The sequence below is a fragment of the Micromonospora sp. DT48 genome, assembly GCF_049844495.1.
GTDB lineage: Bacteria > Actinomycetota > Actinomycetes > Mycobacteriales > Micromonosporaceae > Micromonospora.
This window is the reverse complement of record NZ_JBNCLE010000009.1, coordinates 198122-255792: the sequence shown is the minus strand read 5'-3', so window position 1 is coordinate 255792 and position 57671 is coordinate 198122. Positions and strand designations below refer to the sequence as shown.

Below are 57671 nucleotides of genomic sequence, written 5' to 3'. Positions count from 1 at the left end.
ATGTCGACACTGGTCACGTGCCCGGACTTGCCGGCTCGGGCGGCGAGCAGCGCACCCGAGTATCCGGTGCCGGTGCCGATTTCCAGCACGTGGTGACCTTCGCGTACATCAAGGGCGGTCACTTCGCGTTGGATGGCCTCTGGCGCGGATCGGTGCAGGGTCTCACCCCGCTCCTCGTTGTGGATGTAGTAGCGATCGGGCACAGAGCTGAGCAGAGGATCGACGGCGGCCACAGGACCCTTTCCCGGACGAACGGCGGTCTATGTCGGGAGCTTGGACGACGAAGAAGCAGACGGCGAAGCAGTCGGGGTGGCAGCAAGGCCACTGATTACGGTACGGCGGGAGTCCGCACGATGTGTTAAGTGGCCGCTGCTGCGGCAGCGGTATGGGCGGCTTCGCGGGCGCAGTGCCGGCAACGCCGTGGGCACGGAGTCTGCGGTGCCACGGTGGTGAGACCACTAATGTGCAGGATGGTGGTGACCGTCTGCACGAAGGTGCTGGTTTCGCCGATGACGGTTTCGCCGGGGACGCCGAGCAGGTCGCGATGGGTGTACCAGCGGAGCATCTCGTCGGGTGTCACGGGGATGGGCTCGTCCCGGTTGAGGTGGCGGCGGACGGTTTCGTCGAAACTGACGTCCAGGTAGAACACGGTGACCGGACCGGGATGACCGTCGATGAGCTGGCGTAGAACGGTGGCGTAGCGCTCGGTGTGCAGGATGCCTTCGAGGATGACGTGGTAGCCCAGGTCGAGGGCGGTGCGGGCAGTCTCGGCGATGAACGCCGGGGCGACGGGCTGGATGTGAGCGCTGTCGTGCTCCCTGAGCAGGGTTCTACGCAGATAATCCTGCTCCAGCAGTGCCAGCCCGCGCCCGAACCTACGTCGAGCCTCGCGGGCGGCCGTGGTCTTGCCGCTGCCGGAGTTGCCCCGAATGATCACCAAAGTAGGCGCGAGCTGCCGGGTGTTCGACGTCTCCATGGCATGGTCCTTCAGGCGGATCCGGTGCGGGCCGTGCCGGTTGGGTCGCGCGGCCATCACCTAGCCTTGGAGCCGCTGCGCCCAGTACACCTGCCCGTCCGGCCCCAGGTAAACCAGGGCCAGCAGCAGATCGGACATCGCAACCGGTGCGGTCGCCATCGGCAGCTCCGGATCCGGCTCATCAACGTACGGAAAGAGCGCGACGAAGGTGAGTGGTGAAGCCTTCCCGTCTGCCACATGAAGTCTGTTGCCGTTGCTCCGATACTCGTCGTCCCCGAAGGTGGCGTCGCCCGCGCCTCGTAGCCAGGAATAGCGCTCGGCGATCCGGTTCTCGATGCCCGCACTCCCGATGCCGACGGCCTCCTGTGGCGCGGCTACGCCGAAGACCTCCGGCTTGTGGTTGGTCCGCTTGTCAATGAGGAAGAGCGCGAAGTAGCCGCCGTCGAGAGGCTTGGGCAGGGTCTGCCAGGAGACCCGGCCGAGCAGCAACTGGTCGCGCCCGGAGGCAAGCGGGGCAGATCCGAGTTCACCGAGGGCGGCCTGAGCCTGCTCGTTGCCGACGAAAGTGAGAGAGGACTTGATTGCCAGCGTTTCCGGGCCATACGGCGGATGGTTGTGCCACCACCGCCAGGCAGCGACGGAGACTACTATCAGGATGAGCGCCAGGACAGCCGCCACCAGCCGAGTCCTTCGCTGCCTCATGCTCGACAGTGAACCACGCGTGCACGTCCTCGCTGGACATGACTGGACGATCAGTATGTCGCTCCGGCCTAGCCGTGGACGAGGTGTCGTCCTCCGCCGCTGAACGGCGGTGGTCGTGGCGAGGCCCGGCACGTGCCGTTGTCCTCCTTTCCGATGCTGGCATGCCGGGCCCGACCGCATCACCGCGGTCTGGCGCCACACCCGTCCCGAGCAGCAGATCAGCTCAGTGGTACGTGTCTTCGTGGGACTTGTTGTACTCGACGATGTCATCGAGGCGTCCCTCAACGGCGTGGGTGACCCAGCCGGGGTTGCCGAGCAGAATCCGGCCGAGTGCCACCAGGTCGTACTCGCCGTCCGTCGCCCGCTCGACCAGGCCGGAGATCGACTCCGGGCGGCCGGGCCGAAGGAAGTCACGGGTCAGACCGACCGAGCCCACGGTGATCGTCGGCAGACCGGTGAGCTGCTTCGCCCAACCGGCAAGGTTCAACTCGGAGCCGGGGAAGGCCGGTTCCCAGAATCGCCGCTGAGACGCATGCAGCGCGGTCGCGCCGGCGTCGACGAACGTGGTCAGGATCTGGTTTAGCTCGGCCGGGTTCTCCGCGATTCGGGCGTCGAACTGCCGTTCCTTGAACTGGGAGAACCGTACGATCACCGGCCGGTTCGCCGGGAACTCCGCACGTACGGCGCGGACGACCGCGGCCGGGAACGCTGCGCGCCGCGCCGGTGAGCCGCCGAACGCGTCGGTGCGCCGGTTGGTGAACGGCCACAGGAACTCGTCCAGCAGGTATCCGTGCGCGGCATGGATCTCGATCGCGTCGAATCCGGCCCTGGCCGCCACCCGGGCCGCCTCGGCGTACGAGGCGAGCAACTCGTCCATGTCGGCGACGGTCATCGCGTGGTTCGTCGGGCGACCCGGCTCACGTACCCCCGACGGCGTCCACGCGGCGACCCCGTCGATCGGCTCCCGGAGGCTGCCGAGGTGCCACAGCTGTGCCGCGATCCGGCCGCCCACGGCGTGTACCTCGTCGACCACCCGCCGCCAGCCTGCCTCGGCGGCACCCGCGGTCAGTCGCGGCACCGGGTCTTCGTGGCTTGCGCTCGGATGGTCGACCAGGATTCCCTCGGTGATGATGAGCCCGACGCCGTGTTCCGCACGGCGGCGGTAGTACGAGGCGACCTCGGGCGTCGGCACCCCGCCCGGTGAGCGGCCGCGAGTCATCGGCGCCATGGCGAAGCGCGAGTTCAACGACATCCCGGCGAACGTGACCGGCTTCAGCAGCGGTGCCAGTTCAGCACTGCCGGTCGGGCAGAAGGTGAGGTTGGCTGTCATGCCCTGACGGTATGAGTTGACACCGGTGTCAGGGGCAAGCCGCCAACGGCGTCAATTCACGCTGCGACGTCCGCCGTCGATACCCGCGACTGCTCGTCTACCGCCATGTCGTCGATGATGCGCTCCAGCGCCGCCACCGTGCGGGTGAGCTGCGCCATCTCCCCGACGAGGCGGTCACGCTCCTCGCCGAGACGGTCGGTCAACCACGAGGTGCGGATGTCCGGGTTGGTCATGCAGGGCAGCAGCTCATACATCCGCTTACTGCTCAAGCCCGCGTCGAACAGCTGCTTGATCAGCCACACCCGGTGGACCGCCGCCTCCGAGAAGATCCGCTGACCGCTCGCGGTACGCGTCGAGACGAGCAGCCCCTGCTCTTCGTAGTACCGGATCGACCGGGCACTCACCCCGGTCCGGGCCGCAAGCTCGCCGATCCGTATCGCGTCCCTCACACCCAACCCTCCGTAGCCCTGACGTGAGCCTCGAATCTATGCCGCCCCGACGTCGAAGGAAAAGTGTTTGCCGACGGGACCACGAAGGCGGGGGCCCTGACCGGAGTCAGGAGGGTTCGCCGAGAGTAGGTTGCACCTCGATGGCTTTCATCTTCATCGCGCTTGTGCTGCTGGCGCTGGCCTGGCCGGTGGTGGCGGTCGGTGCCGTCGCGCTCGTGGCCATGGCCGCATTCACCCTCCGTGAGCGCCGGCTCTCGCGGAACAGCTCAGGGGCGTTGACGCGGGCCAGTTGGCTGCTGACCATGGGTACCGCATTGACGGGGATCGCCGCCTACGGGCACGGGCTGGCGGCGACCACCTTCGGGCTGATCACCGACGTGGACGACCGGTGTGCTCTGCGACAGGTGGCGGGCTACGACCATCACCGTGGCGTTCCGGCTGGCGGATCGCACAGCATGTGGCCGCTACAGGACACCACGTGCGGCCCGGACCTGGTGCCCGGTTTCGTCAACCCCCTGGTGGCCTCGTCGGCCGCGCTGTTCGTGGCGCTCGCGGTGTTCTCGACCGTCATGAGTCTCAGATCCCGTTAGCCTGTCCTGCCTGTGCTGGGCGGGGGCACACGCCCCGCCCAGCACAGGCGATGGTCAGGCGGGTGTGCACACCGGGTTCAACCCGGTGGCGGTCCCGACGCCCTGGAAGCCGAACTCGGTGTACTGGCCGGCGTTCACCGACCCGTTGTAGCTGACGTTGCTGAACTGCACGGTGCCGCTGTTGCCGCTGCGGTCGGCGTTCCAGGCGTTGGTCACGGACGAACCGGAGGGCAGCGTGAGCTGGACGCTCCACCCGCTGATCGGCGCGGTGGTGGCGGTGACCCGTACGGTGACGACGAAGCCACCCGTCCACGCGTCCAGTGCCGAGACGGTTGCCGAGCATCCGGTGGTCGGGTTCGGCGTGGTGGGCGCTGGAGTGGTCGGGTCGACCGGCGGCTCGGACGGCGGCGGGGTGGTCGGGTCGACCGGCGGCTCGGAGGGCGGCGGGGTGGTCGGGTCGACCGGCGGCTCGGACGGCGGCGGGGTGGTGGTGTTCCGGCCCTTGTTCAACTCGTCGAGCACCGCGTGGTAGGCGGCCTTCTTCTGGTAGTTGCCGTTGCCGCCGGTGAACAGCAGGCCCCGCTCGGAGGAGCGCCACGACTCGCTGTCGGAGATGCCCCAGACGGTGATGCCGGTGCACCGCTCGACGTTCAGGCAGGCCCGGACGACCTTGCGGTAGTTCTCCGCCTGACCCGCTCCGATGTCGTTGTTGCTCAGGTCGTCGTCGATGTCCAGCTCGGTGATGTGCACCTCGACGCCGAGGTCGGCGAAGCGTTGGATGTTGGCCTGCAGGTCGTCGGTGATGATGCTGTTCGGGTTGTCGTTGAAGTGCGCCTGGAACCCGACGCAGTCGATGTACTGCCGGTAGTTGCTGACGATGTCGTACAGCGCGTCGGCTTTGCGGTTGCGGACTCCGCCCTGGACCGTGAGGCCATCGACGTCGTAGTCGTTGATGCAGAGCTTGGTGGTGTAACCGCCGGCCTGCACGACCTGCTTGGCCCGGATGAAGGAATCCCGGATGACGTCGGTGTCGCCGGGGTCGAAGAAGTCACCGTCGCCGTTGGCGTCCCGGTTCATGGTGTGCGGCCACTGGTTCCGCCGCCGGCCGGTGTTGTTGTCTTCCAGCGCCTCGTTGACCACGTCCCAGTACGCGATCCTGCTGCCCCACCGGTTGATGGCGTTGCCGATGAAGGTGTTCAGCGTCGCCTGGCTGGCGCCCTGCAACGCGCCGGCCTGTGAGTGCCAGACCAGGGTGTGGCCACGGACCAGCATGTTGTTGCTCTGGGCGTGGTTGACCAAGGTGTCCGCACCGCTGGTGTTCTGCAACCCGCCGCTGGAGGTGGCGATGCGGTCCGGCTTCATGTCGTTCTCGGGTGTCAGCTGGCCGAACTCCTGACCGACGATCGGGTAGAGCCGGTTGGGGGAGGCCGCGACGCCGAAGAACAGCCCGGCGTTGGCGGCTGCGGCCCGCAGCGTGGTCTCGGCCGCGGCGGCCGGGGCGCTCGACTGGACTGCCACGGCGCTGCCAATCAGCAACAACGCCGCCGCTGGCAGAGCTGTCCGGGCTAATCTCCTGCGCCGCGTCAGGTCGCTGTTCACGGGCCCTCCTTGATGCTCGACGTCACCAATCGACGCAGATGCATGTCACTGGAGGGTCAGTCTCGATACCCGCCGACCGTGCTGTCAACAACTTCCGGAAACGTTCCGGAAACGTCGCGTGGTCGAGCGGGCCGGCCCCGGCTGTCCCCCGAAAGTGCGCCGGGCGGATGCTAGTGGTGGGGAGGTGCGGGGGATGAGTTTTCGGCTGGCGGCGTACGCCGTGTGCATCGAGCACGAGCGGATACTGCTCGCCCATCACGTGTCGCCGGACGGTGGGTCGAGCTGGACCCTTCCGGGCGGCGGGGTGGAACACGCGGAGGATCCGTTCGACACGGTGATCCGGGAGGTCGCCGAGGAGACCGGCTGCGACGCGGTGGTCGAGCGCCTGCTGGGCATCGACTCCCGGGTGATTCCCGCTGTGGAGGCGCGGTCAGGGCAGGTGCACCAGAACGTGGGTGTCTACTACCAGGTACGCATCACCTCGGGTGTGCCGCGCCCGGAGCCCGACGGGAACGTGGTCGAGTCGGTCTGGACCCCGATGCCGGACGTGGTGCGTCTGCGCCGATCCTCCCTCGTGGACATCGGTATCGCCCTGGCGGGTACGCGTCCGCCGACCGGCCACGTCCCTGCGGTGCCGGTCGGCGGGCTCGTGCAGCACTGAGGAGCGGCGCGTGGACGCTCAGCTCAGGTGCGCGCGGGCCACCCAGTGATGGTCGTGGGGCGGGCAGAGCCGTTCGGGCGGTGCGGGCAACCACGCGCACTCGCCCGCGTGCAACTGTCGCAGCGTGTACGCCTCCGCCGTCCAGCCCTGGTGGCGTAGGAAGTCGCCGAGGTCGTCGAGGCCCAGTTGGAACGCGGACCCGCGCGATCTCATGAACGTCAGGAACGTCTCGTTGGTCGGGTCCGTGAAGAAGTCGGCGTGCGGCGCGTCGACCAGCAGCACCGAGCCGAGGGCCGACATCTTCCTGACGGTCCCGATCAGACGGGTGAAGTCCTCGACCTGGAGGTACGGCAGCAGCCCTTCGATGATCCAGACGGTGGGTCGGTCCGGTTGGTAGCCGGCCGCCAGCAAACGTTGTGGCCAGGTTTCCCGGCGAAGGTCCTCGCCGAGACAGACGCGACGGCAGGTGAGGCGGTCCCGGACCGGTTCCAGCAGCCGATCCTTGGCCTCCAACTGCCCGGGCAGGTCGATCTCGAAGAATCGGGTACCGGCGGGAAGGCCGAGCCGCCAGGCCCGGGTGTCACTGCCCGCAGCCAGGCAGACCACCTGGGTGATCCCGTCGGAGATCGCCTCGCGTAGGGCGATGTCACCGAAGCGGGCTCGGACGATCACGGAGCCGATGGTGCCACCGGCGGCCAGCGCCGCGTCGGCCATCTTCCGGGACACCGGCGTGCTGAGCAGCTCCGCGTACGGGTCCGCCAAGTAGGCGTCGGCACGATCGTGTTCCATGGCTCGGATGACGGCGGTGATGAAACTGGTCTCCTTCACCGCCCGGGACTCGTCCTCGCGTACCGTCAGCTGGGTCGCGTCGTCCGTCGGAGCGGGAGTTCTTTCCGCCTCCCGATGCGGTTGGGTGACGGTGAGCGACGGTCGGGAGTTGACCCAGTCCTGGTCGAACTTGCCGGTCCGGGCGTAGTTGCGGGAGATCGCCGCGAGTTCCTCCTCGCTGAAGACCTCCCTGACGTCGCCGAATCCGTCGGGTGCGCGCAGGTGGGCCAGCGTGATCACCTTCTCGGGCCCCATCGAGCGGTTCGCCTGTTGCAGTTCGGTCATCTGCGGCCGGCGTTCCTCCTCGTACGCGCGCAGCCCGGCGGCCACGTCGGTGGCCGCGTGGGCGGCCAGGTGCCAGGCGAGTACGCGGGCGTCGACGATGGCCTGCGTGGCCCCGTTCGAGCCGGCCGGATACATCGCGTGGGCGGCGTCTCCCACGAGGGTCACATTGTTGAAACTCCACTGCGGGATGGGATCCCTGTCGATCATCGAGTACTGCTGCACGTCCGCCGTGTCTTCGAGCAGGCGCGGCAGGTCGACGCCGGGAGGTGCCCAGCTGCCGAACTGGAGGAGTACCGCCTCGCGCCGGTCGGCGACCTCCATCTGTTCGCGGTGCAGCGGGTTGGCTTCGTCCTCGGGCAGGGCGGCGACCCAGTTGACCAGGGATCTCCCCGGGGCGGTGTCTCGGGCGATCGGGTACAGCACGAGTCGCCGCCGGTCATCTCCGAGGACTGCCATGGTGCTTCCGGTCAGGAAGTCCGGTGCGTGGGCGGTCCCTCGGTACATCGTGATGCCATTGCTCGGCGGCGGCCCCTCGTTGGGGTAGAACGCTGCGCGGACGGCCGAGTGGATGCCGTCCGCGCCGACGATCAGGTCCGCCTCGACGACCCGGGTCGAGCCGTCCCGGCCCGTGACGGTCGCGTAGTTCCGGCCGGGTTCGCTGTGCAGCCCGACGAGTCGCGCGTCGGTGACGATGGCCTGGTCACCCAGGCGTCGCCGTACCTCGTCGGCCAGGACCGTCACGAGGTGGGCGCGGGAGATCGAGAGCTGCGGCCATCGGTACCCGGCCACCGTGCCGCGGTCCTCGCGCCAGATGAGGTCGCCGCGGGTGTTGTACAGCGCCAGTTCCTGGCTCCGGACAGCGCTCTGCTGCAACTGGTCCAGCAGTCCGAGTTCGGCGAGTTCCCGGACGGCGTTGGGCAGGATGTTCAGCCCGAGGCCGTGTGGACGCAGCTGCGGCTCGGACTCGTAGACCGTGACCTGGTCGAATCCCGCCTCGTGCAGACTGATCGCGGTGGCCAGTCCGGCGACCCCGGAACCAACAATCATGATTTCCACTGTCGACAACTCACCCTCGTACGTCGCGGCAACTGAACTCACTGCGCAGTGGTGGCGTTGAGCATGGCGCTGTTGTGCCTGGTGAGGGCGAGGATCTCCTCCAGGAGCCCCACGCTTCCCCCGCCACTGCCCAGTTCGTAGAGCCGCAGTTCCTCGTGGTAGGCACGTCGTGCCATCACCAGGTGTTTGCCGCGGAAGGACGTGAGCGTCTGGAGCGCCTGCCGCAGGCTCTTCGCACTGGACTCCACGTGCTTGTCCTCGGCAGGTGAGGCGGAACGTTCGAGGGCCGCCACCACCCGGGACGTGATGGACGGTGCGTTCGCCCACTCGGCGTACCGCTCCTGCCACTGCGGCAGGGTCTGCGACGACACCTCGGCGCAGAACTGGAGGTAGCCGGGGCTCGCCCGGTCGGATGCCCAGAGCAGCAGGTCGATGAGGAAGATCGGGATGTGGGCTGCGGCCGGACCCATGTACACCCGTCCCGCGACCCGGACGTCCTCGTAGAACGGCCTGAGCACCCGCGCGAAGAACTCGGGCGTGACCTTCACCCGGATGCCGCTCATGACCGTGTCGGCCACCGCGATGTGCGAGGCCAGCGACGCCAACCGGTCCGCGTGCGCGGGTGCGGCCGGATCCTCGTCGAGCAGCGATTTCCCGATGTCGACGGCACGGGCGAGGTTCGGCACGCAGGTGCGTACCGCGTCGATCAGGCTGCGCTCCATCGGGTGGCCGGTGTAGAGCCGTTCACGTTCACCGACCGGGTTCCAGGAGGTGTAGTGGTACACCGTGTCGCGCGGGATCATCCTCGTGCGTCCGCCCAGCAGTTGGAACGACCGGGTCGCTCCGTGGACAGCCTCGAAGGGGGACACTCCGTGCCGTTGCAGGCTGCCGAGATACATGCCCAGGTCCCGCATGGCGGCGAGGCACTCCGTGGTGGTGAAAGCCGCGATGCTTTCCTCGGAGGGCAGCGCGTCGCCCAGCACCCGCACCAACGCGGCCACGTCGGCGGCCATGTTCAGCTTCGGCAACACCCGAAGCTCGTCGTCCAGCCTCAACGGGTCGAGCTGCCTGACCTGCTCGTTCTTCTCCTCGGAGATCACATCCACATCTGCCCAGCGGTGCACGTGAACCCTTCCCACGGATCCAGTGGTGCCCCCGATTCGAGCAGGAAAGTCTCGCGTCGTGCGGAAACCGAACAGAGCTGTGACAGATTGCCGCGCCGATCCGGCGGCGTCGATTACGGCGAGGGCCGGGGCTTGGCCTTCTGCGGATAGATCGTCTCGTGACGGGCCAGCATGGCGACGAACTCGCCGATCTTCCGCTCGCGGGTCTGCGGCCGCTTGACCGCGTTGACGCGGTGGATGAGGGCGAACCGGTTGGTCTTGGTGAGCACGTCGAACATGGCTTGGGCGGCGGGGTCGGCGGCGATGGCGGCGAGGAGGTCGGCGGGCACCTCGGCCTCCGACGGCGGCGCGTACGCGGCCGCCCACCTGCCGTCCGCTTTGGCGGCTTCCACGGCGGCGCGGCCCGGGGGCAGCATCCGTCCCTGAGCCTCCAGCCGGGCGACATTGGCCACGTTCCGCTGCGACCACGAACTGCGCGGGCGCCGGGGGGTGTACCGGATCCATGAGGTCTCGTGATCCCGCTTGCGGGCCTGCCCGTCGATCCACCCGAAACACAGCGCCTCGTCGACCGCCTGCTGCCAGGTCAGCGTGGTCACCGAGCCGCCCTTCTTGGTCAGGGCTAGCCAGACACCGGGCGACGTGGCGTGGAAGGTGGTCAACCAGGCGCGGAGCGCCTCGGCGTCCGCGACGATCAGCTCTTCCAGTTCAGCGCCCGCCATGACGGCAGACTAGCCGCAGCCGCAGCCGCAGCCGCAGCCGCAGCCGCAGCCGCAGCCGCAGCCGCAGCCGCAGCGGCTGGTGCGCCACGGCCGTCCCGCGTGCCGGAGCGTCGAAACCCGTGTCGAAACGAGAACCGCAGGCCGACGGTTCGGTGGTCCCAGCCGACCTGTGGAGAAAAATTCACAGTTGTTAACGGCGGATGTCGCCGATGTGTCGTGCCGCTGGTCCGCGACCTCGGTCGACCATCAGCTGGGATGCTGCCGCCCGCTGACGCGGCCCTGACCAGGTTAATTGGACATTGTTGACCAGTTTGATTGACATCCGGATTGGCGCGTGTCAATCATGAGGCGTCTGCGGAGCAGTTGCCCGCATCGGCGCGGGGGCTCACACAAGGGACGGCGTTCCCTTTCCTGGCTCGTGCTACGCAGCAAACGGGGATCATCTTCGGCCCACTGGGCCCACGGGGGAAAAATCATGAACACATGCCTGGGTGCATCCTGCGCGATGCCGAGTAAAACGTTATCCACCGCACGTCGCCGCCAGCGATGATCGACTGCCTCGTGGTCGGTGGCGGCATCATCGGCGCGAGCGTGGCGCACCAGGCCGCGAGCCGACACCCCGGCTGGGCGGTCCACCTGCTGGATCCGCGCGGGATCGGGTGTGGCACGACAGCCGCGTCGGCCGGGCTCTACGTACCGTTCGGCGCCACCACCGGCATCCGGTCACTCGTCCGCGACGGCGAGCCGGTCTTCTCCGCGTACCGTTCGTTCGTCGCCGAGGACACCATCCGTGAGCTGCGGTTCCTGGTCGTTCTGCGGACCACCGCGCGCAGCGCCTTCCTCGCCACGATGGCCGGCGGGGCGGCACACGAGCCGACCTCCGACGACCTCGCCTGGCTCGCGGACCGATATCCCGAGTGCGACCTCGCCGGGCACGAGATCGTTCGGCTCGACGGCGCGTACCGGGTGCGGGCCGGCGAACTCGCCGGTCAGCTCGTCGCGGCGTCGCCGAACGTACGCGTCGTCGCCGCGTCCGTGAACGCCGTCCGCCGCCACGAGCGGCGATGGCTCGTGGAGCACGACCATGGGACGACGACGGCCGCCCGGGTGGTGCTCGCCGTCGGGCCGTGGGACCTGCCGGCACTGGACGCCCCGGCGCCACCCGTGGCCCACCCGCCGGAGGACCGCAAACGGGTGGTGGCCCTGCACGCCTACAACGCCCCGACGGCGACCGACCGGGCGGTCTACTTCCTCGACGACGACGTCTTCCTGCTGCCCGAACCGCGCCTGGGGTACACCGTCACGAGCTTCTACCTGGACCGGTGGGACCAGCCGCCGGGCATCGGCGAGCCTGTTCCCACGCCGTCGGACCAGGCGGCCGGGCGGGCAGTGGTCGCCCGTCGGGTCGGCCCGTCGTTCGCCGCCACCTGTGCCGGGGGGCGCGCGGGCACCGACGTCTACCAGGCCCAACGCCTTCCGGCCGTGCTCTGGCTCGACGCGGACGGCAGCCTGCTGTTCGCCGGTGCCGGGTCCGGCTCAGGTGTGCGGCTCGCCCCCGGCATGGCCGCGCGAGCGGTCGACCGGCTCACCGCCGTATGACATCCGCCGGCTCGCCCGGCCGCCAGCTTCAGTTCGGAAGGACAGTCATGACCACGAACTTCACCTCGCTTCGTGCTGCCGCCGTCACGGACGACCCGGGTCTCGTCGACGTCCCGCTGCCGCCCGACGGCCGGTATCAGCATCAGGAGGTCACCATCCGGGGCCTGTCCGACGAGGTGTCCGGCGTCCTGCGCGCCGGCTTCGAGGACGTCCTGGACTTCCCGCTCCTGGTCGTCGGCTGGGGGCGCTGCCGCGTCGGGTCGACCGCGATGACCAACCTGTTCGGCATCGCCGGTGCCGCCGCCTACTACCAACCGGTCAAGACCGTCGCGCGGTTCCGGCTGGTCGGTGGCGCCGGGGCGCCGTGGCGGTTCGGGCCGGGCGAACGCGTCCTCTTCGCCAAGGAGATGGCCGGGCCCTATCTGCCGTACGAGGCACTGTTCAACCCGATCGAGTGCCTGATGGCCGCCGGATGGCCGGCAGACCGACTCCACCTGCTGGTGCTCGATCGCGAACCCCGGGACTCGCTCGACTCCTGGATGGGCAAGTGGCACGAGAAGATCGGCCGCACCCGGGTGATCGAGAACTTCCTGCTCAGCACCGCCAACTACGACCGGATGCGCGCCTTCGCGCAGCGGGAGGGGGTGACCACCACCCACTTCCCGTACGAGGCGAGCCGCGCACCGGCCGAGACCGTCCGCTGGCTGTTCGACCGGATCGGCATCGGCGACCTCTTCGACGAGCGCCTGCTCAGCGGCTGGGGCGCCGCAGGTGACCTCAACTCCGCGGACGCCAGGATCCACTACCCCGACGAGCCGCAGGAGTACGTGGTGCCCGGCATCCACGGGCAGGGCGACGCCTACAGCTACCAGCCCCGCCGGATCAGCCAGCTCCGCGACGACGAGCTGTGCCACGCCGAGGACGACATGGTCGTGGCGAGCTACCGCACGTCGGTCGACCGGTTCTGCCGGGAACTCCAGGTGAGCCCGCAGTGGCGGCAGAAGATCTTCCCGGAGGCGCTGTGAACACCCCGACAGAGCAGGCCCAGCAGCAGCCGTGGCTGGTCATCGCGCCGCCGCCGACGCCCAACGGTGACCTGCACCTGGGGCACCTGTCCGGGCCCTACCTGGCGGCGGACATCTTCGCCCGTCACCAGCGACGCAAGGACACCTCGGCCGTCTACCTGTGCGGACTGGACGACCACCAGACCTACACCGCGCTCCAGGGCATCCGCGACGGGCGGACACCGGAACAGGTCGCCGACGACTTCGGGGCTCGCATCGAGGCCGCGCTGGACCGCTCCGGCATGTCGATCGACGTGATGGTGCGGCCACGCGGGTCGGCCCGGTACACCGCCTTCGTGCAGGACTTCATCCGGCTGCTGCACGAACGCGGCCAGGTGGTGGCCCGCGAGCGGCCACTGCCGTACTGCGCCGGCTGCGCGCGCTGGTGCTATGAGGCGTACGTCTCGGGGGGTTGCCCACACTGCGGCGCCGGTACCGGAGGCAACGCCTGCGAGAGCTGCGGCTGGACCAACCAGTGCGCCGACCTCAGCGACCCGACCTGCACCGTCTGCGGCCTGCGGTGCGAACTCCGCCAGGTGCGTCAACTCGTCTTCCCGCTCGAACCGCACCGTGACCGGCTCGCCGCGTACTGGGCCGACACCGTGATGAGCCCCCACGTCGCCCGACTCTGCCGGGAGACGGCCGCCGCCGGACTGCCGGAACTCGCGGTCACCTACCCGGGCGACTGGGGCATCCCCGCCACCGTCGAGGGGTTCACCGACCAGCGGATCTACGTGTGGGCCGAGATGGCCGCCGGATATCTCGGCACGTACCCGGGGCATCCGGACCTGTGGCGTCGATCCGGCCGGGTCGTCCAGTTCTCCGGGTACGACAACGCCTTCTTCTACGCGGCCTTCTTCCCGGCGTTGATGACCGCGTTCGACTCGGACGTCCGGCCGCCGACGGCGTTCGTCACCAACGAGTTCTACCAACTCGACGGGCTGAAGTTCTCCACCAGCAGGCGGCACGCGATCTGGCTGCGGGAGGTGCTCGACGAGGTACCCGCGGACCTGCTGCGGCTCTACCTGGCCGCCGAGGGGCCCGCGGTGGCCGAGACCAACTTCACCTGGCCGCAGTTCGAGCTCCACCTGCGCGGGGTGCTGCTGCCCCGCTGGGCGCGGTGGTGGGAGGAGCTGAGCCGCCGCGCCGCGACGAGCACGGGCGCTGCGCGACCGCTCGCCGACCGTACCGTCGAGCAGCGTCGGTTCCGCTCGCGCGTCCAGCAGCTCGCCGACCAGATAGACCAGGCACTCGACGCCGGGGAGTTCTCCACCCGGCGGGCCGTCGCCCTGCTCGACCTGCTGGTGCGGGAGGCGGCGGACTTCGGCGCCGCACACGACGTGGCGCGTGCCGGCATCGACGGCCTCGCCGGGGCCGTCGACCTGGAACTGGAGGCCGCCGCGGTGTTCGCACTGTGCCTCAGCCCGATCGCGCCGACCACGGCCCAGCAGGTCTGGGCGGCGCTGGGGCTGGCGGGACAGGTGCACGAGGTGCCGTGGGCCGACCGCGACGCGCTACCGGTGGACCGGTCGACCGTCGTCGGGCTGGACCAGGTGGGCAAGGCGTTGCAGGCCGGTGACATCCAGATGAGCGAGGTGGTGACCCGTGAATCGATCGACTGACGACACAATCGAGACCGACATCCTCGGGATCGGCCTGGGGCCGGCGAACCTGAGCTTCGGTGCGCTGCACGAGCCGGTGGACGGCAGGCAGGCATGCTTCCTGGAGGCTGCGCCGTTCTTCCAGTGGCATGCCGGCATGATGGTGCCGGAAGGCCAGCTCCAGGTGTCCTTCCTGAAGGATCTGGTGACCACCGTCGACCCGACGAGCAAGTTCACCTTCCTCAACTACCTGGCCGAGCAGGGCACCCTGCACCGCTTTCTGATCGCCTGCGCCACCAGCGGCACCTACCGCGAGGAGTTCGAGAAGTACTACCGGTGGTCCGCGGAACGACTGTCGGGTGTGCGGTGGGGCCACGTCGTCGAGCGCGTCGAGGCGGACGGTGACCGCTTCGAGGTCACCGTCCGCACCACTTCCGGCGAGGTTCGGGCGTACGCGTCCACTCTGGTGCTCGGCACCGGCAAGCAGCCTTACCTGCCGCCGTTCGCCGCCGCGCTACGCGGCCGACGGGTGATGCACAGCAGCGACCTCATGGTCGGCGCGCTGGACGTCGCGGGCAAGGACGTCCTGGTCGTCGGCGGCGGGCAGAGCGGCGGCGAGGTGGTCGACTACCTCCTCTCCGACACCGGCGCGCTGCCGGCGTCACTGACCTGGCTGTCCAAGCGCAGCGGCTTTCAACCGCTCGACGACTCGCCGTTCACCAACGAATGGTTCTTCCCCGACTACGTCGACCACTTCTACGCGCTGCCCCGGGAGCGGCGGGAGTCGTTGCTCAAGACACACCGGTTGGCCAGCGACGGCATCTCCGAGTCGACGCTGCGGGACATCTACCGTCGGCTGTACTACCTGGACATGGCACACGCCGGTCAGGTGCGGCACCATCTCCGCCCGGCCTGCCACGTCGAGGCCCTGCGCCCGGACGGTGACCGCCACGTGGCGCTGGTCAGGGAACTGGACGGCACCGGGCGGTTCGAGGTGCCCGCCGACGTGATCGTCTTCTGCACCGGGTACCGCGGCGGCCTGCCCGCCTACCTGGCCGGTTTGGACCCGCAGCCGCGCCGCGACGACGGCCAGCTACGCATCAGTCGGGACTACCGGCTGGACTGGGGCGGCCCCGAGTCGCTGTCGATCTATGTGCAGAACGCGGCCGAGCACACCCACGGCATCGCCGATCCGAACCTCAGCCTGGCCGCCTGGCGCAGCGCCCGCATCATCAACGCCATCTACGGGCGGCAGGTCTACGACACCGAGCGGGAGCAGTCCACCTCCCGGTTCGGTCCGGTGCCGACCACGGTGACGGCGCCGACCACGGTGACGGTGCCGCCGGACACCGCGCCAGCCGAGACCGAGGCCGCGCCGATCGGCGGGGGTCCGCTGACCGTCGGCTTCCGCTGCCCCGAGCGGTCTCCCGGTGGCATGTCCGTGGAGATGGCGGTGCTGCCCGGCAGCGACATCCGTCCGGTGCCGTTCCACTCGTCGCGGTGGGAGGTGCCGCCGGGGGCGGTGAGCGACCTCGACGTCCACGAGGTGGAGGAGATCTGGATGGTCGGCTCCGGCCGTGGCCGACTCGTCTCCGACGACGACGCGATCGACGTGGCCCCGGGCGACATGGTGTTCATGCCGAGCAAGGTGCCGCACCAGGTGGTCAACACCGGCACCGAGCCGCTGCGGATCTTCTCGGTCTGGTGGTGACGTGACGGAACCGGCGCGGCAGGACGACCCGACGACGCAAGGAGCCGTGATGCAGGACGACAACAGGCCGACGACGAGTGGTTTCGTCGTGGTGCGCAACGACGAGTCGGAGTTCTCCACCTGGCCGGCGGGGACCGCGCCGCCGGCCGGGTGGACCACCACCGACGTCGCCGGCAGCGAGGACGAGTGCCTCGACCACATCGGCCGTACCTGGACGGACATGCGTCCCCGGTCGGTACGGACGCCGGGCCCACGGCCGTGGCATCTGGACGCGCACCGCCCCAGCGAGGTGGTGGCGGACAGTTCCGGCGCGCGGGGTCCCGCCGTGCCGGTCCCGGACATCGGCATCGCCGATTTGATCGACCGTCGTAACGACGGCTTCCCGGACGAGATCGCCATCCGGTTCGCCGGGACGACCGTGACCCGCGCCGACCTGGCCCGGCGGACCCGACGGCTGGCCACCCGGCTGGCTGCCCTCGGCGCCGGTCCGGAGAAGCCCGTCGCGGTGCTGCTGCCCCGATCCGCCGACGCCGTGGTGGCGATCGTCGGCATCCTGCGGTCCGGCTCGCCGTACCTGCCGATGTCCACCGCCGACCCGGTCGCCCGGCTGCGCATGGTGCTGCGCGACGCGGGCAACCCGCCGGTGCTCACCGACGTCGCCGGTCGGGCGGCACTGGCCGACTACGACGGCGTCGTCACGCTGACCGATGACGACGGGGAGGACGACACCACGATCGAGTTCCCGCCGGTCGCGGGGGAGAACCTCGCCTACGTGGCGTACACCTCGGGGACCAGTGGGCCGCCGAAGGGGGTCCTCGGCACCCACCGCCAACTGGTCAACTACGTCCAGTGGTGCGCCGAGGAGTTCGCCCTCGAACCCGGCGAACGGGCGTTGCTGCACGCGCCGCTGTACTTCGTCGGTTCGGTCATGACGCTGTTCACCGCACTGGTCGCCGGCTGGGAACTGGATGTGGCACCGGAGCCGGTGGCCTTCGATGAACTGCGCGACCAGGCACGCCAGGGCAGGTGCGGCTTCCTCAAGCTCACCCCCTCGCACGTTCGCGCGCTGACCTCGATCGGCGACGTGGCGAAGCTGGCCCGGCTCTACATGATCGGCAGTGAGCCGTTGGTGCGTACGCCCGCACTGGCCGGGTGGATGGCCGAGAGCCCGGGATCGCGCTACGCCAACCACTACGGCATGAGCGAGACCTGCGGGGCCACCTGGTATTGGATCCGCGGTGACGAGCCGATCGGCGACCGGCTCCCGGTGGGCGCGCCCATCCTCAACGCGGAGGTGCACGTCCTCGGTCCGGACGGCCGGCGACTGCCGTACGGCGAGGTCGGCGAGCTGTGCCTGGCGGGCGCGGTGATCGGGCGCGGGTACCACGGCGATCCGGCCCTCACCGCCCGACGCTGGCGGCCACATCCGTGGGGGCGGCCCGGCGAACGGTTGCTGCACACCGGCGACCTGGCCCGGATGCGGCCGGACGGCACCGTCGAGGTGCTCGGCCGCTCCGACCGGCAGGTGAAGATCCGTGGACACCGCATCACACTGCCCACCGTGGAGGAGGCGGTGCTGCGCTGCCCGGGGGTGGCCGAGGCCGTCGTGTCGGTCATCCCCGACAGCCAGGAGGTGCCCCGGCTGACCGCGCTGCTGCGGCCCGCGCCGGACGAGCAGCCCTCGGTGGGGGAGATCCGGGAGCGCCTGCTGGCCGAACTGCCCGAGCCCTGGGTGCCCTCGCACTACGTGGTGACCCGGGAGTTCCCGCTGACCCCGAACGGCAAGATCGACTATGCCCGGCTGGCCGGTATCCGGGGCATCCGACCCGAGACGGCGGGCGCGTTCCGCGAGCCCGCCACGCCCGAGGAGAAAGCGCTCTGCGGCATCTTCGCCGACGTGCTGCACCTGGAGCGGGTCGGCGCGGACGACAACTTCCGCGACCTCGGCGGCGACTCGGTCAACGTGGTGCAGGCGATCTCACTGGCGCAGGAGGCGGGCGTCGAGGTCTCCATCAACGAGTTCTTCGAACACGGCAGCCCGCGTGCGCTGGCCGCGCTCGCCCGCCGTCCCGCCTCGGGGGCCGAGCCGCCGGTCGTCACCCCACCGACCGTCACCGTGGACGTCCACGGTGACGTGCCGGTGGTGCAGGACGAGCCGGTCGTGGCCGACCCGACCGGTCGGATCCAGCGGGTGGCCGTGCCGTTCGCCGCATCCGGCCGCTCCGCCCCGCTGACCTGGGGGCAGCTGCACATGTGGCGGCCCCTCCAGTGGTACGGGCCGGCGTTCGCCGCCCTGAACATCACCCGGTTCGTCGACCTCGGCGACCCGGGTGCCGACATCGACGCCTGCCTGGCCGCCGTCGGTCGCCTCGTCGAGACCTACGAGCCGGTACGCACCCGGTTCGTCCTGGCCGGTGACGAACCGGTCCAGCAGGTGGCGGCGAACGGCAACCTTCGGGTCGAGGTCGTCGACACCGAACCCGACGGGGTCGACGAGGCAGGGCGTGCCCGCGCGGCACAACTCGCGGCCGAACCGTTCGACCACGCCCGGCAGTGGCCGGTACGCCTGTGCCTGGTCCGCGCCGAGGGCCGGGTGCGGTCCATCGCGGTCGTCGCCTCACACCTCGCCTTCGACGGATGGAGCATCGAGCGGGTGACCGAGAGCCTCGCCGGATGGATCCGGGGTGACTCGGTCGTACTGCCCGACCCGGTGCAGCCCGCCGACGAGGTCGTCGAGGAACGGTCGCCCCGAGGGCGGCGACGCAGCGAGCAGGCGCTGGCGTACTGGCGGGAACGGCTGACCGAACTGCCGTCGGTGGGCCAGCGGCCGGAGGCGACCAGGGTCGATCCGCCATGGCAGCGTTGGGCACTGTGGTCGGCGGAGGTCCCGGCGTACGCGGCCGAACTCGCCGCGCGTACCCGCACCTCAACGTCCACCGTGATGCTGACCCTCGCGGCCGTCGCGACCGCCGCGCTGCAACAGCGGGACACCGTCGGGCTGTTGCTCATCTCGGGCAACCGGTTCACGCCCCGCGAGCGCCGCAACGCCGGACCCACGGTGCAGGACGCGCTCGTGGTCCACCACGGCGGCCAGGACCGCACCCTGGCGGAGGCGATCAAGGAGACGTACCGGACGGCGACGGAGGCGTACTTCAACGCCCGCTGTGACCCGATGGCGCTGGCGGCGTTGCGCGACGAGATCGGTGCCACCGGCCGACCGGACCTGTCCTGGTACTTCAACGACGCCCGGCTCGGCCGCGAATGGCAGCCGGGACCGGACGCCGAGCCGGTCGGGGAGCCGTTCCTGGTACGCGGCGACCCCTACAGCGACATGACCTTCTGCCTCGGTCTGGCGCAACGGGGACCGCACTGCGAGGTGTTCCTGCTCGCCGACACCGCCGTCCTGCCGCCGGAGCGGATCCGCCACTTCCTGCGCGCCCTGGGCCCGCTGCTGTCGCGGGCCCGGCACGAGGACCTGCTGGTCGGCGAGGTGGCCACGGCGTTGCTGGGCGAGCCGACGCGGGAGGGCAGCTGATGGGGGCCCGCGCACGACGGTACTGGGCGGAGGCCGTGGAGCCACGGCTGTTCCTCTTCGCCCAGCTCAAAGAGGTCCCCCGAGGGCTGACCACGATGATCGCGGTGCTCAACGTCGTGGTCGGACTGCTGCCGGTCGGGTTCGTGGTGGCCACCAGCACGGTCATCAGCCGGGCTCCGGCAGCGGTCTCCGGCGGGCTCGGCTCGCCGGCCTGGCGCGAGCTGACGTACGCGTTCGTGGTGGCGAGCGCGCTGTTCCTGCTGCAACAGCAGCTGACCCCGCTGTCCGTGTCGTTCGGTCAGCGGCTCAAGCACCAGGTCGACGGGCGCTTCCAGGATCGCCTGATGGCGACGTCGTTGCGTACCGCCGGGATCACGCCCCTGGAGGACCAGGCGTCACTGGCCAACCTCGAACAGGCGGCCGAGGGCTTGGAGAAGGGCAACCGCACACCGGGCGACGCCGCCGCCGGCACGCTCGCGCTGGTGCTGCGATACGCACGGCTGCTCGGATTCCTCGGCGTCATCGGCGTCGCGTACGCCTGGTGGGCCGCCGCCGCCATCGGCGTCGTCACGATGATGTTCCGGTACGGCCAACGCGGCGGAGTCAGGATGTACACCCGACTGTGGCCGCACCGCACGCGCTACCGGCGCGAGGCCGAATACTTCCGGGTGCTCGGCATGGGCGCGGAGAACGCCAAGGAGATGCGGGTCTTCGGCCTGGCCGACTGGGTCGGTGAACGTTACCGGTCGGCCGCGCTGGAGGCCCTGCGGCCGGTCTGGCGGGAACGCCGCCGGGTCAGCGTGGTCAACTTCGTCTGGTTCACCGCCGCCAGCCTGGTGATCACCTTCGTGGTGCTGGCGTCCGTGCTGCGCGCCGCCGCGGCGGGCGAACTGACACTGTTCGCGCTCACCCTGACCTTGCAGGCGCTGGTGGCGGCGGTGCTGCTCGGCGAGTTCTACCACGAGGCGGACACGGCGACCCAGTTCGGCATGCTCGCGGCGCGGGCCATGGACACCTTCCAGCGGCAGGTGTCCGACCTGGAGGACACCGAGCGTCCCGCGCCCCGCGTCGGGGCGCGGACACCCGCCGACGCGGCCGGCCTACCGGCGCGCGAGATCCGGTTCGCCGGGGTGTCGTTCCACTACCCCGGGTCGTCGGTACCGGTCCTCGACGGACTCGACCTGACGCTGCGGGCGGGGGAGTGCACCGCCATCGTCGGGCTGAACGGTGCCGGCAAGACGACCCTGGTCAAGCTCCTGTCCCGGCTCTACGACCCGGCCGCCGGAGCGGTGCTGGTGGACGGCCGCGATCTGCGTGACCTGCCGATCGACAGCTGGCGGCGGCAACTCGCGGTGATCTTCCAGGATTTCAACCGCTACGAGCTGACGGCCGCCGAGAACATCGCCTTCGGCGCCGTCGAGGCACCGGCCGCCCCGGACGCGGTGCGTCGGGCCGCGAAGGAGGCCGGCGTACTCGAGGTGCTCGACGGGCTGCCCGACGGCCTGGACACGCTGCTGACCCGCCGGCACGCCGACGGCGAGCAGCTCTCCGGCGGCCAGTGGCAGCGGCTGGCCATCGCCAGGTCGCTGTACGCGGTCGCGGCCGGTGCCCGGGTGCTCGTCCTGGACGAACCGACGGCCGCGCTGGACGTCCGCGCCGAGGCCGCCTTCTTCGACGAGTTCGCCGCGCTGACCAGGGGCATCACCACACTGCTCATCTCGCACCGGTTCGCGACGGTGCGGCACGCCGACCGCATCATCGTGCTGTCGGGCGGGCGGATCATCGAGGACGGCTCGCACGCCGAGCTGATGGCCGCCGGTGGCACCTACGCGCACCTGTTCGACCTCCAGGCGCGACGGTTCGCCGAGGACGACGCCGACACCACCGTGGAGGTGCCGTCATGACGGCGTTGACCAGCATGCGCGGCATGTTGCGGATCGCCTGGCGTACCAGTCCGCGCAAGATGGCCGTGTCGATCGTGCTGATGGCACTCGGCGGCGCGTCCTGGCCGATGCTGGCGCTCGCCCTCAAGCTCGGGGTGAACGCCGCCCTCTCCGGCGACACCTCCGGCAGCACCGTCGCGGCGGCCTTCGTCGTGTCCGGTCTGATCGGCGCTCTCATCCTCCAGCACTTCGCGTACGTGCCGTACGCGGAGGCGACCGAGATGGCGACGATCGCCCTGGAGGCGGAACTGGTCGAACTGGCCAACACCGCGCCCGGCATCGAGCAGTACGAGAGCGCCGAGTACGCCGACAAGATCGAGCTGCTGAAGAAGGGCATGGCCGAGTTCCACGACGGCATGCTGGGGCTGATGTCGATGGTGTCGCTGGTGACCTCGGTCGCCCTCACCGGGCTGTTGTTGGTCTTCGTCAACCCGTGGCTGCTCCTGCTGCCGTTGGCCGCGATCCCACCGGTGCTGGCGAGCCAGCGGGCGCAGCGGATCGTCAACCGGGCCAAGGAGGAGTCGGCGGGCGCCACCCGCCAGGCGAGTCACCTCTTCGGCATGGCCACCAGCGCCCGGCCCGCCAAGGAGGTGCGCCTGTTCCGGTTGCAGGCCGAGTTGCGCCGCCGGCACGCGAGTCTGTGGCACGCGGTCGGGGCGGTGCTGTGGCGCGCCGAACGGCGGGCCGCCCTGGTCGAGGCGGCCGGTCAGCTGGTCTTCGGCGTCGCGTACGTCGGTGCGGTCCTGCTGGTCCTGCGGGACGCGGTCAGCGGGCACGCCGGGGTCGGTGACGTGGTGCTGGTCATCGTCCTGGCGGTGCAGGTGAACCAGCAGGTGACCGCCGCCCTGGACCTGTTCCGCAAGCTCCAGCGGATGGCCCAGGGCATGACCCGCCTGCACTGGCTGCGGCAGACCGTCTCGGCGGGAACCGGCCGGGCCGCCACGGCGACGGCACCGGACCGGATCCGGTCCGGCATCAGGCTGGCGGGGGTCTCGTTCACCTACCCGGGCACCGTGAAGCCGGTGCTCCACGGTGTCGACCTGCACCTGCCCGCCGGTTCGACGGTGGCGATCGTCGGCGAGAACGGCGCGGGCAAGAGCACCCTCATCAACCTGCTCTGCGGCTTCTACCGGCCCACGGCCGGGCGCATCCTGGTCGACGACGTCGACCTGGCCACGATGTCACCGGCGCGCTGGCGGGCCCGGTTGGCCACGGCGTTCCAGGACTTCGTCCGGTTCGAGCTGCCCGCCGGGCAGGTGGTCGGCGTCGGTGACCTGCCGCGTCGCGACGACGTCGACGCCGTGCACGCCGCTCTGGGCCGCGCCCGCGCCGAGGATGTCGTGGACCGACTGCCCGACGGCCTCGCCACCCAGGTGGGCAAGTCCTGGACCGAGGGGGTGGAGCTGTCCGGCGGCCAGTGGCAGAAACTGGCGGTGGGCCGGGCGATGATGCGTACCGCTCCGCTGCTGCTCATCCTCGACGAGCCGGCCTCGGCGCTCGACCCGCAGGCCGAGCACGTGCTCTTCGAGCGGTACGCGGAGAACGCCCGCCGGGTCGGCGAGGAGTCCGGGGCGGTCACCGTCTTCGTCTCGCACCGCTTCTCGACGGTCCGGATGGCCGACCTCATCGTGGTGCTGTCGCAGGGCCGGGTGACCGAGGTCGGCGGCCACTCCGACCTGATGGCCCGCGACGGCCTGTACGCCGAGCTGTTCGGCATCCAGGCGAGGGCGTACGCCGGGGAGGCGACCGGTGGTGCGGACAGCTGACCGGGCCGGTGCCCGCTAGCCCCGACGAGAGCGGCCCCGGTGGGCGGTACCCTGCGCCTACCGGGGCGTGGCCGACGCGGCGATCGAGGTGGCGGCGGCCGACACCCGGACCGGCAGGAGAGGAACGCGAAGTTCGTGGACGACATCGTTTCGCTGGTCAGGCCCGAGATCTACGCGATGCGGCCGTACAGTTCGGCGCGCGTCGAGGCCGATCAGGCCGTGCGGATCCACCTCGACGCGAACGAGAACCCCTATCCGCCGTACCCGGGCGGCAGCGAACAGGAGGGGCTCAACCGGTATCCGGAGCCGCAACCACCGTCGCTGCTGCGCCGATTCTCCGAGATCTACGGACTGCCGGTCGAGCAGCTCTTCCTGTCCCGCGGCGCGGACGAGGCCATCGACCTGCTGGTCCGCGCGTTCTGCGCGGCCGGTCGGGACGCCATCCTGATCACACCGCCGACCTTCGTCATGTACGAGACGGCCGCGCACATCCAGGGCGCCTCGGTGCGGCAGGTGCCCCTGCTGGCCGGGTCGTACCAGCTCGACACGGACGCGATGCTGGCCGCCTGTGACGCCGACCCGGGGATCAAGATCGTCTTCGTCTGCTCACCGAACAACCCGACCGCCAACCTGATGGAACACGCGTCCGTGCTGCGGCTCGCCGAGCGGCTGCGCGGCCGGGCGATGGTGGTGGTGGACGAGCTGTACCTGGACTACTCGGGTCGACCGTCCCTCGCCGGTGCGATCGCCGAGCAGCCCAACCTCGTGGTCGTACGGTCCTTGTCCAAGGAGTACAGCCTCGCCGGTGAACGCTGCGGCATCACCCTCGCGCACCCGGAGGTCGTCGGGGTGCTGCGCCGCATCATGCCGCCGTACCCCCTCACCGTCACGGCGATCCGGGCGATCGGCGCGGCGATCTCGCCCGACGGCATCGCCTACGGGCGGCGCAACATCGACCGCATCGTCGCCGAGCGGGACCGCGTGCGTGAGGCCCTGGCGCAGCTGCCCACCATCGTCGAGGTGCTTCCCTCGGACGCCAACTTCCTGCTGGTACGCACCGAGGATCCACGGCGACTCTGCGCCGCGCTGGCCGCGCAGGGCATCAGGCTGCGGGACCGCAGCGGCGTGATCGACGGCGCGGTGCGGCTGTCGATCGGCACGCCCGAGGAGAACGACGAACTGCTCCGGGCGCTCAAGCTCCACGGCTGAGCCGACGTACTCGCTCGTCCGCTCAGCCGAAGTTGGCCAGCAGGAAGGCACCCAGGCCCGCCAGCGCCAGCGGCAGCGCCGTGGCCAGGGCCAGCGCGCGTTGCCGGTTCGTGCGCCCCGCCACGACGAGGACCAGCAGACCGAGCGCGATCTTGATCAGCGCGTCCCAGATCGGGTCGTCGCCGTAGTCGGGGTTGCCGATCCGGCGGATCTCCAGCCCCGCCTCGGCGAACAGCACCGCGGCCGGTAGCGCGGGCCCGACCACCCGTCGCCAGTCCGCCGCGCGCGCCCACACCCCGGCGATACCGAAGAGCACTCCGGCGAGGACGCCGAAGCACATCCAGAGCAGTGACGACGGCGCCCACAGGACAGACCAGTCGTCGCCCTGCACGAGCGCCGCCGTGACGTAGTAGCTGGGCACCGCGACCACGAGCCCGACGGCGGCGCCGACCGCCGCGCGCAGCGCACCCGTACGGACCCAGCGGCCGAAGAAGAACGCGGCGACCGCCCAGACCGCGCTGGAGTTGCCCAGGTTGCCGGCAGGATAGGGGACGTACTTGATCCAGATGAAGTCGATCGAGCCAAGCAGCAGACCGCCCAGTAATGCGGCGAGCGCGACGTGTCGATGGCCGGGTTCAGGTCGCATCGCAGCAGATAATACCGGGTATGCATCAGGGTTCTGTGCTGCGGGTCAGGCGATTCCATGGGGCCGCTACCGCCGGGTGCGGCGCTGACGTCGGCACCTGGCGGGTGGCCGGATCGCGATCCGGCGAGCAGTCTGGAGTGCTGTCGCATACCCGTGCCTCGGCCCGGGTACGTCGATCGAGGAGAGGTGCCGTGGGGCGTGGCGTGCGACGGGAGAGCCCACCCGGCCGGGATGAGGAGTGGGAGATGTCGATGCGCAGCTGGCTCGCCGGAGCGGGGCTGGTGGCGCTGGCCCTCGGGGCCGGAGCCTGCGGTGGGGCGGACGGCACCGACGAGGGCTCCGCGTCGCCGACGACCACCCCGGTCGCCACCGCCACGCCGACCCCGGCCGCCACTCCCGACGTGTTGTCCGGCACCCGCCAGGTCACCATCAGCCGGATCGACGCCTTCGAAGCGCGGTTGTCGCTGACCGACGACGGTCGCCTCGCCGAGGTGGACGACGACAGTGGTCGGCAGCTGTTCGTGCCGACTCCGCTGACCGGGCAGAAGTACCTGATCAGGGCGTACCGTGGCGCCGGCGGTGGTAAGCCGATCTGCTGGCAGTCGGTCAACCCGGGCGGCGGTCGGCCGCTGACGGTGGAGGGCGTCGCCTGCCGGGAGGGCGAGCCGCGACAGCAGTTCACCATCTCCGCCGCCGACGCGGACGAGGGATTCCTGATCAGCTTCGACTCGGCGTACCTGCGGAACTCGCCGGACTCCGGGCTGATCCTGGAGAAGCTGGGCGACCGGCCGCCGATGAGCAGCTTCCGGTTCAACGACAACGGGCCGGCGCCCGCCTGGAAGTAACGACCGCGCCGGTCACCCCGCGTCGTGGCTGGGCCGGTCACCCGGCGTGGTGGCGGGGCCGCTGGCCGGGCGTACGGCCTTCGAGGTCGCTCTTGAGCGTGGCCAGCATCCCCACCGCCGCGCTGGCGTAGTCGCCGATCCACCGGTCGTGGATGTGCTTGATCGGTAGCGGGTCGAGGTGATTCCACCGCTCGCGGCCCTTGCGCTGGGCGATGACCAGCCCGGCCGCCTCCAACACCCGCAGGTGTTGCATCACCGTGCAGCGATCCAGGTGCGGGAACCGCTCGCAGAGATCGCCGGTGGTCCGTGGCTGGTCCTTGAGCGCATCGAGGATCCGTCGCCGGGTCGACGAGGCCAGCGCCTTGAAGACGAGGTCCTCGTCGACCGGATCCGGTTCGGCGCGTACGCCGTGACTCGACATGTTATAAAGCTATAACATGTCGATGTCGGGTGAGAGGACCACCATGGACCTGCGATTCAAGATCGCTGGACGGATCAGTCGGGGCGTACACGAGGTGTTCGAGGCGGTGGTCGACCCCGACCAGCTCTCCCAGTACTTCACCACCGGCGGCGCGAAGGGCCGACTGGTCACCGGAGCCACCGTCACCTGGGACTTCGCCGAATTCCCCGGCGCCTTCCCGGTCGAGGTGGTCGAGGTGGAGCAGGACCGGCGGATCGTGCTGCGCTGGGAGGCGGCCGACGACGCCCAGTCCACCTCCGACGAGCCGGTCACCGGCGCGTCCTACTTCACCACCGTCACCATCGAGTTCGAGGCACTCGGTGACGACCGGACGCTGGTCACCATCGCCGAGGAGGGATGGCGGCCCACCCCCGGGGGCCAGCGGGCCTCGTACGGCAACTGCGAGGGGTGGACCAACATGCTCTGCTGCCTCAAGGCGTGGCTGGAGCACGGCATCAACCTGCGCGCCGGATTCTTCGCCTGACCCGTCAACCTCCTGGTCATGGCCTGGGACGTCCCGGTCGGTGCAGCCAGGGTGCGATCCTGGGCGCCGCAGCGACCGCCAAAGACCCCCCTCGCTCCGACCCGTCGATGCTGACGCCGCTAGCCGGTCGCCGCCTGGTGTTCGGCGACGGCGCGGCCCATCCGGGTCACCGCCTCGGTCAGGATCTCCGGGGAGGTGGCGAAGTTGAGCCGGACGAAGCCGGTGCCGCCGGTGCCGAAGACGTGCCCGGAGCTGAGCGCCACCCGTGCCCGGTCGAGGAACAACCCCGCCGGCCCGGCGATGTCGGTCACCACGCCGGGCTCGTCGCCGACCGGCCCGCTGTCGATGCCCAGGTCGGTGCAGTCCAACCAGGCCAGATAGGTGCCCTCGGGCGGGTCGTAGCCGATGGTCGGGGCATGCCGGGCCAGCAGCGTCCCGAGCAGCTTGCGGTTGCCGTCGAGACCCGCCAGGAGACGGTCCAGCCAGTCGCCGCCGTCGCGGAAGGCGGCGGTGTGCGCGATGACGCCCAGGTGGCTCGGCCCGTGGCCGACCTCCTCCGGCATCCGCCGCAGGTCCGCCACCGCGCGTCGGCCCGCCACCACCAGCGCCGACTTCAGCCCGGCCAGGTTCCACGCCTTCGAGGCGGACAGCACCGCGAACGCGTCCTCGGCCCCGGCCACCGTGAGGTACGGCGTGAACGGTGCCCCGGGCAGCGCCAGCGGCGCGTGGATCTCGTCGGCCACCACCCGTACCCCGTGCCGACCGGCCAGCTCGGCCACCGCTTCGAGTTCGTCGCGACGGTGGACGACACCTGTCGGGTTGTGGGGGTTGCACAGCAGGAACACCGCGCGGCGACCGCCCGCGCGTGCCCGGCGGAACGCCTCGTCCAACACCGACAGGTCCATCCGCCGGTCCGCACCGAGCGGTGCCTCGATCACCTGCCGATCGGCGTGGCTGACGAAAGCGTAGAACGGTGGGTAGACCGGGGAGCAGAACACCACCGCGTCGCCGGGGTCGGTCAGCAGCCGCAGCACCTCGACGATGCCGAGCATCACGTCCGGCACCACGGTGACGTGGCCGACCGGCAGGTCGGACCAACCCCACCGTCGGGCCGCGAAGTCGCCGAGCGCCTCCGCGTACGCCGTCCCATAGGCGTACCCGGTGTCGCCGCGTCGGACCGCGTCGTGCAGTGCCTCCGCGACGGGCGCGGCCAACGGCACGTCCATCTCGGCCACCCACAGGGGCAGCACGTCCTCGGCGTACAGCCGCCACTTGACGCTCGTGCGTCGGCGCAACTCGGCCAGGGACAACTGGGTCAGCGGATTCACCATCGACAGCTCCACCTCACCCGGCGGTCCTCACCTACGTCGAGATCCCAGCCTGCCACCGAGGCCCAGGAATCATCGCATCGTACGCAACTGCTCGACCCCCGGGCGTCCCGCCGCCGGTGGTTGGACACCGCCTGCCGGAGGCTGCCAGGCTGTCCGGCCATGGAGGGCATCACGGCACAGCTACCGGCACTCCTCGGCGTGCTGGTCGGCACCATCGGCACGATCGTCGCCACCTCGCTGGCCGACCGTTCACGGTGGCGACGGAACCAGACCGTGCGATGGGACGAGCGGCGACTCGACGCGTACGTCGAGTTCGCGCGGGCGCTCAAGGAGGCGCACACCATCGCCAGCCGAGCGACCGGCGGCTACCTCGATCGCGACGTCGCCCTCGCCGAGCTGGCGGAGGCCGACTTCCGGCACACGCTCGCCTGGGAGAACGTGCTGCTGCTCGGCGACGCGCCGACGGTGACCGCGGCGCGGGCCTGGCGGGACAGTGTCTGGGCGGTCGAACGACTGGCCCGGGAGGAGCACACCGACGTCGACCGGGCCGCCCTGCTGCACCAGGCCAACAAGGCACGCGACGACTTCTACCGCGCCGCCCGTGGTGGACTCGGCGTCGGCGGCGGCTCGGTGGCCCAGGCCGACCTCCTGGTGAGCAGACTCAACCTCACACCCGCTCCGCGCGCCGACCGCTGACCACCCCGGGTTTGCCCGGCCCGATCCCAACAGGTCCGGCGCGTGTCTCAGACCGGCTGGTCGAGGATGGCGCTGAACCGCTGCTCGGCCAGGTCGAGCTGGTCCAGGATGTGCTGCTTGACCGCCTCGGACAGCGGAGTGTCGGCCCGGGTGACGAGGTCGCGGTACACCGGCAGCAACGGGCGGTACTTCCGGGCCGACGATTCGACCTTCGGGCCGACGGAATGGATCACCCCGACGCCGTTGTCCGTGAAGTCGGAGATCTTGATGACCCGTGCCCAGGGTTCCCGTTCGAGACTGGCGGCGACATGCTCGCGGTACTGCTCGTACCGGTCACGCCCGGGATCCCACGGCGGGTTGGTGACCGCGCCCACCAGACGCGCCACCCGTGGCCCGAACCGCTCCGCGAGCACCGCCAACGCCCCAATCGCCAGATCCCCAGCCGCTCCCTCGCCCCCCACCAACTCGCCCGGGTGGTCCTCGACGGCGTCGTGCAGCAGCCCGGCGACGATCACGTCGACGTCGCGCACCTGGTAGTGGTGCAGCATCCGGATCGACACCCGGAGCAGATGATTGACGTACGGCTCCCGGGACCGGCGATCGTCGCGATGCAGCCGCGTGACCAGCTCCAACGCCTCGTCGAGCCGCTGCCGCTCGGCGCTGTCGAAGCGCTGGATCTCCAGCCGGAACCGCTCCCGCAACCCGACCTCGCCGTGCATCTCGGTGATCGCGTGCATCGGCATACTGGCCAGATAAGGCGGCAATTCCATCCGTCCCTTATACCCAATCCCCCCACCCCCCGCAGTTGCAGCTCCTTGAGCGTGGCGGTGTGGCTGTCCGCCACGCCGCCCCTGAGGTGTTCGCCGCAGCGCCCCCGCTCAAGGACCAGCGCCTCCCACCCAAGCCCCAGAGCGTCCCGCCACTCAGCCGGATCGGCCCGCCACTCGGTCGCCGTGCGGTCGCGGCCTGGCTTCGCGGGCGCGGCGCACTCAGCCACCTCACGGCCCTCGACGTGTGGGGGCTGCACCGACAACAAGCCGGGGACCTGCTGCACGTGAGCACGCCAGCGGCCTGCGAAGCTGGCCCGGAGTCCGACTCCACCGACGCCGCCACCTCACCCTCGCCCCGCCGTCGGTGCTGGTACGACAAGGGCTGCCCGTGACCACCATCGAGCGATCCCTCATCGACACGTGGCCGATGCTTCCCGTGGCCGAGCAATGGACGCCCACAATCAGGGCGGTCGACAACCGGCGGACCACCCCCGGTCGGCTGCAAACTGCGCTCGACACCACGGCGCGGGTCGCTGGCTGCGGGAGCCCAGACGTCGGCGTCCGTCGAGAACCGACCGTTGGGAGGGTAGCGGGGAGATCAGAGCCGGTGCAGTCTGACCGATGTGAAGGCTTTTGTCGGCGTGACGGACGAAAAGTGGTACCGGTTCCTGGCGGCACGTCCCACCCTGAACGAGGTCAACTTCTGGCGGCCCTCCGGCGGCGGCTTTCGTGCCCTGACGCCCGGCGAGCCCTTCTTCTTCAAGGCGCACTACCCGCTCAATCAGGTGGTTGGCGGAGGCTTCTTCAGCGGTTTCGCTCGGCTGAGGATCTCCGAGGCGTGGGAGCTGTTCGGCGAGGCCAACGGCGTCGCCAGCTTGGACGAAATGCGTCGTAGCGTCGGTCGGTACCGCAAGCAGCCGATCGGGCTCGATGAGGATCCGGTCATCGGCTGCATCTTCGTCCGCGACAGTGTCTTCTTCCCCGATGGCTCGGCGGCTGGCCCACCACCTGGCTTCGCGTCCAACGTGGTGCAGGGCAAGACGTACGACCTCGCTGACCCGTCCGCGGCCGAGTACTTCGACGTCCTGTTGCACCGCGTGCTGGGGGCGGCTATCGAAGTGGACTTCAGTAAGCCCTGGCATCGTCCTGGGCCGGTGTACGGTGATCCGCGCCTGGTGCCGCAGCGCCTTGGTCAGCAGTCGTTCAAAGCCGTGGTGCTGGGTGCCTATGGGCGGCGTTGCGCCATCACCGGCAACAAGGTCCAGCCGGTGTTGCAGGCGGCTCACATCCGGCCGTTGCCGCAGGGCGGGGAGCACCGGATCGACAACGGCCTGCTGCTTAAGTCGGACGTGCATATCCTCTTCGATCGGGGATATCTTGGCGTGGACCCCAAGTTCCGATTGATGGTCAGCCCTCGATTGCGCAGTGAATTCGGTAATGGCGACCAGTTCTACGCCAGGGCAGGTACGTCCATCGCCCTCCCGGAGCGGCGGAGCGACCGACCCAACGCCGAGTACCTTGAGTGGCACCTCGACACAGTCTTCAAAGCCGTCTGATCGCGGTTGCTGACCTGCCACGCCGGCCGCCTGGTTGGCCACCTGGCAGTACGTCAAGAACCGGTCGGATCCGGCTGTCGGCGAGCGTCGTCGCGGATGCGGGTGGCTAGGTCGAGGGCGGCGCGGATCGGGTCGTGGGCCCAGGTGCTGGCGAACGCGTCGTACAGCCGCCAACCGGCCCGGATGAGCGTGCGCTGCCGCTCTACGTGCGCGGTCACGCCGTCCGGATGCACTCCGCACATCAGACCGACCGGGCCGTCGTCGCCGACGCAGAGGTCGACCCGCCAGCGGCCCACGGGGTAGCCGGGCCGTACGTCCAGCCCGATCCGGGTCAGCTCGACCGCGAGAGCGTTCGCCCATGGGGCGGGCGGCGTGGGTTCCGGCTCGGTGGCGTTCAGCGGTTGTTCGGCGTACCGGAGATAGTCGCCGATGATGCCCTCCGGGGCCTGGAGCGACGTGACCACGGTGAGCCGCTTCCGGGCCCGGGTGACCATGACGTTGAACAGGTTCGGCTCGGCGACGAACCGGTGGCGTGCGGGTGGGTCGGCGTCGACCAGCCCGAGCGTGGCGATCACCACGTCGGCCTCGCTGCCCTGGAACGCGTGCACCGTTCCGGTACGCAGGCCCAACCGTTCGATCGCGTCGACGTCGTACGCCGACAGCAGTGCCGCCTCCACCGCGTCGGCCTGGGCGCGGAACGGGCTGATCACTGCGACGCCGCCCGGTGGGGGTCGGTCGGCGAGGGCGTCAACCAGGCCGAGTACGGTCGCCACCTCGGCCTGGTTGACGCCGTCGACCACCGTGGCGTCGGCGACGGTCACCACGTCGATGGCGTCGGCCCGTTCGTTGCCCGGGTGCCGGGTGACCAGTTCCAGCCGGTCGTCGTAGAACCGGCGGGCGGAGAATCCGATCAGGTGCGGCGCGCAGCGGTGATGTTCACCGAGCCAGGTGACGGGTGCGGCACCGGCCGCCACGTCGAAGGCGCTCGCCCGGCGCACGTCGAGTCGGTCGGTGAAGCCGGCCAGACCGTGCCGGTGCAGCGTGGCGGTCACGTCCGCGTCGGACACGAACGACACGAACCGCAACTGCCGGGGATCACCGGCGACCAGAGCCCGGCGGGCGCGGGCCAGCACCGGGGCGGCCCGCAGTTGGTCGATGTGCGCCGCCTCGTCGAGCACCACCAGGTCGAACATGCCGGCCGCCGGTGGCAGCAGGTCCTCGACGTCGGCGACCGTGCCCACCCACAGCGGCAACGCCCGGACCAGGGCGTCGGCGTCCAGCGCGGCGAGCAGTTCCCGGCGGCGGTTGCGTCCGGCCCGCAGTGCGGTGCCCAGGCCGCTGGCGGCGCGTCGGGCATCCCCGGTCCACCGTCGTGCGCTGGCGGTCTGGTTCCGCAACGCCGTGCCGACCGCCTCGGCGAGCGCGACGTCCGCTTCGGCCAGCGCCCGCCAGGCGGCGGCCAGGTCGGTGCCGCCGTGCGAGGACAACCGGGCGGCGGCCCGTACGGCGTGTGCCGCGTCCACCGCCGCCCGTAGCTGGGGTAACGGTACGTCGGTGCGGGCGCCGGTGAGCCGGTGGAGTCGGCGGGTGGCGTGCGACCGACGCCACCGGGACCACCAGCCGTCGCCGTCGCGGCTGGCGTCGTGCAGGGCGGCGCGGATCGCGGCGAGGTCGGTGTCCGGCTCGAACACCGCCGGAGCGTCGTGGCTCAGCGCGGGCAGCAGCGGCTGCCAGTCGGAGAGCGTGGCGGCGAGCCGTTCCTGCTCGAGCGCGGCGACGATGCCCGCTCGGGTTCCGGTGACCCGGTCCAGGGCGGTCGACACGGCGGTGCTGTCCCGGCGCAGCTGGGCGTCGTCCACGCCGACTGCGACGCCACCGGCAAGCTCGGTGGCGATGGCCCCGCGCCGCTCGGCATCGCCGAAGAGCACAGGTGGTGGGCCCGGATGTCGGCGCAGCAGTTCCCCCAGCACCTCGGCGGCGTGAGTCGACTGGGTGGCCACCAGCACCGATCCGCCGCGCGCCACGGTGTCCAGCGCGGCGGCGACCAGGGCGTGACTCTTGCCGTTGCCCGGGGCACCCGAGACCACCACCACGGGTGCCGTCCTGGTCCGGCGGATCACGTCCTGCTGGGCGGCGTTCAGCGGCAGGGGCGACAGCACGTCGTCCGCGTCGGTGAGATCGGCTGTGCTCGGGGCCTGCGCGGTGCCGTCGGTGCCGAGGTAGAGCCGGTTCAGGGCGGTGTCCGCCAGCCCGGGTCGGCCCGCCCAGCTCAACAGGGTGTCGCGGAGACGACCGGCGAACACGTCGCGGGTCACGAAGATCGCTGCCGCGGCCACCCCGGTGACATCGTCGTCGACGCCGCGCGGCGGGCGCGTCTGGACCGTGGCCACCTTCACGCCGGCGGCCTCGGCCGCCGAGGCGATCCAGGCGGTGGTGCCGGGGGCGGTCAACCAGCCGGGTCCGGCGAGCCCCGGTGCGGCCTCCAGCCGGGCGGCGAGTTCCCGATCCTCGATCAGCGAGGTCAGTTCGAGGTCACCGGCCGGCACGACCCGGTACCCGCGTCGGCTGCGTTGCAGGCGTACCGGCTGGGCCAGCAGCGGCAGCCGGATCCGTCGCCGGGTGCCGTCCAGGTCGGCGGTGCCGACGAGGAAGGCCAGTCCGAGGCGGAGGATCCGTTCGTCGCGGTGCAGGGCGTCGAGCGCGGCGAGCCGGTCCAGTCGTGCGCTACGTGGACCCCGGTGCGGTTCCGGCAGCCAGACCAGCGGCCGACCGGGCCCGGAGACGTCGAGGACCCGCTCGGCACCGGCCGGGGCCAGGTCGGCGAGCGCGGTGAGGATGGCCGCCGCGTGCATCGCCCGCAGATTCTGCCCTACCTGGTCCCGCCCGGGACCCCCGTCCACCTCGCCGCTGTCCACGACCGGCGGTGACCGAATTTGACACAGGCCCTGGCTAGCCTGACGGCCATGACTCTTGATCTCCTCCTGCTACCCGATCCCGTTGGAGAGTCCTCGCTGAAGGCGTCGGACGGCGAACGGAAGGACACGGGTGATTCGTCCGACTCTCAGGCGTGGGATGCCATCGTCTCCGGCGTACGGGACGTCGTCGGCGAGGTGGTGCTGGGCGAGGACGGCCCGAACCGCACGCTGACGCACCAGGCCAGCGGCATCACGGTGCGCTACCGGTCTGGTGAGGCGGCCGTCAACCTGCCGTTCTGGCACAGTGGCGCGGATGCTGAGTGGTTCGTCCGGACCACCTACCGGATCGGGCACGTGGTGGCGGACGCGACGGGCCTCGTCGCCCACGTCTCGCAACTGGGTGTGCCGCTGACCGAGGCTGAGTCCAGCATCGGCGCCGCGGTCGACGTGCTGTTCGAGGAGGGGCCCGTCTCGTCGCACCTCTGGCCGCGCGATGGCATCCGGGTCTACTTCACCGGCCCCGCCACCCTCGCCGACGCCGCGCAGCGCCTGAGGTCGATGGTGGTGGCCGAGGAGAACGACCGACTCACCGTGCAATGGGATGACGGTCCCCAACTGGAGGTGACCTTCGAGGCGGGGCCACGGATCGCCATCGAGGCCGCCGAGGTCGCCGAGGACTATGGCATTCCGGAGATGGCCGCCTACGACCGCCGGTTCCAGGTCACCTTCGACGATCTCGACGAGGTGCTCCAGGAGACCAACACCCTGATCGACGTCACTCTGCACCTCCAGGATCTCACCGGGGGTTACGTGAGGCGTTCCTGGAACGACGAGGTGTCGCCGCCGTACGACAGCTAGTGCGGTGGTGGGGCCGTCGGGTGTCGACGGCCCCACCAGGTCGGGCGTGCTGTCCCGGGGGACGGCCGGGTTGGTGCGCTAGTTGGCGTACGTCTCGAACTCGGCGACCCTCGGGGTGCCGGTCGAGCTGGTGATGTCGAAGGTCACCTTGCGCATCGACGTCGGGGCGAAGCTGATGACGCCCGCGCCGGTGCCGGAGGCCAGCACCGCGCCGGTGTCGTGGTTGAGGACCCGCCAGTTGCGGATGGTGCCGTCGGAGCCGGACGCCTCACGGATGTTGATCCGGGAGACCGTGGTGGCGGAGCCCCACTTGATCGAGATCTGTCCGGTGGTGCCGTTCGGCGACCAGGCGGTGTTCATGTTGCCGTCGCGCACGTCGCCGTAGCTGGTGCCGCTGGCCTTGCTGGAGCCGTCGGAGCCGGCGCCGATGCTGAGGTTGGGGCCGCTGGGCTGGCTCGGCGTCGGGCTGCTGCTCGGGGGTGGGGCGGTGTTGGTCGGCCCCGGCGTCGGGCTGGTCGGCCCGGCGGTCGGGCTCTGCGGCGTGCAGTTGCCGTTCGAGGTGCGGATGCCCTTGTTCGCTCCGGCGGTCTGGCTGACGATGCTCGGCACGCAGCTGGCCGAGTCGAGGTGGTACGAGTACGGGACGCTGACGCTGGTGTTGGAGGTCGGGTTGGGCCCGGCCGGGTTGGTGTCGCCGCTGCGGCTCGACCAGGTCACGTTGTCGAAGATGTTGCCGCTGACCTGCCAGTAGCCGGCCGCGCTGGTGTAGAAGGTGCCCAGCACGTTCTTGGCGTCCTGGAAGTAGTTGTTGTCCACCTTGGCGCGCGCACCGGCCCGGGAGTTGATGCCGGACTCGTTGAGGCGTACGTAGTGGTTGTTGAAGATGTGGGCGATGCCGCCACGCAGCAGCGGCGTACGGGAGTCGATGTTCTCGTACCGGTTGTGGTGGAACGTGACGTACCCGTTGGACAGGTCGCTCTCGCTGGACCCGATCAGCCCACCCCGGCCGGAGTTGCGCAGGATGCTGTAGGACAGCGTCACGTACTGGGTGTTGTTCTTCATGTCGAACAGCCCGTCGTAGCCCTCCGACTCGCCGCCGGACGCCTCCAGCGTGACGTGGTCGACCCAGACGTTGCGGACGTTGGCCTCCATGCCGATGGCGTCGCCACCGTTGGACGTGGGCGAGCCCGACTTCTTGACGTTCCGGACCGTCACGTTCTGGATGATGATGTTCCGGGCCTCGCGGATGTGGATGCCGATCTGGTCGAAGAGGGCTCCGTTGCCGACGCCGAGGATGGTGACGTTGCTGATCTGCTTGAGTTCGATCACGTCGGCGGCGGTGTTGCAGCTCGAACCGGACACCTTGCTGGTGTTGCCGTGGTTGATGGTTCCCTCGACCTGAATGATGATCGGGGTGCTGCTGCTGGCCCGGTTGCACAGGGCCGCGTGGATCTGGGTTCCGGTGGTGGCGCGTACGGTCTGCCCGCCGGAGCCGCCGGTGGTGCCACCGTTGCTGCTCGCGAAACCGGTGGCGCTGCCGACCGCGGCGGACGCCTGCGGCATCGTCGTCAGGGTCACGCAGAGCGCGGCTGTCGTGGCGGTGGCGGCCATCCCAGCGAGGAGTCGGAGTGTGACCGTTCGTCTCATCCTGATCTCACTTCCTTGTCGGTGGTGGCGTAAGGAAGGGCCCCCTTCTAACGCCTGAGGTAGAGCAGGGGTCCCCTGTTAACACCTGGGTTACTGCGGGAGGCGGTCGGCGCCGGCGAGGGAACCGACCGCCAGCGGCACCAGCGGAGCCGGCAGCACCGGTCCGTGCCGCAACGAGGGCGTCCAACCGGCGTCGGGGCTCAGGTCGGGGTCGTGTGCGGCGTTGTACGCGGCCACCAGGTCCACCGGGCGGGGCAGCCCGCCCGCCGGATCGACCCAGTTGCCCCGGGTGGTGATCGCGGTGCCACCCCAGTCGTAGAGCAGGTCGGCGGCGTCGACGCCGGTGCCGAGGGTGAAGTGGTTGTTCTCGACGTGCACCGCGGACTGGACGCCGACGCCGATGGCGTACTCGAAGCCGTCACCGCCGAGTCGATAGGCGTTGTTGTAGACGTCGACCTGACCGAAGCGGACTCGAGGCAGCCGTTGGAGCCCGCCGTCGAAGAGGTTGTGGTGCAGGGTGACGTTCAGCCGGCCGACGTCTGGTCCGACGGTGTTGGACGAACCGATCAGCATCAGCTTGTCCCGCCCCACGAAGCGGTTCCACGAGGCGGTGACCAGGCTGGCGGTGTGGGTGATATCCAACGCGCCGTCGTGCACCTGGTAGGGCCGTCCGAAGTACAGCGGCTGGGCGCTGTCCGGGTTGTCCCCGTCGGTGAAGGTGTTGTGGTCGATCCAGACGTTCTCGCTGCGGCGTACCGACAGCAGGTCGAACTGCGAGTTCCAGTTGCCGGCCTCGCCGTCGGTGGGGGACCAGGCGGGGAAGCAGTCCCGGGCATCGTCGAAGGTGAGGTTGCGGACGATGACGTTCGGTGCCCGGTCGATCATCAGGGTGAGCCCGGTCAGCCGCGCCCCCCGCAGCCCGACGATGGTGGTGTTCGGGCCGACGTTGATCTGCGTCTGCCGGGTCTGGTTGGTCACCGACCGGACCCGCGCCTCCTCCAGCGGCCCGCTCGGCGTCACCCGACCCCAGACCGCCGGGTCGTACGCGGCCAGGTACGCCTCCAGCGAGTACCCGGGGTCGGCCAGGTCGGTACAGGACAGCAGTCGGCCGTCGGCAGTCTCGAAGCCGTCGATGCGGCCCTTGACGTACACGATCTTGGGGGTGTCGTTCGTCGCGTTGGTGGCGTTGTCCCCGCCGAGCGCGTCGACCAGTTCCGCGCGGCTGCTCACCACGTGGATCTGGTCGGCCGAGGCGGCGGAACCTCCGGTGGTGCCCGGCCCGGCGGCTGCCCAGCCGTCGCCGGTTGGCAGGGCCTGTCGGCCCAGCTGGCGGGCCAACGGTGACAGGGGTGCCGAGGCACCCCGCTGGAGCTGGCTGCCGTCGGTGGCGTCCGGATGGCTGGCCGGTCGGGCCAGGGCGGCGGCGGGCGCGGCGCTCAAGGCGATAGTGATCGATGTCGCGATGGCGGCAAGTCTGCGCATCGGTTCGTTCCGTTTCCTTCGTCGCTGTTTCCTATTAGCCACGAAGGTTACGGTCGTGCTTTTATTGTGGTCAATATTATGGATGTGCAGATTTGTTGCAGTAAATGCTGTCGGGTGGCATCGTCCCGACGGGCTGTGGTCGGGAAACCGCTGTTCATCGCATTGTCTCTGGTCCTGTGTGGATCGGAGAGTTTGCAGTTTGTTGCGGCGACGCCTCCTATTCTTGCCCGGTCAGGTCGGTGTGCCAAGGGGTAATCGCCCAGGGCACGCCGAGTTCCGACGGCAACCGACCCTGATCGGCCACCTGACGTAGCACCTCGTTCACGCCACGCACCCGAAGGACCCGTTGTGGACCGACACCGACGCTCTCCACCAGATCACCGTCGAGCAGCGTCGGCTCGGGCGACGCCTGCAACGCGGTCAGCACGGCGGTGAACGGCGCGGTCCGGGCCAGCGGCGCGATCAGCGGCACCTGCGGATCGGCCCGATGAGCCAGCAGGTTCTCCAGCAGCCCACGGCGGCCGGGCACCTCACCGGCGGTGGTCTCACCGGGCAGCCGCAACCGGTCGGTCGGGTACTCCAGCACCGCCCGACCGGCATCCCCGGTGACGATCACCTCACCGGCGATGAAGTCCTCGCCGGCGAGGGTCACGGCGGCCACGATCGGCGGTCCGAGACGCGGCCGTACCCGCAGCACCGCAGTGTCGTCCACCTCGATCGGCCGGACCCGGTACCGCTCCACCTCGATGCTGACCGGCTCCACTGGGCCACCACCGACCGCCTCGGCGACCGCCAGGCACTGCATCACCGCGTGGGCGAGGGGGTTGGCCAAGGCTCCGTCGAGCACCGGACGCCCGTCGAGCAGGCGACGCCCGGCCCAGGGCGCGCGGGCGTAGTAGGCGTCCGGGCGTTGCCAGGCGGCCACCGTGGCGATGCCGGTGACCGCACCCAGCCGTCCCGCCGACACCGCGTCGGTCAACATGGTCAGCGCCGCCGAACCGAGTGCCTGGAAACCGACCTGCACGACCCGCCCGGTGCTGCCCAGTGCGGCGGTCAGTGCCTCGTGCTCGGCGGTGCACAGCACCGGTGGCTTCTCCAGCAGCACGTCCGCTCCGGCGGCCACCGCCTCCCGGGCGATCGGCAGGTGGGTGTGCGGTGGAGTGCAGATGACCACCACGTCCGGCGAGACGTCGGCGAGCATCGCGCGGTGGTCGGTGAACACCGGGACGTCGGCCGGGACCGGAGCCGTCGGTTCCGGCTCGATCGGATTGGTGTCGACCAGCGCGGCCAGCCGTACCCGACCCTCGTCGTGCAACCGACCGATCACCCGACGGTGCCAGCGACCGTGCCCGTTCGCCCCGACCAGCGCCACGCGCGGAACGTTAATAGGGGCCCCTTCCTCTACCGCAGGCGTTAACAAGGTGCCCTTCCTTACCGTCATACCGCATTGGACAGGGTGGGGAGTACGCCGTGGCGGTGCAGGTCGGTGAGCCACGCCACCAGGTCGGCCCGGACCTGCTCGTCGGCGGCGACCTCGGGTGGGACGACCTCGTCGAGGCCGAGGATCGCGTCCACCGCCCCGACCGGGGTCTGCGGCGCGGCGGCCAGGGCCGCGCGGATCACCTCCGCCAGCGGGTCGTCCAGCGGCAGGGCGCTGCCGTCGTCGGCGCTGCCCTGGCTGAACCGGATCCAGGCGGCCACGACGAGCGCCGCCCAGCGGGCCGACCGTCCGGCCGCGCGCAGGTCGGCGATCGTGTGCAGGACACGCTGCGGCAGCTTCTGCGAACCGTCCATCGCCACCTGGAGGGTACGGTGCCGGATCGCCGGGTTGCCGAAGCGTTCCAGCACCTGCTCGCCGTAGGCGACCACGTCCACCCCGTCGGGCGGGGCGAAGCTGGCGGCCACGTCCTCGGCGATCATCCGGCGCAGCACGTCGCCCAGATGCGGCATCGCGAGGGCGTCCGCGATCGTCTCGCGGCCGGCCAACGCACCGAGGTAGGCGGTCGCCGAGTGCACGCCGTTGAGGGCGCGCAGCTTCAACCGCTCCCACGGGCCCGCGTCCGCGCAGAGCACCGCCCCGGCACGGTCCCAGGCGGGACGACCGCCGGGGAAGTCGTCCTCGATGACCCACTGGGTGTACGGCTCGGCCGCCACCGCCGCGAGGTCCTCCACGCCGAGCGCGTGTCGGGCCGCCGCGAGGGTCTCCGGGGTGCTGGCCGGGACGATCCGGTCCACCATGGTGCCCGGGAAACCGACCTGTGTCCCGACCCAGTCGACCACCTGTCCCGGGGTGTCCGCGTACGCCATGCACTGGGTGACCAGGCCGCGTAGCCGGCGGCCGTTGGCGGGCAGGTTGTCGCAGCTGACCAGGGCGATCGGCCCGGCGTCGGCGGCCGCACGGGCCAGCAGCCCACGGACCAGCAGCCCCGGCACGGTGACCGGCGGCCGGTCGGTGGTCAGGTCGGCGACCAGGTCGGCGTCGGGACGTAGCGTGCCCGCGGCCGGGTCGAGCTGGTACGCCTTCTCGGTCACGGTCAGGGTGACCACCCGGATCGCCGGGTCGGCCAGCAGCGCCACCACCGCCTGCGGGTCGGCGGCGGCCAGTCGCACCCCGGCCAGCGACCCGACCACCCGGGTACGCCGGTCGTCAGCGGAGAGCGTGCTGACGCTGAACAGATTGTCCTGGGCGGCCAGCGTCTCCACGAGCGTCGCGTTGCGGGGCGCCACGCCGACGATGCCCCAGTCGCCACCGGCCAGCCCGATCGCCTGTTCGGTGTAGACGGCCTGGTGGGCGCGGTGGAACGCGCCCAGCCCGAGGTGCACGACTCCGGCGCGTACCGTGCCTGGACGGATCAGTGGGCGGGCCTCGGCGGGTAACCGGCGTACCACGTCCAACCCGAGCCGGGACGCGCCCACGGTCACCGCCACGCCGGGCCGTCCGGGAAGCGGAAGGTGGTGATCGACTCGGGACGCATGGTGGCGCTGTAGCCCGGCGCGGTGGGCAGCAGGTAGCGCCCGTCGCGGGTGCGTACCGGGTCGACGAAGTGCTCGTGCAGGTGGTCGACGTACTCGATCATCCGTCCCTCCAGACTGGTGCCCACCCGTAGGTAGTCGAAGATGGCCAGGTGCTGCACGTACTCGCAGAGGCCGACACCACCGGCGTGCGGGCAGACCGGCACCCCGAACTTCGCCGCCATCAGGATCTCGGCGAGCACCTCGTTGACCCCGCCCACCCGGCAGGCGTCGATCTGCATCACGCCGATCGCCTCGGCCTGGAGCAGCTGTTTGAAGATGACCCGGTTCGCGGCCACCTCCCCGGTGGCGACCCGGCACCGCCCGCCGGTCAGCTCCTCCATCGCGCGGGCGATGCGGGCGTGGCCGAGGATGTCGTCGGCGTGGGTCGGCTCCTCGATCCAGTACGGGTCCACCTCGACGAGGGCCGTCATGTTGGTGATCGCCTCGTCGACGTCCCACACCTGGTTGGCGTCCATCATCAGCAGCGCGTCGGGGCCGATCTCCGCCCGGATGATCCGGGCCCGCCGCAGGTCGTCGGCGGGCGGCCCACCGACCTTCATCTTCATCGCCCGCCACCCCTGGGCGTACGCGTCCCGGGTGAGCGCCCGGACCTTGTCGTCGGGGTAGCCGAGCCAACCCACCGAGGTGGTGTACGACGGGAAGCCGTCGCGGTCCAGCAGGCCGAGGCGGTCGGCGAGCCCGTCGCGCCCCTTGTCCAGGATCGCGGCGGCCTCGTCGGGGGCGAGCGCGTCGGTGATGTGGGTGAAGTCGACGTTGGCCACCAACTCGTCGGTGGGCAGTTCGGCCAGGTAACGCCACATGGGTTTGCCGGCCAGCTTGGCCCGCAGATCCCACACCGCGTTGACCAGGGCACCGGTGGCCATGTGGATGACCCCCTTCTCCGGCCCCAGCCAGCGCAACTGCACGTCGGCCGCGAGCGAGCGCCAGAACGCCACCGGCGCGGCGGCGATCTCCGCCACGTCGCGTCCCCGTACGTGGTGGGCCAGGGCGTCGACCGCCGCGCAGGTGATCTCGTTGCCCCGGCCGTTGGTGAAGGTGAAGCCGGCGCCGGTCGGTCCGCCGTCGGTGCTCAGCTCGACGTACGTCGCCGAGTAGTCGCCCCGGTTGATCGCGTCGGAGCCGTCACCACTGGCGGCGGTGGGGAACCGTACATCGTGCACGGTGACGTCGGTGATGATGGTCATTGTTGCCTTCCGTTCGCGACTGCGGGGCCCCGCCGCGCTGCGCTCCTGGCGCTCACCACGTCTCCCCGAACTTGAAGACCCGCTTCGGCAGTCGGTACGCGAGGTCGACCATGGTCTCGGCGGCCTCGTCCATGGGCAGCCGGTGCTCGGCGACCAGCCGGGCCAGGAAACCGGCGTCGATGCGGCGTGCCACGTCGTGGCGGACCGGGATGGAACAGAACGCGCGGGTGTCGTCGACGAACCCGGCGGTGTTGTAGAAACCGGCGGTCTCGGTCACCGCCTCGCGGAAGCGGCGCAGCACCTCGGGGGAGTCCAGGAACCACCAGGGGGCACCGAGCAGCAGGGCGGCGTACCCACCGGCCAGCGGTGCCAGCTCCCGGGTGAAGGTGTCCTCGTCGAGGGTGTACAGCACCACCCGCAGCCGAGGGTCGTTGCCGTGGGCGTCCAGCAGCGGGGCGAGGGCGTGCACGTACTCGGTGACCTGCGGGATGTCGCCGCCCACGTCGCGGCCGTGCCGGGCGTACAACCACCGGTTGTGGTTGCGCACCGCCCCCGGATGCAGCTGCATGACCAGGCCGTCGTCGAGCGACATCCGGGCGAACTCCAGCAGCATGTGCGCGCGGAACGCCTCCGGGTCACCCGGCTCGGCCACGCCCCGCCGCGCCCGGTCGAACAGCGTCGCCGCGTCGGCACCGAGGTCGAGGGTCCGGGCGGTCGGGTGGCCGTGGTCGGAGGAGGTGGCACCGGCGGCGATGAAGGCGGCCCGGCGGGCGCGCAGGGCGGCCAGATAGCCGGCGTACGTCCCGGTGTCCTCTCCGGTGATCTCGCCGAGCTGGTCGACGTTCGCCGACCAGCCCTCGAAGTCCAGGTCGACCACGTTGTCGGGGCGGAAGGTGGTGACCACCCGTCCGCCCGGCCCGCCCCAGCCGTCGGCGGCCAGCTTGGCGTGCCGACCCAGGTCGTCCAGGGGTGACTCGGTGGTGGCGAGCACCTCGATGTTGAACCGCTCGAACAGCGCCCGGGGGCGGAAGCCGGGCTCGGCGAGCCGGGCGGCCAGGGCGTCGTAGACCTCGTCCGCGGTGCTCGGCGTGAGCCGCGTGTCGACGCCGAACACCTCGGTGAAGGTCTGCTCCAGCCACAGCCGTGACGGGGTGCCGCGGAACAGGTGCCAGTGGTCGGCGAAACGACGCCAGATCCGTCGCCCGTCGGTCTCCACCGGGCTGCCGTCGCGGCTGGGTACGCCCAGCTCGCCGGGCGGGACGCCCTGGCTGAGCAGCATCCGGGTCAGGTAGTGGTCGGGCACGATGAGCAACTGGGACGGGTCGGGGAAGGGCTGGTCCTCGGCCAGCAGTGTCGGGTCCACGTGCCCGTGCGGGGAGATGATGGGCAACTGCGCCACCAGCGCGTACAGCTCCCGGGCCAGCGCGCGTTGGCCCGGCTCGGCGGGGAGGAGCAGGTCGGGTCTGGTCGAGGTGGGCACGGAAAGCGGCTCCTGTGGTCGAGTCAGTCGAGGGTGAGCAGGTCGGCGACCCGTACCGGGGCGCCGGTGTCGAAGGACCGGTTGGCGGCCAGGCCGGTGAGCAGGGCCAGGGCGCCGTCGCGGGCGCTGGCGGCGCGGTGCAGCGGATCGGGTACGCCGCCGAACAGCACCTGGGTCATCCGGGCGTCGGCCCCGCCGTGCCCGTGGCGGGTGTACCCGTCGACCTCGATGCGTCGTGGCGGTGACCAGAAGGGACGCAGGGTCAGCGTGGCGGCGCCGCCCTCCTCGGCGGCCTGGTCACCGTGCAGCGCGGCGCCCTTGAGCGCGCCCGCCGCGGCCGGGCTGACGAACTCGCTCTCGGTGACCTCCAGTTCGAGGCGGCCACGGCTGCCGTTGACCATCACCCGGTAGCCCTCCCAGGGCGCGTACGCGGTGAGGTGGTAGGTCATCGTGGCCCCGCTGGAGTAGGTGACCAGCACCGCCATGTCGTCCTCGATGCTGACCCCCGGGGCGAAGACGTTGCGGTCCCGGTGGTAGCCGTCCTCGGCCTCGGCGTCGAGGTACAGCTCGCGCAGCCGGGGATGCTCGGCCAGCCGCAATGCGAACGGGTCGTCGTCGGCGGCCGGGCAGCCGTGCGCCCGGTCGTAGTCGCGGGCGTAGCCGTGCCGCCGACCGGTGTCGCCGTAGAAGAACAGTCTGCCGGCGGCGTACACCTGCACGGGTGTGGCGTCCAACCACCAGTTGACCAGGTCGAAGTGGTGGCTGGCCTTGTGCACCATGAGACCGCCGGAGTTGGCCTTGTCGCGGTGCCAGCGGCGGAAGTAGTCGGCGCCGTGGCGTACGTCGAGCAGCCACTCGAAGTGCACCGACCCGATCTCGCCGACCGCGCCCTCGGCCAGCAGCCGGCGCAGTTGCTCGTGCAGCGGGTTGTAGCGGTAGTTGAAGGCCACCGTCACCCGCCGCCCGGTACGCCGGGTCGCGTCGAGGATGCGCTGGCAGCGCGGTGCGTCGGTGGTCATCGGTTTCTCGGTGACCACGTCGCAGCCGGCCTCCAGGGCGGCCACCACGTACGCGTCGTGGGTGACGTCCACCGAGGTCACCAGCACCACGTCGACGTGCTCCTTGACCAGCATCGCGGCGAAGTCGTCCGCGTGGTACGTCGGCACCGGCCGGTGGCCCAGCTCGCCGAGCCACCGGTTGTGGGCGTCCATCCGCGCCTGGTTGACGTCGGCGAAGGCGACCAGTTCGGCGGTGTCGGCGTGGTCGCGCACCAGCGCCCGGACGAACATCTCGGCGCGGGCGCCGGTGCCGACCACGGCGTGCCGTGCCCGTCTGCCAGGTTGCGGTGACACCTAGCGATCCTCCTCGATCTCTCTGCAAACCTTTGCACCGAAGTAACCACGGTCGATTGGCTCGCGTCAACGACGGTTCAAAAATCGGCGGCTTTTGCCCCATTTGGAGGGCATACCTGTGCATGGTGAGCGGCCCGCCGAAACACAGCTGTAATCATCCACCGTTGACACTGGAGCAACCGTTTGCATTAATTGGCGGCACCCGTGACCGCCGACACATCGACGAAGGGGGCCTGGATGCCAGTCACCATCAGGGACGTCGCTCGGGCCTCCGGCGTGCACATCTCCACCGTCTCCCGCACCTTCTCGGCACCCCACCTGGTGAATCCGGAGACCAGGGTGCGCGTGCTCGCGTGCGCCGAGGACCTGGGCTACCGGCCCAACCGCGCCGCTCGCGCGCTGATCACCGGCCGTACCCACAACATCGGGCTGATCATCGCCGACATCGCCAACCCCTTCTTCCCGCCACTGATCAAGGCGGCGGAGAGCCAGGCCCGCCACCGCGATTACCACGTTTTCGTGGCCGACACCAACGAGGACGCCGCGGCCGAGGAGGAGCTGGTCCACGCGTTGGCCAAGCAGGTCGACGGTGTGCTGCTGTGCAGCCCACGGATGAGCAACAGCTTGATCGAGCAGCTCAGCCGGGAGGTGCCACTGGTGGTGGTGAACCGGCAGTTGGCCGGGCTGCCGTGCGTGCTGATGGACGTCGGGCAGGGTGCCCGCACGGCCATCGAGCACCTCGTCGGGCTGGGCCACCGGGAGATCGCGCTGCTCGGCGGCCCACGTGGCTCATGGACCAGCCGGGAGATCCGGCGAGCGGCCAACGCCGCCGCCCGGACCGTCGGCGCGGACCTGACGGTCATCGGCCCCAACCCACCCACCGAGACCGGCGGTCTCGCCCAGGCGGAGCAGGTCCGCCGGGCCGGTGTCACCGCCGTGCTCGCCTACAACGACCTGATGGCGATCGGCCTCCTGGAGGGGCTCGACGCGATCGGGGTCCGGGTGCCGCAGGAGGTCAGCGTCGTCGGCGTCGACGACATCTCGCTGAGCCGACTCACCCGCCCCAAATTGACGACGGTGGCCACACCTACCGCGGCCGCCGGCCGGACGGCCGTCGACATGCTGCTGCAACAGGACACCGACGCGCCGCGCACCGCGCGGGGCGGCGGTGCCGGCGTTGCCGTCGGCGTCCGTCGCACCACCGCACAGGTAATGCTCCAGACCGAGCTGGTCATCCGCGACTCCACCGGGCCGGGCCCCTACGCCGACCCGGAACGTCCCGAAGCCGCTGCCGCTGGCCCGGGCCCGCATCGCCGTGCGGACCCGGGCAACCCGATCGTGGCCGCCGGTGACGTCGTCGCCTCCTAACGCCAAGGAGTGAGCGCACATGCACCCCGCAACACACCCCACCGACAGTGCGCCCGACGGGCGCATCTACCGTACCGCCCTGCTCCGCCGCCGGTTGGTGCGCGGCCTGCTCGCCGCGGTCGTCGCCCTGCCGCTGGTCGGCGCCGCGGCGGCCTGCGGAGACGACGCCGCGTCCGACGGGAAGACCAAGATCTCGATCTTCTGGTGGGGCGGCGAGGCCCGGGCCGGGCTCACCGAGCAGGCGTTGGAGCTGTACACCAAGAAGAACCCGGACGTCACCTTCGAGAAGACCTGGCAGGCCAACCAGGGCTACTTCGACAAGCTGGCCACCCTCACCGCCGGTGGCAACCCGCCGGACATCTTCCAGATCGACGACAACTTCCTCGCCGAGTACGCGGCCCGCAACACCACGCTGGACCTGAAGTCGTACCAGGACTCCGGCAAGCTCGACACCAGCAAGTTCCCGCCCAGCCTGCTCCAGTACGGCGTGGTCGACGGCAAACTCGCCGGCCTGGCCGCCGGGGAGAACACCCAGGGCCTGGTCTACAACAAGACCCTGCTGGAGAAGAACGGGCTGCCGGAGCCGACCACCGGGATGAGCTGGGAGGAGCACATCGCCTGGGCCGAGCAGGTCAGCAAGAAGACCGGTGTGCCCGGCACCCAGGACCCGAGCGCCGACTACAAGGCGTTCTGGGTCTGGCTGCGTCAGCAGGGCAAGGACCTCTACTCCGGCAATGACCTCGGCTTCACCGCCGAGGACGTGACCGCCTGGTTCGAGCTGTGGAAGGGGGCCCGCGACCGGGGCGCCACCCCGCCCCCCGACGTCATCCACGAGGGCAACGCCACCGACATCACCAAGCAGCTCGTGGTCACCGGCAAGTCGGCGACCTCCTGGGTGTGGGTCAACCAGATGCCGGAGCTGAAGAAGAACACCGCCGACGAGCTGGGCGTCATCGCCTACCCGGGCGACCCCAGCGGGCAGTGGGCCCGCGCCTCGATGTACTGGTCGGTCTTCCGGGGCAGCAAGAACGCCGACGTCGCGGTCGACGTGATCAACTTCCTGGCGAACGACCCGGAGGCGGTCGAGCTGCTCGGCACCGACCGTGGCCTGCCGTCCAACCTGGACCTTCGCAAGGTGATCAGCGATGGCACCACCGACGAGGCGATGCAGCAGTCCATCGAGGTGGAGAACAAGCTGGCCGAGACCTTCGGCGAGTCGCCCCAGGTGCCGATCAAGGGCCACAGCAAGGTCCGCGCCGAGCTGACCAAGGCCGCCGAGAACGCGCAGTTCGGCCGGGCGACGCCCGCCGAGGCCGCTGCCCAGTTCGTCGAGGCATGCAAGGCGGCAATCGCCTCCTGACCCGCCGCACCACCTCGGAGAGGAGCAGTTCGTGGCCCTGACCACGGCGCCCGACCCGACCCGACGCGGCACCGGATCCGTCCGGCCCGACGCCACCCGGCGTGGGACCGGACGGATCCGGCACGGGGAAGGTCTGGCCGGATACGTCTTCCTGTCGCCCTGGCTCATCGGCCTGATGGGCATCACGGCGATACCCATGCTGTTGTCGCTCTACCTCAGCTTCACCAACTACGACATCCTGACCCCCTGGTCGGAGGTGGAGTGGGTCGGGCTGGCCAACTACGAACGGATGTTCACCAACGATCCGTCGTGGTGGCACTCGGTAGGGGTGACACTCCGCTTCGCGCTGATCGCCGTACCGCTGAAACTGGCTGCGGCGCTCGGGGTGGCTCTCCTGCTCAACCGGGCCTGGCGTGGCGTGGGGCTGTTCCGTGGTCTGTTCTACCTGCCGTCGCTGCTGGGCGGCAGCGTGGCGCTGGCCATCGTCTGGGTCAACATGTTCAACCGGGAGGGCGCGTTCAACTCCTTCCTCAGCCTGGTCGGCATCCAGGGCAAGCCCTGGGTCAACGACCCGGACTGGGCCCTGGAGACGCTGATGGTGCTGGCCATCTGGCAGTTCGGCGCACCGATGGTGATCTTCCTGGCCGGGCTCAAGCAGGTGCCGACCGAGTTGTACGAGGCCGCCGCCGTCGACGGGGCCGGCAGGTTCCGGCAGTTCGTCAACGTGACCCTGCCGATGCTCTCGCCGGTGATCTTCTTCAACCTGGTGCTGGAGACCATCAACGGCTTCCAGGGTTTCACCGCCGCGTTCGTGCTCAGCAACGGCACCGGTGGCCCGGTCGACTCGACGCTGATGTACACGCTCAACCTCTACATCACCGGCTTCACCGACCTGGAGATGGGCTACGCCTCCGCGATGGCCTGGGTGTTCCTGATCGCCATCGCACTCATCACGGTGGTCTTCTTCAGCACCGGCCGGTTCTGGGTGCACTACTCCGACGGGGAGGAGCACTGATGGCGACGAGCACCATGCCCCCGCCCGTGGCGGCCGGTCGGCGACGGGCGCACAGCCGTTCCTGGCCGCGCCTGATCGTGCTGCTGGCGATCGTCGCGGTCGTGCTGTACCCGTTGATCTGGATGATCGGCACCTCCTTCAAGTCGCCGCAGGAGATCGTCAACAACATCGGCCTGCTGCCGCGCACCTTCACCCCCGGCAACTACACCGACGGGTGGGGCAACTTCGACGTCAGCTTCGCCCGTTTCTTCGCCAACAGCGCGATGGTCAGCCTGCTCACCGTGGTCGGCAACGGGGTGAGCTGCCTGCTGGCCGCGTACGCCTTCGCACGGTTGAGGTTCCGGCTGCGGGGGCTGTGGTTCGCCGTCATGATCGGCACCCTGCTGTTGCCGGGCCACGTGCTGATCGTGCCGCAGTACATCCTCTTCCGCACCCTCGGCCTGGTCGGCGGGGAGTGGCCGTACCTGCCACTGCTGATCCCGCAGTTCCTGGCCACGGAGGCGTTCTTCGTCTTCCTGATGGTCCAGTTCATGCGCGGCATCCCGCGCGAGTTGGACGAGGCGGCCCGGATCGACGGCGCGAACGCGTTCGGCATCTTCCGGCACGTGATCCTGCCGCTGAGCCGTCCCGCCCTGGTCACCACCGCGATCTTCTCGTTCATCTGGACCTGGAACGACTTCTTCCGGCAGCTGGTCTTCCTGTCCAACCTGAGCGACTACACGGTTCCGGTGGCGCTGACCCTGTTCATCGACTCGACCAGCCAGAGCGCGGTCGGGCCGATGTTCGCCATGGCGGTGCTGTCCCTGCTGCCGGTGTTCGTGTTCTTCGTGGCCTTCCAACGGATGCTCGTCGAGGGGATCAACACCAGTGGACTCAAGGGCTGACCGGAGCCGTGACTGGCGGGACACCGTCAGCGACGCCGCCGACCTGGCGTTGCTGGGCATCCTGACCGTGCTCGCCTCGGCACCGGTGCTCACCTCGGCTGCCGCCGTGGGCACCGCCAGCGCGGCCGTGCACGACTGGCTCAGCACCGGCAGTTGGCCGCCGGCCCGGCGTACGCTGTCGCGCTTCGGCCGGGCGCTGCTGCCCGGCGTACCGGTGGTCCTGATCGGGGTGGCCGCCGTCGCGCTGCTCGCCGCCGACCTGGCCGCGCTGGTCAGCGGCCGGGTCCCGGGCGGCCCGGTGGCGCTGGTGCTCACCGTCGTCGTCGCCGCGGCGCTGCTCGGCTACGCCGCCGCGATCGTGGTCGAGGTGGGGCGTACCGGCGGTGTCGGGTGGCGGTCGGCGACCGTCCGGGCCGCCCGTGCCTGCCTCGACCACCCCGCCACCTGCGCCGCGTTGGCCGGCACCAGCCTGGTCGCGCTGCTGGTGGGGGTGCTGGTCACCCCGGTCGCGGTGCCGATCCTCGCCGGGTACGCGCTGGCCGCCGTGCACGCCGTCGCCCGCCGCCGACCGCTCGCCGGGGTGGAGCTGTCATGACCGAGCCGAACCTGACGACCCCCGGCCCCAACGACGACGCCTCCGGCAGCGGTTCGGCGGCGCACCTGCTGGTCGGCGACACGCCGGTGGCCCGTTACGTGCTCGCCCCCGACCTGGGTGTCGAACACGGGCTGCGGCCCTACCTGCACCCGGTCCGTACGCTGGCCGGCACGGTGGTCACCGACGCCCTGCCCGCCGACCACGTCTGGCACCTCGGTGCCTCGTTGGCGGTGCAGGACGTCAACGGCACCAACCTCTGGGGTGGCCGGACCTACGTCCGGGACATCGGATACGTGTGGCGTGGCGACCACGGAAGGATCGACCACCTCGGGTGGGAGGAGCGTAGACCCGACCGGCTCGACCAGCGGCTGCGCTGGTGCGATCCGACCGGCGCGGTGCTGCTGACCGAACGCCGCACCCTCACCGCCTCGGCCGTGCCGGACCACCCGGCCGCCTGGCGACTCGACCTCGCGAGCACCCTCACCGCACCCACCGGGCAGGACATCGTGCTGGGCAGCCCGGCCACCAACGGCCGACCGGGCGGCGCTGGCTACGGGGGGTTCTTCTGGCGGGCGACGGCCGCCGAGCCACCGGAGGTGTTCGCCGGTGAGCTGGTCGGCGAGGAGGCGGTCAACGGCTGTGACCGACCGTGGGTGGCGCTGCGCGGGCGGGCCCCGACCGGTGCGGCGTACACCCTGGTCTTCAGCGGTCTGTCGCCCGGAGACCGGTGGTTCGTCCGCACCACCATGTACCCGGGGGTGTGCGTCGCCTACGCCTTCGAGCAGACCGTGACCATCCCGGCCGGCACCAGCCGACACGGGCACCACCGGGTGGTCGTGGTCGACGGTCGCCTCGACCCGGACGCCGCCGCCGGGCTGGTTGCCCGGGACGGCTGAGAGCGCGGCGGCGGCTTGCCGGCCGGTGGCCGCACGGGCGAGGGTCAACCGGCGCCGAGGCAGACGAACGCCGCCGCGGTCGCCCGTGCGATGTCGTCGCCGACCGCGACGAACGCCTGCTGGGCGTCGGCGAGCGCCTGCGCCGGCCGGACCCCGGCCCGCATCCGTCGGTGCAGGTCCACCATGAGGGCGGTGGTGGGTTCGGCCGGCACCGGTAGCACGGTGGCGATCAGGCACCGGGTGCCCAGCCCCAGCAGCACCGCGGCGAAACCCATGATCTCGTCACCCGGGCGGACTCCGTGCAGCCCGGACTCGCACGCGGAGAGCACCACGCAGGCGGGCGGATGGGTGAGCCGTTCCCACTCGTACGCGAACAGCGGCCCGTCCGCGAGGTCCAGGGTGGAGAACTGGGGGTTGTCCGCGCGGAACGCGCCGTGCGCCGCGATGTGCACCATCGCGGACCGGTTCATCGCCGAGGTCAGCGCGGCGACGGTGGCATCCGCCCCGGTCAGCGTGCGGGCCTCCGGCACCACCTGGCCGAGTCGCTCGACCTCGGCCTGACCGGCCGGTAGCCGTGGGCCGCTGGCCAGCACCGGCGTACCGGCGGCGCACGACTCGCGCTGGTCGGCGTCGAGCCAGACGGTGGCCGACGGAGCGACGGTGACGGACCGGCCGGCGCAGGTGGCCAACCCGGCCCAGGCGACCGAGTGCAGCGGGCCGACCGGCACGATCACCAACGACCGGTCGGCCAGCAGCCGCCGGATCGGGTCGAAGAGCTGGCTGTCGAGCGCCGCGGCGGCGTGGTCGGCGCCCGCCCGTGCGGCGGTCGAGTCCCCGCTGACGATCAGACGGCGCAGCCCGAACCGGTGCCAGCGCGCCAGCTGGGTCGCCCGGCCGAGCGGACCCAGGTCGTGCAGGCTGGCGCGGCCGTCGCGCAGCAGCACCGCCCGCAACCGGTCGCCGTGGGCCACCAACTCGACCAGGACGCGGGAGCCGAGCCGTTCGGCCAGGCGTCGGACGCTCGGCGGTGTCACCACCTGCGCGTCGCCGGGCACCCGCCGGGCCAGGTCCCGGATGCGTTGTTCGAGCCGGGTCTGCCGCTCGCGCAGACTGCGTACCGTCCGCCCGGTCAGCACCGCCTCCTCCAGCAGGCCGCTGACCAGTCGGAGTTCGGCGAGGGCAGCGACCAGGTCGGGATCACTGGGGGGAAGCGCCGGGCGCATTCGTAGCCCGTTGGCACGCCACCGTTCCGCCCAGGCCAGCACCCGGGCCGGCGCGCCGGCCCGGATCGCGATGTCCAGTCCCTCGGCGGCCAGTTCCTGTCCGTACATGCCGCTGTGGGCGCGTAGCTCGGTGGCGCCCAGCGAGGTGCGGTGTCGGTCGAGCACGGCCAGCCCGCGCGCCAGTGCGCGGGCCGCGCCGGCCTCGTCACCGGCGAGCCGACGAGACAACGCCAGGGCGTACCACCCTCGGGCGCGGCGCGGGGCGGTGCCGCGACCACGACTGCGGGCGGCCTGGTCGAACAGCGCCATCGCGGGTCCGCTCCGGCCCAGTTCCGTCGCCAGCTGGCCGGCCTCGACGCGGGTGGTGAGGGCGGGATCCGGCCAGCCGGTGGCGTCGAGCTGATCGGCGGTACGCACCATCGCCCGCAGCAGCGCGGCCGACCGGGTGCCCCGGCGGAACTCGGCGCGCAGCTCGACGTGTCGGGCGAAGGCCGCCCAGGTGTGTCGGCCCTGGCGACGGAACCGGGTGCGGGCCGCCGCCGCGGAGTCGGTGGCGGTCTCCAGGTCACCGGCGAGCAGCGCGGCCCGAGCCTGGGCCAGCAGCGCCTCGGCGAGGTCGGAGGCCATGCCCCGACTGCGCAACTCGTGGATCGCGGCGGCGGCGACCTGCACCGCCTCGTCGACCAGCGGCACCGACAGCAGCAGCTCGAAACGGTCGAGCAGCAGCGCCGGCCGGGGCACGGCCAGTCGCTGGTACTCCTCGCCGACGGCGGCGAAACAGCGCAGCGCGCCCGCGATGTCACCGCGCAGCCCGGCGGCGATCCCGCCGTTCCACCGCGCGTCGGCCGCCGCCAGGTCGAGGCCGAGACCGTAGAACATCGTCGCGGCCCGGGACAGGTCGTCGGTGTCGGCGGCGGTGCCCCGGTGGGCGTTGAGCAGTCCACGGTTGTTGCGGGCCCGTGCCTCCAGCAGCCGGTCCCCCTCACGTTGGGCGATGTCGATGGCGTGGCCGTACTCGCGGACCGCGTCGTCGTACAGCCCTCGGTAGTGCAGCACCACTCCGCGCTGCATCCGGGCGCGGCCGGCGTCCGCGCCGCTCAGCTCGGGTAGCGCGGCGGTCACCTCACGCAGCGCGGCAGCGGTGCGCCCGGCGTTGGCCAGCACGTAGCCGAGGCTCATCCGGGCCAGCGCCTCGGTGCGGGCGGAGCCGGCGCTGCGGACCGCCCGACGCAGGTGACGTAGCGCACCGGGCAGGTCGTTGAGTTCCCGCAGGGCCAGGCCGATGGCCCGCTCGGCGGTGGCGCGCTCGTCGCGATCGGCGTCAGTCGTGGCGAGTACCCGGGTGGCGATCGTGATCGCCTCGGAGGGACAGCGTTGGACGAGGTCGAGCGCCGCCTGGGCGGCTCCGGCACCGCCACCGGCGCGGTCAGGCATAGCTGAGAGAATTCAGCATCCACATTCGAGCGTCAAATGTCGGGTGACGGCGCGCGGCGGAGCGGAACAGGACGCCCTCTCCATTGACTTATGACTATCGATTGGAAGAATCGGTGAGAAGGTTCGCGAGACATCCGCCGCGCCGGTCACCGGTGAGCGTGCCCCCTTCCGCGCAGTTGGAGGATCCGTGCGTCCTGACCAGGCCATCCCGACCGGTCGACCGTCCCGTCGGCAACTGCTCGCGGCGTCCGCCCTGGCCGCGGCGGCGTTGCCGTTCGGCGCGGGACTGCGTCCGACACCCGCCCGCGCCAAGGACAACGACGCTGACGACGCCGCCTATCAGCGTGCCTTCGAGGAGACGCTGAAGGCCGACTGTGATGTGCGGCAGTACCTCGCCGACGGCCGGAACATCCTCTACCGGCCGCGTCAACTGCTCACCGCCACCGACGACGTCCAGCGGGTCGTGGCCTGGCTTAAGGCCGGTGGTCACCCGGTGGCGATCGAGGACCGCTTCGCGGGCGTCACCCGGTTGCGTTTCCCCGCCGAGGTCGACGTGCCCTCGATCGTGACGAGGCTCCGCGACCCACGACAGTGGCCCGGGCAACCGGTGCCTCGGGTCCAACCCCACCACGTGCTGCTCGGCCTGGGCAACATCATGGGCAACCCGGGGTCGCCGCCCCGGGTCGCCCCCGCGCTCGCGCCGCCCGACCCCAAACGGCTCGACGAGGGAGCGGGGGTGACCGTCGGCATCTGCGACACCGGCATCTGGCGTGACGCCGGTGTCTGCCATCCGTCCTGGCTCGGCGGTTCGTACCTGCCCGAGCCGGACGACGAGGATCCGCTCTACCTGCACGCCGACGTGCTCGCGCTACAGGGTGGCCACGGCACGTTCGTCGCCGGGGTGGTGCGGCAGGCGGCACCGGGCGTACGCGTCGACCCGGAAGCGGCGCTGGCACCGACCGGCATCGGTGACGAGGCCATGCTGGTGGCCGCCCTCGAGCGGCTGGTGCCCGAGGTGTCGGTGGTGAACCTCTCGCTGGGCGGCTTCACCCTCGACGACCAGCCCCCGTTGCCGTTGGCCAACGCCGTGGCCGCGCTGCCGAAGGGCACCGTGGTGGTGGCGGCGGCGGGTAACGCCGGCATCGACCGACCACTCTGGCCGGCCGCGCTGGACCAGGTCGTCGCGGTGGCCGCGGCCGTGTCGGGCCCGACCGGCCCGGCACCGGCGGACTACAGCGGATTCGGTCCGTGGGTGAACGCCTGTGCCTTCGGTCTACGGGACAGCACCTACGTCACGGGCCAGCTGCCGCTGCCCGGTCGACCGACCCAGGTGTTCCAGGGCTTCGCCAGGTGGGCCGGGACCTCGTTCGCGACGGCCCACGTCTCCGGTCGACTCGCCGCCCTGATGACCGCCGGTGGTCTCAGCGCCGACGAGGCCCGCTCGGCGTTGCTGGCGGCACCATCCTGGCATCCCGGATACGGTGTGTTCGTCGAATGATCTCTCCGGGGAGCGTCGTGGGGGCGGAGCAGAGTGCCGCGGCTCTGGTGGCCGCCGCAGCCGACGGTGACGAGTCGGCCTGGAACGAGCTGGTACGCCGGTACACCCCACTGGTCTACGCGGTGATCCGTGGGCATGACCTCGGCGGGGTCGACGCGGCGGACGTCAACCAGACGGTCTGGCTGCGCCTGGTGGAGCATCTCGACCGGGTACGCGAACCGGCCGCGTTGGCCGGCTGGCTGACCGTCACCACCCGACGCGAGTGCTACCGGATGTCCCGCCTCGGACGACGGACCCAACCCGTCGACCCGGCCGGCGGCACCTTCGAGGCGTACCACGGCAGTTCACCGTCGGCGGAGGAGGACCTGCTGCTCGCCGAGCGGCGGCAGGCCCTGCGCGAGGGCTTCGCCCAGCTTCCACCGCACTGCCAACAGGTGCTCTCGATGCTGACGGGCGATCCGCCGCTGAGCTACCGGGAGGCCGCCGAACGGTTGGGCGTACCGGTCGGCAGCATCGGTCCGACCCAGGCACGTTGCCTGCGTCGGCTGCGCGCCTGTGCGGCGCTCGCCCCGTTCCTCGACCGGCAACCCGGCGCGACGAAGGGAGGTGACCGCGATGGAGCAGTGGCCGCCGGTCGATGACGTCGCGTTCGCCGCGGAACTGCGCGCGGCCCTCGCGGTCGTCGGCGAGGTGCCCGAGGAACACGTCCGGGCCGCTCAGGCGGCCTTCGCCTGGCGTACGGTGGACGCCGAGCTGACCCTCGCCGAGCTGGTCTTCGACTCCGCCGGTGAGCTGGGCGCGGCCCTGCCCACCCGATCGGCCGGTTCGGCGCGGAACCTGTCCTTCCGTGGCGGTCCGATCGTCATGGAGATCGAGGTCGGTGGCACGGGAATCGTCGGCCAGCTCTGCCCGGCCGACGGTGGCCGAGTCAGTGCCCGGACCGCGACCGGCACCTACGAGGAGACCTCGATCGACGAGGTGGGTCTCTTCTCGCTCGGCCCGCCGCCACCCGGTCCGGTCCGACTGCACGCCTGCTCGGGCGGGTTCACCGTGGTGACCGACTGGATCTGCCTGCGCTGATGCGGCAGGACATCCGTCCGGCAGCTGCGACGGGACTCCGTCCGCAGTTGTGGCCGGGGTCCGCCCGGCAGTTTCGACGGGGGTCCGTCCGACAGCCCCGCCGCTGCCGGACGAACCCCCGTCCCTCCAGAGCACCGGCTCGCCACGCGAGCCGGTGCGGGTCTAGTGATCCGTCGACGTGATCAGGTATTGCACACCGCCCAGATAGGCCCGCTCGGCGCTGCTGCTGTTGTTCGGGCCCAACTGGACCACGGCGAGGCACAACTCCCCGTCGCTGGCCGCTTCGGCGGAGAACCGCAGCGAGAACTGCGTCCGCTCGCCGGGCTTCAGCATGATCTCGCCCAGGCTGGCCCAGGTCGTCTCGACGATCTCCACCCGGGTACGGCCGACCAGCCGGACCCCGGTGCCGACCGCACCGCCGGCACGCCAGCGCTCGAGCAACTCCGGACCGAGGTCGACGAGCACCCGGCCACCGATGGCTCGCAGCGACTCGTTCGCCACGAAGATCACCTCGTGGCGCGACGGCACGGTGAGGGAGTTGCCGATGGCGAAGGGTCGTACTACCGGACCGGCACCCGCAGTGAGGCGTACCGAGTCGACGGTGCGCCACGCGATGTTGGTGTTCCGGGTGTTGGTGCTGATCTCCGGATCTGCGGCGGTCATCGGGTCGACGCTCGACACCCCGGGGGCGAGCAGCCGGAGGTGACCTGGCCCAGGGGACACCGGGATGGTGCGGTCGCCGCCGGGCGCGCCCGCCCCCGCGGGCAGCCCGCGACCCCGCACCCAACCCGGGGAACCACCCCCCCAGGCCCCCCGCACACCCCCCGCG

Annotated in this window: 48 protein-coding genes (1 of these 48 cut by a window edge); 25 read left to right on the top strand and 23 right to left on the bottom strand. The window is 70.8% G+C overall.

The window, feature by feature from the left end:
- The 5 genes from ACLQ2S_RS13230 to ACLQ2S_RS13210 form a co-directional block, all read right to left on the bottom strand.
- Positions 1–203: the beginning of a protein-L-isoaspartate O-methyltransferase family protein gene (locus ACLQ2S_RS13230; RefSeq protein WP_309223887.1), read on the bottom strand. It extends 835 nt beyond the left edge of the window; 203 of the gene's 1038 nt are visible here — the first part of the coding sequence; the start codon lies at positions 201–203; the stop codon falls past the left edge of the window.
- 155 nt (positions 204–358) lie between these two features.
- Complete coding sequence (locus ACLQ2S_RS13225) at positions 359–976, bottom strand: AAA family ATPase (RefSeq protein WP_155222009.1); 618 nt, start codon at positions 974–976, stop codon at positions 359–361.
- Positions 977–1036: 60 nt separating this feature from the next.
- Positions 1037–1654, bottom strand: a complete 618-nt coding sequence (locus tag ACLQ2S_RS13220; RefSeq protein WP_309223888.1) for a hypothetical protein — start codon at positions 1652–1654, stop codon at positions 1037–1039.
- A gap of 247 nt (positions 1655–1901) precedes the next feature.
- The gene (locus tag ACLQ2S_RS13215) at positions 1902–3008 is read right to left on the bottom strand and encodes a 12-oxophytodienoate reductase (protein WP_155222003.1); all 1107 of its coding nucleotides are present in this window, start codon (positions 3006–3008) and stop codon (positions 1902–1904) included.
- Positions 3009–3064: 56 nt separating this feature from the next.
- Positions 3065–3457: a MerR family transcriptional regulator gene (locus ACLQ2S_RS13210; protein WP_375335391.1), complete on the bottom strand. Its 393-nt coding sequence runs from the start codon at positions 3455–3457 to the stop codon at positions 3065–3067.
- Positions 3458–3597: 140 nt separating this feature from the next.
- Here ACLQ2S_RS13210 and ACLQ2S_RS13205 point away from each other — a divergent pair, with 140 nt between their 5' ends.
- A complete protein-coding gene (locus ACLQ2S_RS13205) occupies positions 3598–4047 on the top strand; it encodes a hypothetical protein (RefSeq protein WP_155222005.1) in 450 nt (149 codons plus the stop codon).
- A gap of 54 nt (positions 4048–4101) precedes the next feature.
- On the opposite strand, the gene ACLQ2S_RS13200 is transcribed toward ACLQ2S_RS13205, so the two are convergent.
- Positions 4102–5646, bottom strand: coding sequence for an endo-1,4-beta-xylanase (locus tag ACLQ2S_RS13200; protein WP_309223889.1), 1545 nt, complete (start codon positions 5644–5646; stop codon positions 4102–4104).
- Positions 5647–5839: 193 nt separating this feature from the next.
- Here ACLQ2S_RS13200 and ACLQ2S_RS13195 point away from each other — a divergent pair, with 193 nt between their 5' ends.
- Positions 5840–6307: an NUDIX hydrolase gene (locus ACLQ2S_RS13195; RefSeq protein ID WP_155220088.1), complete on the top strand. Its 468-nt coding sequence runs from the start codon at positions 5840–5842 to the stop codon at positions 6305–6307.
- 18 nt (positions 6308–6325) lie between these two features.
- On the opposite strand, the gene ACLQ2S_RS13190 is transcribed toward ACLQ2S_RS13195, so the two are convergent.
- The 3 genes from ACLQ2S_RS13190 to ACLQ2S_RS13180 form a co-directional block, all read right to left on the bottom strand.
- The gene (locus ACLQ2S_RS13190; RefSeq protein WP_155220091.1) at positions 6326–8467 is read right to left on the bottom strand and encodes an SAM-dependent methyltransferase; all 2142 of its coding nucleotides are present in this window, start codon (positions 8465–8467) and stop codon (positions 6326–6328) included.
- A gap of 47 nt (positions 8468–8514) precedes the next feature.
- The gene (locus tag ACLQ2S_RS13185) at positions 8515–9615 is read right to left on the bottom strand and encodes a monodechloroaminopyrrolnitrin synthase PrnB family protein (protein WP_155220094.1); all 1101 of its coding nucleotides are present in this window, start codon (positions 9613–9615) and stop codon (positions 8515–8517) included.
- A gap of 98 nt (positions 9616–9713) precedes the next feature.
- A complete protein-coding gene (locus tag ACLQ2S_RS13180) occupies positions 9714–10319 on the bottom strand; it encodes a YdeI/OmpD-associated family protein (RefSeq protein ID WP_155220097.1) in 606 nt (201 codons plus the stop codon).
- A gap of 546 nt (positions 10320–10865) precedes the next feature.
- On the opposite strand from ACLQ2S_RS13180, the gene ACLQ2S_RS13175 reads away from it, so the two are divergent.
- The 8 genes from ACLQ2S_RS13175 (at position 10866) to hisC (ending at position 24747) form a co-directional block, all read left to right on the top strand.
- Positions 10866–11918 (top strand): NAD(P)/FAD-dependent oxidoreductase, encoded by a 1053-nt coding sequence (locus tag ACLQ2S_RS13175; protein ID WP_155220100.1) that lies wholly within the window; start codon positions 10866–10868, stop codon positions 11916–11918.
- A 47-nt stretch (positions 11919–11965) separates the two neighbouring features.
- On the top strand, positions 11966–12943 hold the full coding sequence (locus ACLQ2S_RS13170; protein WP_155220103.1) for a sulfotransferase family protein: 978 nt from the start codon (positions 11966–11968) through the stop codon (positions 12941–12943).
- Positions 12940–14604 carry a class I tRNA ligase family protein gene (locus ACLQ2S_RS13165; protein ID WP_196222574.1) on the top strand — a complete coding sequence of 555 codons (1665 nt, stop codon included), beginning with the start codon at positions 12940–12942 and terminating at the stop codon, positions 14602–14604. Before ACLQ2S_RS13170 ends, ACLQ2S_RS13165 begins: the two co-directional genes overlap by 4 nt.
- A complete protein-coding gene (locus ACLQ2S_RS13160; RefSeq protein WP_155220109.1) occupies positions 14588–16294 on the top strand; it encodes a SidA/IucD/PvdA family monooxygenase in 1707 nt (568 codons plus the stop codon). Before ACLQ2S_RS13165 ends, ACLQ2S_RS13160 begins: the two co-directional genes overlap by 17 nt.
- A 49-nt stretch (positions 16295–16343) precedes the next feature.
- The gene (locus tag ACLQ2S_RS13155; RefSeq protein WP_425701761.1) at positions 16344–19829 is read left to right on the top strand and encodes an AMP-binding protein; all 3486 of its coding nucleotides are present in this window, start codon (positions 16344–16346) and stop codon (positions 19827–19829) included.
- The gene (locus ACLQ2S_RS13150; protein ID WP_196222575.1) at positions 19829–21733 is read left to right on the top strand and encodes an ABC transporter ATP-binding protein; all 1905 of its coding nucleotides are present in this window, start codon (positions 19829–19831) and stop codon (positions 21731–21733) included. The genes ACLQ2S_RS13155 and ACLQ2S_RS13150 overlap by 1 nt, the downstream gene beginning before the upstream one ends.
- Entirely contained in the window at positions 21730–23538 is a 1809-nt protein-coding gene (locus tag ACLQ2S_RS13145) for an ABC transporter ATP-binding protein (RefSeq protein WP_425701760.1), read from the top strand. Before ACLQ2S_RS13150 ends, ACLQ2S_RS13145 begins: the two co-directional genes overlap by 4 nt.
- Positions 23539–23673: 135 nt before the next feature.
- Complete coding sequence (hisC, locus tag ACLQ2S_RS13140) at positions 23674–24747, top strand: histidinol-phosphate transaminase (RefSeq protein ID WP_309223539.1); 1074 nt, start codon at positions 23674–23676, stop codon at positions 24745–24747.
- Between the two features lie 22 nt (positions 24748–24769).
- On the opposite strand, the gene ACLQ2S_RS13135 is transcribed toward hisC, so the two are convergent.
- Positions 24770–25393 carry a DUF6518 family protein gene (locus tag ACLQ2S_RS13135; RefSeq protein WP_155220121.1) on the bottom strand — a complete coding sequence of 208 codons (624 nt, stop codon included), beginning with the start codon at positions 25391–25393 and terminating at the stop codon, positions 24770–24772.
- 191 nt (positions 25394–25584) lie between these two features.
- Here ACLQ2S_RS13135 and ACLQ2S_RS13130 point away from each other — a divergent pair, with 191 nt between their 5' ends.
- Positions 25585–26238 carry a hypothetical protein gene (locus ACLQ2S_RS13130; RefSeq protein ID WP_309223540.1) on the top strand — a complete coding sequence of 218 codons (654 nt, stop codon included), beginning with the start codon at positions 25585–25587 and terminating at the stop codon, positions 26236–26238.
- 37 nt (positions 26239–26275) lie between these two features.
- On the opposite strand, the gene ACLQ2S_RS13125 is transcribed toward ACLQ2S_RS13130, so the two are convergent.
- Positions 26276–26659 (bottom strand): ArsR/SmtB family transcription factor, encoded by a 384-nt coding sequence (locus tag ACLQ2S_RS13125; RefSeq protein ID WP_425701759.1) that lies wholly within the window; start codon positions 26657–26659, stop codon positions 26276–26278.
- Between the two features lie 22 nt (positions 26660–26681).
- Between ACLQ2S_RS13125 and ACLQ2S_RS13120 the strand changes: the two genes are divergently transcribed.
- Entirely contained in the window at positions 26682–27182 is a 501-nt protein-coding gene (locus ACLQ2S_RS13120) for an SRPBCC family protein (protein ID WP_425701758.1), read from the top strand.
- Positions 27183–27301: 119 nt separating this feature from the next.
- Here ACLQ2S_RS13120 and ACLQ2S_RS13115 read toward each other — a convergent pair whose 3' ends face one another.
- Complete coding sequence (locus tag ACLQ2S_RS13115; RefSeq protein WP_425701757.1) at positions 27302–28513, bottom strand: MalY/PatB family protein; 1212 nt, start codon at positions 28511–28513, stop codon at positions 27302–27304.
- Positions 28514–28672: 159 nt separating this feature from the next.
- Between ACLQ2S_RS13115 and ACLQ2S_RS13110 the strand changes: the two genes are divergently transcribed.
- Positions 28673–29209, top strand: coding sequence for a hypothetical protein (locus ACLQ2S_RS13110; protein ID WP_155220131.1), 537 nt, complete (start codon positions 28673–28675; stop codon positions 29207–29209).
- Between the two features lie 47 nt (positions 29210–29256).
- Here the strand turns inward: ACLQ2S_RS13110 and ACLQ2S_RS13105 are convergent, their stop codons facing one another.
- Positions 29257–29979, bottom strand: a complete 723-nt coding sequence (locus ACLQ2S_RS13105; RefSeq protein WP_155220133.1) for an HD domain-containing protein — start codon at positions 29977–29979, stop codon at positions 29257–29259.
- A 59-nt stretch (positions 29980–30038) separates the two neighbouring features.
- Between ACLQ2S_RS13105 and ACLQ2S_RS13100 the strand changes: the two genes are divergently transcribed.
- Positions 30039–30371 (top strand): hypothetical protein, encoded by a 333-nt coding sequence (locus ACLQ2S_RS13100; RefSeq protein ID WP_155220135.1) that lies wholly within the window; start codon positions 30039–30041, stop codon positions 30369–30371.
- 231 nt (positions 30372–30602) lie between these two features.
- Entirely contained in the window at positions 30603–31535 is a 933-nt protein-coding gene (locus ACLQ2S_RS13095; RefSeq protein WP_309223541.1) for an HNH endonuclease, read from the top strand.
- A gap of 53 nt (positions 31536–31588) precedes the next feature.
- Here the strand turns inward: ACLQ2S_RS13095 and ACLQ2S_RS13090 are convergent, their stop codons facing one another.
- Positions 31589–34387: an AAA domain-containing protein gene (locus ACLQ2S_RS13090; protein ID WP_155220137.1), complete on the bottom strand. Its 2799-nt coding sequence runs from the start codon at positions 34385–34387 to the stop codon at positions 31589–31591.
- A 111-nt stretch (positions 34388–34498) separates the two neighbouring features.
- Here ACLQ2S_RS13090 and ACLQ2S_RS13085 point away from each other — a divergent pair, with 111 nt between their 5' ends.
- Entirely contained in the window at positions 34499–35308 is an 810-nt protein-coding gene (locus ACLQ2S_RS13085; protein ID WP_155220139.1) for a hypothetical protein, read from the top strand.
- A 78-nt stretch (positions 35309–35386) separates the two neighbouring features.
- On the opposite strand, the gene ACLQ2S_RS13080 is transcribed toward ACLQ2S_RS13085, so the two are convergent.
- The 7 genes from ACLQ2S_RS13080 to ACLQ2S_RS13050 all read right to left on the bottom strand — a co-directional run bounded on the left by ACLQ2S_RS13080 (position 35387) and on the right by ACLQ2S_RS13050 (position 45489).
- Positions 35387–36955 (bottom strand): pectate lyase family protein, encoded by a 1569-nt coding sequence (locus tag ACLQ2S_RS13080; RefSeq protein ID WP_425701756.1) that lies wholly within the window; start codon positions 36953–36955, stop codon positions 35387–35389.
- A gap of 90 nt (positions 36956–37045) precedes the next feature.
- The gene (locus tag ACLQ2S_RS13075) at positions 37046–38437 is read right to left on the bottom strand and encodes a pectate lyase family protein (protein ID WP_425701755.1); all 1392 of its coding nucleotides are present in this window, start codon (positions 38435–38437) and stop codon (positions 37046–37048) included.
- A gap of 217 nt (positions 38438–38654) precedes the next feature.
- Positions 38655–39809 (bottom strand): Gfo/Idh/MocA family protein, encoded by a 1155-nt coding sequence (locus tag ACLQ2S_RS13070; protein ID WP_309223542.1) that lies wholly within the window; start codon positions 39807–39809, stop codon positions 38655–38657.
- 65 nt (positions 39810–39874) lie between these two features.
- The gene (locus ACLQ2S_RS13065) at positions 39875–41365 is read right to left on the bottom strand and encodes a mannitol dehydrogenase family protein (protein ID WP_425701754.1); all 1491 of its coding nucleotides are present in this window, start codon (positions 41363–41365) and stop codon (positions 39875–39877) included.
- Complete coding sequence (locus ACLQ2S_RS13060) at positions 41356–42657, bottom strand: enolase C-terminal domain-like protein (protein ID WP_425701753.1); 1302 nt, start codon at positions 42655–42657, stop codon at positions 41356–41358. Before ACLQ2S_RS13060 ends, ACLQ2S_RS13065 begins: the two co-directional genes overlap by 10 nt.
- Positions 42658–42709: 52 nt before the next feature.
- Complete coding sequence (gene uxaC / locus ACLQ2S_RS13055; protein WP_309223544.1) at positions 42710–44137, bottom strand: glucuronate isomerase; 1428 nt, start codon at positions 44135–44137, stop codon at positions 42710–42712.
- A 23-nt stretch (positions 44138–44160) separates the two neighbouring features.
- Positions 44161–45489: a Gfo/Idh/MocA family protein gene (locus ACLQ2S_RS13050; protein ID WP_309223545.1), complete on the bottom strand. Its 1329-nt coding sequence runs from the start codon at positions 45487–45489 to the stop codon at positions 44161–44163.
- Between the two features lie 237 nt (positions 45490–45726).
- Between ACLQ2S_RS13050 and ACLQ2S_RS13045 the strand changes: the two genes are divergently transcribed.
- From ACLQ2S_RS13045 to ACLQ2S_RS13020, 6 genes are read left to right on the top strand one after another with little or no spacing between them, the layout of a single operon-like run.
- Positions 45727–46857 (top strand): LacI family DNA-binding transcriptional regulator, encoded by a 1131-nt coding sequence (locus ACLQ2S_RS13045; RefSeq protein ID WP_155220151.1) that lies wholly within the window; start codon positions 45727–45729, stop codon positions 46855–46857.
- A 19-nt stretch (positions 46858–46876) separates the two neighbouring features.
- Entirely contained in the window at positions 46877–48217 is a 1341-nt protein-coding gene (locus ACLQ2S_RS13040; protein ID WP_155220153.1) for an ABC transporter substrate-binding protein, read from the top strand.
- A gap of 31 nt (positions 48218–48248) precedes the next feature.
- Positions 48249–49232 (top strand): carbohydrate ABC transporter permease, encoded by a 984-nt coding sequence (locus ACLQ2S_RS13035; RefSeq protein ID WP_309223546.1) that lies wholly within the window; start codon positions 48249–48251, stop codon positions 49230–49232.
- Positions 49233–49246: 14 nt separating this feature from the next.
- Positions 49247–50116: a carbohydrate ABC transporter permease gene (locus ACLQ2S_RS13030; RefSeq protein WP_375335358.1), complete on the top strand. Its 870-nt coding sequence runs from the start codon at positions 49247–49249 to the stop codon at positions 50114–50116.
- Positions 50100–50711 carry a hypothetical protein gene (locus tag ACLQ2S_RS13025; RefSeq protein WP_425701752.1) on the top strand — a complete coding sequence of 204 codons (612 nt, stop codon included), beginning with the start codon at positions 50100–50102 and terminating at the stop codon, positions 50709–50711. Before ACLQ2S_RS13030 ends, ACLQ2S_RS13025 begins: the two co-directional genes overlap by 17 nt.
- Positions 50708–51607 carry a PmoA family protein gene (locus tag ACLQ2S_RS13020; RefSeq protein ID WP_425701751.1) on the top strand — a complete coding sequence of 300 codons (900 nt, stop codon included), beginning with the start codon at positions 50708–50710 and terminating at the stop codon, positions 51605–51607. The genes ACLQ2S_RS13025 and ACLQ2S_RS13020 overlap by 4 nt, the downstream gene beginning before the upstream one ends.
- A gap of 44 nt (positions 51608–51651) precedes the next feature.
- Here ACLQ2S_RS13020 and ACLQ2S_RS13015 read toward each other — a convergent pair whose 3' ends face one another.
- Positions 51652–54264 (bottom strand): CHAT domain-containing protein, encoded by a 2613-nt coding sequence (locus tag ACLQ2S_RS13015; RefSeq protein WP_155220159.1) that lies wholly within the window; start codon positions 54262–54264, stop codon positions 51652–51654.
- Between the two features lie 187 nt (positions 54265–54451).
- Between ACLQ2S_RS13015 and ACLQ2S_RS13010 the strand changes: the two genes are divergently transcribed.
- The 3 genes from ACLQ2S_RS13010 to ACLQ2S_RS13000 are packed head-to-tail and all read left to right on the top strand — an operon-like array spanning position 54452 to position 56842.
- Positions 54452–55762 carry a S8 family peptidase gene (locus ACLQ2S_RS13010; RefSeq protein WP_309223548.1) on the top strand — a complete coding sequence of 437 codons (1311 nt, stop codon included), beginning with the start codon at positions 54452–54454 and terminating at the stop codon, positions 55760–55762.
- 17 nt (positions 55763–55779) lie between these two features.
- Complete coding sequence (locus ACLQ2S_RS13005) at positions 55780–56403, top strand: RNA polymerase sigma factor (RefSeq protein ID WP_309223549.1); 624 nt, start codon at positions 55780–55782, stop codon at positions 56401–56403.
- Positions 56378–56842: a hypothetical protein gene (locus ACLQ2S_RS13000; RefSeq protein WP_155220163.1), complete on the top strand. Its 465-nt coding sequence runs from the start codon at positions 56378–56380 to the stop codon at positions 56840–56842. The genes ACLQ2S_RS13005 and ACLQ2S_RS13000 overlap by 26 nt, the downstream gene beginning before the upstream one ends.
- 162 nt (positions 56843–57004) lie before the next feature.
- On the opposite strand, the gene ACLQ2S_RS12995 is transcribed toward ACLQ2S_RS13000, so the two are convergent.
- Positions 57005–57671 (bottom strand): hypothetical protein (locus ACLQ2S_RS12995; protein ID WP_425701750.1); only part of this gene is annotated, 667 nt, incomplete at its 5' end.

What these genes read in the sequence shown, in the direction of transcription:
- ACLQ2S_RS13225 (WP_155222009.1), bottom strand. Translation starts at nt 976, where the DNA reads ATGGAGACGTCGAACACCCGGCAGCTCGCGCCTACTTTGGTGATCATT.
- ACLQ2S_RS13215 (WP_155222003.1), bottom strand. Translation starts at nt 3,008, where the DNA reads ATGACAGCCAACCTCACCTTCTGCCCGACCGGCAGTGCTGAACTGGCA.
- ACLQ2S_RS13205 (WP_155222005.1), top strand. Translation starts at nt 3,598, where the DNA reads ATGGCTTTCATCTTCATCGCGCTTGTGCTGCTGGCGCTGGCCTGGCCG.
- ACLQ2S_RS13195 (WP_155220088.1), top strand. Translation starts at nt 5,840, where the DNA reads ATGAGTTTTCGGCTGGCGGCGTACGCCGTGTGCATCGAGCACGAGCGG.
- ACLQ2S_RS13190 (WP_155220091.1), bottom strand. Translation starts at nt 8,467, where the DNA reads ATGATTGTTGGTTCCGGGGTCGCCGGACTGGCCACCGCGATCAGTCTG.
- ACLQ2S_RS13180 (WP_155220097.1), bottom strand. Translation starts at nt 10,319, where the DNA reads ATGGCGGGCGCTGAACTGGAAGAGCTGATCGTCGCGGACGCCGAGGCG.
- ACLQ2S_RS13175 (WP_155220100.1), top strand. Translation starts at nt 10,866, where the DNA reads ATGATCGACTGCCTCGTGGTCGGTGGCGGCATCATCGGCGCGAGCGTG.
- ACLQ2S_RS13170 (WP_155220103.1), top strand. Translation starts at nt 11,966, where the DNA reads ATGACCACGAACTTCACCTCGCTTCGTGCTGCCGCCGTCACGGACGAC.
- ACLQ2S_RS13155 (WP_425701761.1), top strand. Translation starts at nt 16,344, where the DNA reads ATGCAGGACGACAACAGGCCGACGACGAGTGGTTTCGTCGTGGTGCGC.
- ACLQ2S_RS13150 (WP_196222575.1), top strand. Translation starts at nt 19,829, where the DNA reads ATGGGGGCCCGCGCACGACGGTACTGGGCGGAGGCCGTGGAGCCACGG.
- ACLQ2S_RS13145 (WP_425701760.1), top strand. Translation starts at nt 21,730, where the DNA reads ATGACGGCGTTGACCAGCATGCGCGGCATGTTGCGGATCGCCTGGCGT.
- ACLQ2S_RS13135 (WP_155220121.1), bottom strand. Translation starts at nt 25,393, where the DNA reads ATGCGACCTGAACCCGGCCATCGACACGTCGCGCTCGCCGCATTACTG.
- ACLQ2S_RS13125 (WP_425701759.1), bottom strand. Translation starts at nt 26,659, where the DNA reads ATGTCGAGTCACGGCGTACGCGCCGAACCGGATCCGGTCGACGAGGAC.
- ACLQ2S_RS13120 (WP_425701758.1), top strand. Translation starts at nt 26,682, where the DNA reads ATGTCGGGTGAGAGGACCACCATGGACCTGCGATTCAAGATCGCTGGA.
- ACLQ2S_RS13115 (WP_425701757.1), bottom strand. Translation starts at nt 28,513, where the DNA reads ATGGTGAATCCGCTGACCCAGTTGTCCCTGGCCGAGTTGCGCCGACGC.
- ACLQ2S_RS13110 (WP_155220131.1), top strand. Translation starts at nt 28,673, where the DNA reads ATGGAGGGCATCACGGCACAGCTACCGGCACTCCTCGGCGTGCTGGTC.
- ACLQ2S_RS13105 (WP_155220133.1), bottom strand. Translation starts at nt 29,979, where the DNA reads ATGGAATTGCCGCCTTATCTGGCCAGTATGCCGATGCACGCGATCACC.
- ACLQ2S_RS13090 (WP_155220137.1), bottom strand. Translation starts at nt 34,387, where the DNA reads ATGCACGCGGCGGCCATCCTCACCGCGCTCGCCGACCTGGCCCCGGCC.
- ACLQ2S_RS13085 (WP_155220139.1), top strand. Translation starts at nt 34,499, where the DNA reads ATGACTCTTGATCTCCTCCTGCTACCCGATCCCGTTGGAGAGTCCTCG.
- ACLQ2S_RS13080 (WP_425701756.1), bottom strand. Translation starts at nt 36,955, where the DNA reads ATGAGACGAACGGTCACACTCCGACTCCTCGCTGGGATGGCCGCCACC.
- ACLQ2S_RS13075 (WP_425701755.1), bottom strand. Translation starts at nt 38,437, where the DNA reads ATGCGCAGACTTGCCGCCATCGCGACATCGATCACTATCGCCTTGAGC.
- ACLQ2S_RS13060 (WP_425701753.1), bottom strand. Translation starts at nt 42,657, where the DNA reads ATGACCATCATCACCGACGTCACCGTGCACGATGTACGGTTCCCCACC.
- ACLQ2S_RS13045 (WP_155220151.1), top strand. Translation starts at nt 45,727, where the DNA reads ATGCCAGTCACCATCAGGGACGTCGCTCGGGCCTCCGGCGTGCACATC.
- ACLQ2S_RS13040 (WP_155220153.1), top strand. Translation starts at nt 46,877, where the DNA reads ATGCACCCCGCAACACACCCCACCGACAGTGCGCCCGACGGGCGCATC.
- ACLQ2S_RS13030 (WP_375335358.1), top strand. Translation starts at nt 49,247, where the DNA reads ATGCCCCCGCCCGTGGCGGCCGGTCGGCGACGGGCGCACAGCCGTTCC.
- ACLQ2S_RS13020 (WP_425701751.1), top strand. Translation starts at nt 50,708, where the DNA reads ATGACCGAGCCGAACCTGACGACCCCCGGCCCCAACGACGACGCCTCC.
- ACLQ2S_RS13015 (WP_155220159.1), bottom strand. Translation starts at nt 54,264, where the DNA reads ATGCCTGACCGCGCCGGTGGCGGTGCCGGAGCCGCCCAGGCGGCGCTC.
- ACLQ2S_RS13000 (WP_155220163.1), top strand. Translation starts at nt 56,378, where the DNA reads ATGGAGCAGTGGCCGCCGGTCGATGACGTCGCGTTCGCCGCGGAACTG.